The sequence below is a fragment of the Vibrio sp. TRT 2004 genome (genome assembly GCF_050113735.1).
In the GTDB taxonomy this organism is placed as follows: domain Bacteria; phylum Pseudomonadota; class Gammaproteobacteria; order Enterobacterales; family Vibrionaceae; genus Vibrio.
The window spans coordinates 115,343-157,260 of the sequence record NZ_JBNJOH010000005.1 but is presented as its reverse complement, the minus strand read 5'-3'; the positions used below and the strand labels follow the sequence as shown (position 1 = coordinate 157,260).

The following is a 41,918-nucleotide window of genomic DNA, read 5'->3' as shown; positions in this document are numbered from 1 at the left end:
ATTTAAAGCAATGCAAGCTGGCTTTAGCCCAAAATCAAGAGCCGCGAATTTTAAAGGGGCAGGAGTCTTAACGTTTGCCGTGTCGGCGAGTATTGCAACTAGTGATTTAGTGTTCAAGGATGATTATCACCTTGTGAACTGGTTTGGGAATGTTGGAGCTGATATGTTCAAATTTATGCTCCAGACCGCTATTGGTGAAGTTGTTTTGTTTGCTACCGCAGCTATAGGTTCACCTGTCCTAGCAGGTGCGTTTTTTGTTACAGTTACATATGTATTCATTGAATGGGCGTGGGGTGAATACACAATTTCGAATGAGATAATAAGGATGCTTGAGGATGTCACACAAGATTAAATTACGTTTGGCTGGTGTCTTTGTTATTTGTTTTGGTTTGCTTTGTTGGGGGTATCCGTCTTATGGAGTTTATAGAGATTATCTTGATCTACTGAATCGAACCGAGACAGTACAAGTCTCGGTTATTACTCTATGGGTTCCGATTGGTTTTTTAGGGGCATTAGGTTGTTTTTTAGTTATGACCCCTAAAGCACTTTTATATGGAAAGAAGATTAATGAGCTTTACTCTCAAAGAGCGATGCAATTAGCCAACAAAATTAGTCTTTATTTTGCATTAGCTGGCGTGGCTTTTGCTGCGGGATGGACATATCACTCTATCGACTTGTTAGAGAAATATGGCTATGTGTACAGCCGAGATTTGACAAGAATAACTCCAACGGGAATACATTTAATGTACATTAAAGCAACGCATTGAGTTGGTTTAATCGTCAATTAGCTTTAAAGGCGTCGAGTCTTTGGACCCTTGCCCAAGGTCGTGCCAGTGTGTTCATTGCTAACTTTGTCCGTAGCTGGCTTTTTTGCCCATTTATTGATCCCGTCAAAAAAACAAATGGGCAAATAGGCGAATTTTCCTCAATTGTCGATTATGTGACCTTTTGCCTAGGGGTTGTCCGTTGAGTTTGTTGATAACAGATCAATTGCTTATGCTTGCGAGCATGTCGAACGTTACTTCAAATTAGTAAGCATCATGTTTAATAATGCCGTTGTTTACACAAAAGGATTGAACTTGACAATGAAAAAACTAATGAAAAACATTACTACCGTTAGTATAGCTACCTTAGCGGCTTTACTTTCAAATCTATCTTCCGCTGCCGAAACGACTAATGAAAATAACTTACTAGGCTATGCTGTTGCTTGGAAACAAACAGCCGCAGAATATCGAGCACTCTATTATCAAGGGTTCAACGTGGCGAAAATGCACATTGACAAAGCACTTTCGGAACACAAAAAAGGAGACAAACCTTTAGCTATTGTGACAGATCTTGATGATACTCTGGTACTTCCTCTTGAATATTGGGGACACTTAATAAAACACAACAAGGATTTCTTCGAAGATCCAATTTGGGATGAATGGGTTCCAACTAATGGTATGATCCCATCGTTTGGAGCAAGTGATTTTCTTGAATATGTGAATAGCAAAAATGTCGATATATTCTATGTCACTTCACGCAATCAAGGAGCTCCGACATGGGAGCTAGCCAAACAAAATATTCTGGCAATGGGATTCCCTTTGAAAGACGACTCTCATCTGACTGTACTCATGGACACATCCAACAAAGAAACGCGTCAGAAAGAAATTTTAAAAGACTATAACGTCATTGTCTTTCTTGGCGATAACTTGAATGACTTTAAGCGTAAATACTACATCAAAGGTGATGTAGATGGTCGTATAGCTAAAATGGAACAAGATAAAGAGCTATACGGTAGCAAGTACATTCTTTTTCCTAATCCAACCGATGGTCATTGGATCGCAGCTATTTTTGGTGATTCAGAGCCACCTCAGAGTAAAGAAAACCGAGAAGTCCTCATTAACGCCGCTACAAAATCTGCTTGGGACGGCAATTAATTCTAAATGATACAACTAACATTTAAGCCCCAAGTGGGGCTTAAATTGAAGGGTGCTTAAAATCTGGTGTCAGCCAAATTGGGTTCGCTATGTTCCCCCTAATTATTGCTACACTTAAAGTAAGCAGCAACTGTAAACTCGTCAGTCAGTTGGCTAAACTCACCGATAGCCAATCTACTCATATAGCGATGTCGCTCAAAGGGGCAGATCAAAGGACTGTCAGTTCGGAAATTTTGGCGGTTTCGGTGTAGACCCCTGTATAAGTCTAACGATATAACAAAGAAAAGGGCTTCCATTTGGAAGCCCTTTGCATATGTGAGCGGATTAGCCCGCAAGCACGTCAGTGGCGACCTTGTAGCTTGGGTCTTCTTTGACGTTAATTTCGACCAGACTACCCGCCTTGTGGAGCAGTTTACGGCAGTCAGGGCTTAAATGGCGCAGATGTAATGTCTTACCTTGAGCAGAATAGCGCTCTGCAAGGGTTTCAATCGCTTCGATAGCAGAATGGTCAGTGACGCGTGAATCGGCGAAATCGACAATAACATCGCTAGGGTCTTTGATTGCATCGAAAATTTCTAGGAAATTAGCCACTGAGCCAAAGAATACTGGACCGTGGATCTTGTACTCTTTTGAGCCTTCCTCGTTAATGCAGGTATCGGCGTAAATGTGTTTAGCGTGCTGCCAAGCAAACATCAGAGCGGACGCAATCACACCGACAAAGACAGCGATAGCAAGGTCAGTGAGTACAGTAACGACGGTTACCAATACAATAACAAAGAAATCTTGCTTAGGTACACGACGAGCGAGTTTAAAGGTTGCCCATTCAAATGTGCCGATAACCACCATGAACATCACACCAACAAGTGCCGCGAGTGGAATCATTTCGATCAGCGCGGAAGCAAATAGGATGAACATCAGCAGTGCAACTGCCGCGACGATACCCGACAGGCGACCACGGCCACCTGAGTTTACGTTGATCATTGATTGACCAATCATCGCACAACCACCCATTGCCCCAAATACGGAACAGGTCATGTTTGCCATACCTTGACCGATACATTCGCGGTTAGACTGGCCACGACTGTTCGTCATCTCATCAAGTACTGTTAGTGTAAGCAGAGATTCAATCAGGCCGATAGCCGCAAGAATGATGGCGTATGGCAAGATGATTTGCAGCGTCTCAAATGTCAACGGTACTGCAGGGATCGAGAAAGTCGGTAATGAACCTGCTAGCGTTGCGGCTTCGTCCCCTGACATAGTGCGTAAGAAGTCAACAACGGTACGTGTTTCCAGATCTAAGCCAATAACTAGAGCACTTACCGTCACGATAGCCACCAGTGATGAAGGGACGGCAGTTGTGAACTTAGGTAAGAAATGAATGATAGCCATCGTAAGCGCAACGAGACCAAGCATCAACATCATCTGGTCTTGTGGTAACCAAGTCAGCATACCATTGATGTCCGGTGCTTTAAATTGACCAAGCTGAGCTAAGAAGATCACAATCGCCAAACCATTAACGAAACCGATCATAACAGGATGTGGCACGATACGAATGAATTTGCCGAGTTTAAATAGACCAGCAGCAATCTGTAGGATACCTGCGAGCAAGATAGCGGCGAAGAGGTATTGTACGCCGTGTGACGCAACCAGAGAGACCATAACAACGGCCATCGCGCCTGTTGCACCAGAGATCATTCCTGGACGACCGCCAAAAATTGAGGTGATTAGGCCAACGATGAAAGCGGCGTATAATCCGACCATTGGGTCAACACCCGCGACAAAAGCGAATGCGACGGCTTCAGGAACCAAGGCAAGTGCAACGGTTAAACCTGATAAAACATCATTTTTTACAGAGTGTTTTGAAAATTGTGGGAATTCAAACATGTTTGCTCAGTTTGGCTAAGTGGTTATAAGTAGTCTGAATTGTATTTAGTCGTCACTGGGCAAAATGCAATGTAAAAGAGCAGAGTGACTAAATGAAATACTCTCGGTGGTTAATTACGTAGAGTATAGATTCAGGTCGAGTCGGCGAATGCTACCGAAAAGTGTGATTAAGTTCAAGATTGGAGCCAGTATTGAACCATATTTGTGATCAATAGATGCAAATCGCTTAATCAGTTTCATTGTAGGTGTTTGCTTACATTGAAGTTTGCAAGAGATAAAAAAAACAGCCTCTAACTAGAGGCTGTTTATCAACAGATCAGTGATGACTAAAACTGAGGTTTGGTCATTACTGCGCCAGCTTGGTTTGTAGCAACTTGGCTGCCTGCGCCACGAGACTGGTAACGGTCTTCTTTAAGCGGAGCTGAGACTACAGTGATCTCTTTCATCTCTTTGTTGCCTGGGGCTTTTGCCATAGGAGCACTTGCGTGACCTTTAAAGCCTTGAGGTACCAAGATTTCAGAAGTTGTGACTTCGATAACTGGCTCAGCTTGAATAACAGTAGGTTCAGATTGCTCTACAACCTCAGCTACTGGAGCCGTTTCAACCGCCTCAACCGCCTCAACCTCAACTGTTTCAACTTCAACCACTGCAACTTCAACGATTTCGTTTTCAACCGCTGGAGCTTCATCAGCCACTTCAGTAACCACAGCTTGTTGCGCTTCAACAATCACTGGTTCTTCACGGCGAATGATCACTTTGCCCATTGCCATTTCTGGGCAAGCGAAACCACCTAAAGTGCTCGTTGCTGTTTCAACGACAACCGCTTCAACCACAGGAGCCTCAACTTTATCAGCCTTCGCCTGTTTAGGTGCTGGCTTAATAATACCGTAGCTTGGCATCACTTTACCCATCGCCATCTCAGGAGAGGCTACGCCACCCTTACGTAAACGGAATGGGTTAGGACGACGGTCACGACCGCGACGGCGACGTTGTCCACTAGCACGTAAGTGACGAGGTGAACGACGGTTACGACGTTGTTTTGGTTGCTCAGCAGACTCTTCTGCTTCAGCTTCCACAACAGCCTCTTCGAACATCTCTGCTTTAGCATCGCTAGCAATCAGTTTTGCTTCTTCGTCAGCTTTAGCTTGTGCCTCTTGATCTTTAACACGAACTTGCTTAGAAAGTTTGCGACGCTGGCGGCGCTCTTTCACTTTTGCCGCTTTCTCTTCAGAACGTTCTTTAGCTGCTTCTGGCTTCTCATTAAGTTGTGCATCAGCCGCCAGTTTCAGGCCTTCTTCGGCAACTTTGCTTGCCTTAACATCGTCACGCTTGTTACGACGTGGTTCCTGTTTAGGCTTACGGTTTTGTTGCGGCTTACTACGTTCGTTCGCTTTTACTTCGCTCTTCGCTTCGTCACGTGTGTTCTTACGCTTATTATCGCGCTTGTCTTCACGGTTTTCGTTACGACTTTCGTTGCGGTTATCGCGGTTGCTGCGACGACGGTTATCGTTGCGATTACGGCGGTTACGGTTGTTACGGTTACCGTCTTTACGCTCGTTCTGCTGTTGCTTCTCTTGATCCTGCTCTTTTTGTGAAGAGCCGAAAAGGAAGCTGCCTAAAGCTTTAAAGAAGCGGCTTACAAGACCAGGTTGTGACTCTTGTTGTTCCGCGCTGTCTGCTTTCTTCTCAGGCGCTTTTACTGGGCTAGGAGCAGGTGCTGACTGTGTTGGTGCCGCGAAACCTTTCAGAGCAGGCTCTTCAATTTTCTTAGGCTTAATATCAACTTCTGCAGGTTCTTTACCTTCAGCCTCTTTCATTGCTTCGATTTTCTGAGGCAATAGGTAAGAGAGAAGATCAAACTCTTCGCCTTCGCGGATACGGATCACGTCAAAGTGCGGCGTTTCCATATCAGAATTTGGTACAACAGTAATTTTAACGTCTTGAATGCGCTCAATGTGGTTCACTGAGCGGCGCTTCTCATTTAATAGGTAAGAAGCGATAGGCACAGGTACAACTGCAAGAACCTGAGCTGTATTGTCTTTCAATGCCTCTTCTTCAATCAGACGAAGAACAGACAATGCAAGAGATTCGTTGTCACGAACTACGCCAGTACCTGTACAGCGAGGGCAAATATGGTGACTTGCTTCTGCTAGCGAAGGGCTAAGACGTTGACGAGACATTTCTAACAAACCGAAGCGAGAAATTCGGCCTATTTGTACACGTGCACGATCCATGCGAACAGAGTCGCGTAGTCGGTTCTCTACTTCACGCTGGTGTCGAACTGGAGTCATATCGATAAAGTCGATAACCACTAGACCACCGAGATCGCGTAGACGAAGTTGACGTGCAATTTCTTCCGCTGCCTCTAAGTTAGTGTTTAACGCTGTCTCTTCGATATCACCGCCCTTAGTTGCGCGAGCAGAGTTAATGTCGATAGATGTAAGAGCTTCTGTTGGGTCAATAACGATTGAACCACCCGATGGAAGACGAACTTCACGTTGGAAGGCCGACTCAATTTGGCTCTCAATTTGGTAGTGACTAAACAGCGGAACTTCACCATCGTATTTCTTAACACGATTTACGAAGTCTGGACGAACCAAACGGATGTGCTCAAGAGCACGTTCGTAAATGGTGTTGCTATCGATAAGAATTTCGCCAATGTCACGACGTAGGTAATCACGAATCGCTCGAACAATAACGTTGCTTTCCTGGTGGATTAGGAAAGGTGCCGCGTTTGCATCTGAAGCCTGCTTAATTGCGCCCCAGTGGTTCAAAAGCACGTTTAAATCCCACTCAAGTTCTTCTGCACTCTTACCAACACCCGCAGTACGAACAATTAGGCCCATACCTTGCGGTAGTTCTAATGTGCTAAGTGCTGATTTGAGCTGAGTACGCTCATCACCTTCGATACGGCGAGAAATACCACCGGCACGAGGGTTATTTGGCATAAGAACTAGGTAGCTACCCGCAAGCGAGATGAACGTAGTAAGAGCTGCGCCCTTGCTACCGCGTTCTTCTTTTTCAACTTGTACGATTACTTCTTGGCCTTCAGTAAGCACTTCTTTAATGCTTGGACGACCTTGGTAGGTGTAACCTTCAGGGAAATATTCGCGGGCAATTTCTTTAAGAGGGAGGAAGCCGTGTCTTTCTGCACCATAGTCAACGAAAGCCGCTTCAAGGCTAGGTTCGATGCGAGTGATACGTCCTTTGTAGATATTTGCTTTTTTTGATTCATGTCCAGGGCTTTCGATATCCAAATCGTAAAGGCGCTGACCATCAACCAAAGCAACACGCAACTCTTCTTTTTGAGTTGCGTTAATTAACATTCTTTTCATTGATAAATCTCGTTGTCATTCTTTGTTTTATTACTTGTCATTGCTATCGCTTTCATGGTGCCAGATCCCATGGCTTAATCTTTGCAGCCTCCCGGCTGGAGGGATGCGCTCGGGCACTTCAGTCTCACAAGCTTTCTCGTTTAGCTTGTGAGCCGCATTATTGGCGGTAAACACTCAACATGATCGGCGACGAGTAGGGTGACAAGATTGTTAATTTCAAAAATGTCTTACGCCGTGTGCTGCATTTTGGTAAATTAACGGGCTACTCAAATTATTGCTCAAAAATGAGTTGGTTTGTTTAAAAGGCAACCAAATCACTTATTGCAGGGGTGAACTATAGCAGTACCCATTAAAGTCAGCAATCTGCTTTATAATAATTCGCTAAAAAAGCCGATTTTATTTTCCGTAAGTATCTGTTTTATAGGTTTTATTGAGCCTAATTTATGAAATTGTAATAAAGTCGATGAATTTTTATTCGTAGCGGATCTTGCATCCATTATTAGTTGAGCCATTTTCCAATATGTTGCGAAGAAAATGTGATTTTGCGCAACTTTGAATGATAGAATAATCAGATGAGTGAAATAAGAACAAAAGTCCAGTTTGTCGACATAGACGAAGATATGGCGGGTCAGCGTATTGATAACTTCTTACGCAACCAGTTGAAAAGTATCCCTAAAAGCATGGTTTATCGAATCTTGCGTAAGGGAGAGGTACGAGTAAACAAAAAACGTGTCAAAGCGGAATATAAGCTGAAAGCTGGGGATCTGATCCGAATTCCACCAGTCACCGTTGAAGAAAAAGCCGATGAAGTCGCCCCTAGTACAAAGTTAAATAAGGTGGCTGAGCTTGAGCACATGATTATCTATGAAGATGATCATATGTTGGTTTTAAATAAACCTTCAGGTACAGCAGTGCATGGCGGAAGTGGTCTAAAGTTTGGAGCCATTGAAGCGTTAAGGGCGTTACGTCCAGAAGCACGTTTTCTTGAACTGGTGCATCGCATTGACCGAGATACGTCGGGAATCTTGTTGGTGGCGAAAAAACGTTCAGCGCTACGTCACTTACAAGCGCAATTTCGTGAAAAGACCGTTCAGAAGTATTACTTCGCTTTAGTCATGGGTGAGTGGAAAAGCAGTTGTAAGGTTGTCAACGCCCCTTTGCTTAAAAATGAAGTTAACAGCATTGTGCGAGTGAACCCTAACGGTAAACCATCAGAAACTCGATTTAAGATTATCGAGAAGTTTGCCGATGCAACACTGATACAAGCAAGCCCTATTACGGGTCGTACCCATCAAATTCGCGTGCATACTCAGTACACGGGTCATCCGATAGCGTGGGACGACAGATACGGTGACCGACGTTTTGATGCATACACGGCGAAAGTAGGGCTAGATCGTCTTTTCCTTCATGCGGCGAATATTAAGTTTCAGCACCCTTCTAATGATGAATGGATGGAAATTAATGCGCCGATGGAACCGAAGTTAGAAAAGACACTGGCAGGTCTAAGAGCAAGTACTGCTCGTTAGAGCACCTCAAACCCTTGGTTGCGTAGCATATCGACCAAGTCGATCAATGGTAATCCGACCAAGGTGTTTGGATCTTTACCTTCGAGTCGCTCGAATAGCGCGATACCCAAACCTTCACTCTTGAAGCTGCCAGCACAGTATAGTGGTTGCTCTTTAGCCACGTAACTTTCTATTTGCTGTTGGCTTAGTGAGCGAAAATGGACCGTAAAGGTGTCGACCTTAACCTCTGTCTGCTTGGTGAGGTTGTTGTGCACAGCCAAACCAGTGAAAAACTGAATCGATTGACCACTTTGTTGTGTCAATTGCTCAATCGCTTTTTGCTCGGTAAGTGGTTTACCAATGATTCGACCGTCAATCACACACACTTGGTCGCTACCAATGATCAAAGCCGTTTCTTCAACCTGACATGACTCTGCTTTTCCTTTGGCTAAGCGTGAAACTAGCTCAATAGGTGTTTCGTGCTCTAAGGGTGTTTCATCAAATTGTGGAGAGGCAGTAATAAATGAAACTGCCAATTTATTGAGCAGTTGTTGGCGGTATGGTGATGTTGAGGCTAAAACTAGTTGGTAATTCTGCATTTTAATTTACAATCTAACAGCGGGTTAGTGTGAGCTTAATCTATATTATGGTTGTGATACTAGCTCTCTTGAGGAGAAGGAAAAAAAGTACAACTTTTTGCCCTTTTTCTTTGACTCTAAACGATTTGGAAGATAAAATTCGCGCCCTATGCAAAAGGTAAAAATACCGCGTACGATTGATCCGTCACGCGCTGCTCAAAAGCGACTAGATGTTGAAGGTATTATTCAAGTTAGTCTCTTTAAGCGCTTAGAGGAATCAGTTGAAGGCGTTAAACGCGACGCCCAAGTGTCAATGTCATTTGACTTAGATGAGCAGCGACTCGTTGTTATCTCTGGTAAAGCTAACATCGTGGTCGACTTAGAGTGTCAACGCTGTAATGAGGTTTTCGCACATGAGTGCGACGTCCAATTCACTTATACACCGTATTACGGTGAAAAGACTGAAGAGGAAGCACCGGAAGAGTACGATTTGGTAGATCTGAACGAGTACGGTGAAATAGACCTAATACAGTTAGTTGAAGACGAGTTCATTCTAAACTTGCCTCAAATAGCAATGCACGATGAAGCGGACTGTAGCGTTGATTCAGATAATATGGTGTTTGGTAAACTTCCAGAAGAAATTGTGGAAGAAAAGAAACCGAATCCATTTGACGTTTTAAAAAGCTTAAAGAAGTAATTCTTTAAGAACTTACATAGGAGTAGGGTCAATGGCCGTACAAAAGAGCAAGAAATCACGTTCAATGCGTGGCATGCGTCGTTCACACGATGCACTAACTACAGCAGCACTTTCTGTAGACGCAACTTCAGGTGAAACTCACCTACGCCACAACGTAACTGCTGAAGGTTACTACCGTGGCAAAAAGGTTATCAACAAGTAAGGTTGACCTTTGCAAAATATAACCGTTGCACTTGATGCAATGGGCGGGGATTTCGGTCCTCGCGTCACAGTGCCTGCCGCCGTGCAGGCACTGTCGCATTTCCCAGAGCTAAAAGTGATCCTTATTGGTGATCAAACCGCGATCACGTCTCAATTATCTTCTCTTGGTTATAAACAGGATACGCGTTTGAGTATCCAGCATACTGACCGAGTGATCTCCAACTCAGAAAAACCTTCTCTTGCACTTAGAAATAGCCACGGCACGTCGATGGCCACTGCAATTGAATTGGTCGCTGAAAATCAAGCAGACGCTTGCGTAAGTTGTGGTAACACGGGCGCTTTGATGGCACTGTCTCGTTTCAAGTTGAAATTGTTACCTGGAATCGAAAGGCCTGCTCTTATCTCTGCGTTACCTACCGCCTCCGGGGGACGAACCTGGATGCTCGATTTAGGGGCGAATGTATCAAGTGATGCCGATTCACTGTTTCAATTCGCTGTCATGGGTAGCGCTCTGGCCGAGCAATATTTGCAGCGAGCGCCTCGTGTCGCGATTCTCAATATCGGCGCCGAGGAAATTAAAGGTAATGACCTTGTAAAGCGTTGCGCGGAGATGCTCGCTCAGACTCATTCGGTTAATTTTGTTGGTTACATTGAAGGTAACCAGCTATTACACGATGCCGCAGATGTTGTTGTTTGTGATGGTTTCGTGGGCAATGTTTGTCTTAAAGCCTGTGAAGGCACAGCTCAGCTATTTATTGATAAGTTAAAATCGAGCATGATGACCTCATCTCTAAAGGGTTGGATTGCAAGAAAATTATTTTCTGGCTTATTTAATGAGCTAAAAACATTGAACCCCGACCAGTATAACGGCGCAAGTTTGCTAGGATTGCGCGGCATTGTCATAAAAAGCCACGGAAGTGCTGACGTAGACGCAGTCATCAACGCGATTGGTGAAGCACTGCATGAGGTCAAACGACAAGTACCCAGCCGTATTAGCGATCGTTTGGAAGCGGTTTTACTCGAGAGGCATTATTAGTCTTCATGTATAGCAAAATTTTAGGTACTGGCAGCTACCTGCCATCTCAGGTGCGTACTAACGCAGACCTAGAGAAAATGGTAGATACTAGTGATGAGTGGATTGTTACTCGCACGGGTATTAAAGAACGTCGCATTGCTGCTGAGAACGAGACAGTTGCCGACATGGGTTATATCGCTGCGAAAAATGCGATTGAAATGGCAGGTATCGATAAAAACGATATTGACCTTATTATTGTCGCGACAACGAGTGGCAGCCATACCTTCCCATCGTCTGCATGTCAGGTTCAAGCCAAGCTTGAGATAAAAGGTTGTCCAGCATTTGACTTAGCAGCGGCATGTTCAGGTTTTGTATATGCTCTGTCTGTTGCGGATCAACATATCAAATCGGGCATGTGCAAAAATGTGCTGGTGATTGGTTCTGACGCACTTTCTAAAACTTGTGACCCGACAGACCGTTCAACCATTATTTTGTTTGGTGACGGTGCGGGTGCAGTCGTAGTAGGGCAGAGCGAAGAACCAGGCATTCTTTCGACTCACATTTATTCAGATGGTCGCTTTGGTGAGCTACTCAGCCTTGAAGTACCTGAACGTGGTAAAGACGCTGACAAGTGGTTACACATGGCAGGTAATGAAGTGTTCAAGGTTGCGGTGACTCAGCTTTCTAAGCTGGTTAAAGATACGCTTGCCGCGAATGACATGCACAAGTCTGAATTAGACTGGTTAGTTCCACATCAGGCGAACTATCGCATTATTTCTGCTACGGCCAAAAAGTTATCAATGTCACTGGATCAAGTGGTCATTACCCTAGATAGACACGGCAACACGTCGGCGGCGACGGTACCAACTGCGCTAGATGAAGCCGTACGTGATGGGCGTATCAAGCGTGGCCAGACACTGTTGCTTGAAGCATTCGGTGGCGGCTTCACATGGGGCTCGGCTTTAGTCAAATTCTAAGCCAGACGAAATTTATGATTAAGGTGCTTAGTCGCATCTTTCTTACTTTGTTTTAAGGAAAAGAAAATGAGCAAGTTTGCTATCGTATTTCCAGGTCAGGGTTCTCAAGCTGTAGGTATGCTCGCTGAACTTGGCGAACAGTATGACGTAGTTAAACAAACATTTGCTGAAGCGTCTGACGCTCTTGGCTACGACCTATGGGCATTGGTCCAAAATGGTCCTGCTGAAGATCTCAATCAAACGCACCGTACTCAGCCAGCATTGCTAGCTTCTTCTGTTGCTATCTGGCGTGTGTGGCAAGAGCTTGGCCTTGAGCAACCAGCTAACCTAGCGGGTCACAGCCTAGGTGAATACTCTGCGCTAGTTTGTGCGGGTGTTATTGACTTTAAACAAGCGATTAAGCTTGTTCAGCTTCGTGGTCAGCTAATGCAAGAAGCAGTGCCAGCTGGCACAGGTGCAATGTACGCAATCATTGGTTTAGACGATGATGCAATTGCGAAAGCGTGTGAAGAAGCAGCACAAGGTGACGTTGTATCACCAGTTAACTTTAACTCTCCAGGTCAGGTAGTCATCGCTGGTAGTAAAGATGCGGTAGAACGTGCAGGCGCACTTTGTAAAGAAGCGGGCGCTAAGCGTGCACTTCCTCTACCTGTATCAGTGCCTTCACACTGTGCATTAATGAAGCCTGCGGCTGACAAGCTAGCGGTTGCTCTTGAAGAGATCGAATTTAACGCACCTCAGTTCCCAGTGATTAACAACGTTGATGTCGCAGCAGAAACGGACCCAGCGAAAATCAAAGACGCACTGGTACGCCAGCTATACAGCCCAGTTCGTTGGACTGAAAGCGTGCAACTGATGAGTGAGCAAGGTGTTGAGACGCTATTGGAACTTGGCCCTGGTAAAGTTCTCACTGGCCTGACAAAACGCATTGTTAAGACGCTAGGCGGCGCAGCTGTGAATGATGTTGCATCTCTAGAAGCTGCTAAGTAATAAAGAATTTAAGGAATAACGAACATGATGAACCTAGAAGGCAAGATTGCTCTAGTAACTGGTGCTAGTCGTGGTATTGGTCGCGCTATCGCTGAACTGCTTGTTGAGCGCGGTGCAACCGTTATTGGTACAGCAACGTCTGAAAGTGGTGCTGCGGCGATCAGCGAGTACCTTGGTGAAAATGGTAAAGGTCTCGCACTAAACGTAACTGACGTTGAGTCAATTGAAGCAACGCTTAAGACTATTAACGACGAGTTCGGTGCAATCGACATTCTAGTGAACAACGCTGGTATCACTCGTGATAACCTACTAATGCGTATGAAAGACTCTGAGTGGGATGACATCATCGACACTAACCTAACGCCAATCTTCCGTATGTCTAAAGCGGTACTGCGCGGTATGATGAAGAAGCGTTCAGGTCGTATTATCAACGTAGGTTCTGTTGTTGGCACTATGGGTAATGCAGGTCAAGCAAACTACGCAGCGGCAAAGGCGGGTGTTATCGGTTTCACTAAATCGATGGCTCGTGAAGTGGCTTCACGCGGTGTAACGGTGAATACGGTTGCTCCAGGTTTCATTGAAACTGATATGACGAAAGCGCTAAACGATGAACAACGCGCAACCACACTGGCGAACGTTCCAGCTGGTCGTCTAGGTGATCCACGTGAGATTGCTTCAGCAGTAGTATTCCTTGCTTCTCCAGAAGCAGCTTACATTACTGGCGAAACTTTGCATGTAAATGGCGGCATGTACATGGTGTAAAACGCTTTCCTGGCAGAAAAGATGAACTTTTTCATTAATTTTCACTCAAATTTCTGCCAGCTAAGTGAATTTGCACGATTTGTCGTCAACTAGGCTACTTATTGTCATAAAAATAGCCTATAGTTTGTGGTTGATGACGAGAACATGCGCAAGATTTGTGCATGATTTAAGTCAAAAATGTATTGAATTTCGGTTAAAATCGCTAAAATTGTGGTTTGACCAGCAAGGTCCCTCTTGCAACTTTCAGTAGTTCGAATAAACTACGGAATCATCGCATTAGGCGAAATCTGTAAAGGAAAAGAAAAAATGAGCAACATCGAAGAACGCGTAAAGAAAATCATTGTTGAGCAGCTAGGTGTAGACGAAGCTGAAGTTAAAAACGAAGCTTCATTCGTTGACGATCTAGGTGCTGATTCTCTAGACACTGTTGAACTAGTAATGGCTCTAGAAGAAGAATTCGACACTGAGATTCCAGACGAAGAAGCTGAGAAAATCACTACTGTTCAAGCTGCAATCGACTACGTAAACAGCGCTCAGTAATATCTCTCCCAGGCGGCCTTCTGGCCGCCTGTGTTCTTTTTAACACTTCTATCCTTCCATAGAATCATTTCAATTCCGGAGAATAAAATCGTGTCCAAGCGTCGTGTTGTTGTCACTGGCATGGGTATGTTGTCACCGGTAGGCAACACCGTAGAATCATCTTGGAAAGCCTTGCTAGCTGGTCAAAGTGGTATTGTAAATATTGAACACTTTGATACCGAAAATTTCTCAACTCGCTTTGCGGGCCTAGTGAAAGACTTTGACTGTACTGAATACATGTCTAAGAAAGATGCGCGTAAAATGGATTTATTCATCCAGTACGGCATTGCAGCTGGTATCCAAGCTTTAGATGACTCTGGTTTACAAATCAACGAAGAAAATGCACCTCGTGTAGGCGTAGCGATTGGTTCAGGCATCGGTGGTCTAGATCTCATCGAAGCAGGCCATACTGCTCTTGTTGAAAAAGGCCCACGTAAAGTTAGCCCATTCTTCGTTCCATCAACCATCGTTAACATGGTTGCAGGTGACTTATCTATTATGCGTGGTCTTCGCGGTCCTAACATCGCGATCTCGACGGCGTGTACTACTGGCCTTCACAACATTGGTCATGCAGCTCGTATGATTGCATACGGTGATGCTGATGCAATGGTTGCTGGCGGTGCTGAAAAAGCGTCTACGCCACTCGGCATGGCAGGCTTTGGTGCAGCGAAAGCACTGTCAACTCGTAACGATGAGCCACAAAAAGCTTCTCGTCCTTGGGATAAAGACCGTGATGGTTTCGTTCTCGGTGACGGTGCAGGCATGATGGTGCTTGAAGAGTACGAACACGCCAAAGCGCGTGGTGCGAAGATTTATGCTGAGCTTGTTGGCTTTGGTATGTCTGGTGACGCTTACCACATGACTTCACCTAGTGAAGACGGTTCAGGTGGTGCGCTAGCAATGGAAGCCGCGATGCGTGATGCTGGTATTACTGGTGTTCAGGTAGGCTACGTTAACGCTCACGGTACATCAACTCCAGCAGGTGATGTGGCAGAAATCAAAGGCGTTAAGCGCGCTCTAGGTGAAGAGGGTGCTAAACAAGTTAAGGTGTCTTCAACGAAATCGATGACTGGTCACCTACTTGGTGCTGCGGGTTCGGTTGAAGCTATCATTACTGTAATGTCGCTTGTTGATCAGATTGTTCCACCAACAATCAACCTAGACAATCCAGAGGAAGGCCTAGATATCGATCTTGTTCCTCATACAGCTAAAGAAGTATCGATGGAGTATGCAATTTGTAACTCGTTCGGCTTTGGCGGTACTAACGGTTCGTTAGTCTTCAAAAAGATCTAATTAGACTTTTTCTGGTTTAAAACGGCTTAATGCTTTGGCATTAAGCCGTTTTGTTATTTAATAAGCCAAGATTTTCACGCGCTTCGATGCCAGACAAATATAAGGAAGTGACATGTTCTTGGTTAACGGCAGTCCCTCTGATTTTATCTCTTTAACCGATCGATCATTCCAATACGGCGATGGCTGTTTTACCACTATGCTGACAAGAAATGGTACCATTCAATACTGGTCATATCATAAAGATCGCATGAACGCTTGCTTGGACTTGTTACAAATCCCTCATCCTGATTGGCAGCAGGTAGAGCAGTGGTTGGACAGAGTGGTGAGATCAGATCATAGGGCTGGTATCAAACTCCATATTAGTCGTGGCGAAGGGGGCAGGGGATATAGCCCTACTCAAGTGGACTCACCAAATGTTACTATTAGCGACTTTATTTATCCGCCTCATTATGAACAATGGCTAGAGCAAGGATTGTCGCTCGGTATATGCACTACGCGGCTTGGACACAACCCACTATTGGCTGGGCATAAGCACAACAATCGTCTTGAACAGGTGCTACTGAAAGCCGAAATGGATGGCGCTCATTTACCTGATGGTATTGCACTCGATATCGATGATCATGTCATAGAAACTACCATGGCAAACGTGTTTTGGCTTCGCGGTAACCAGTTATGTACTCCTGATCTCTCTAAGTCGGGGGTTTCGGGTGTGATGAGACGGGTCATCTTGGAGTGGGCCAAGGCGAATGGCATCGCAATCGAAGTCGGCAACTTCGCTTTGACAGATCTGCTAGACGCCGACGAAGTATTTATCACCAACTCAATTCTTGGTGTTGCACCGGTAAACCAGATAGGTGAAAAGACGTTTGCAATAGGAACAATAACTAAACGAATTCAGGAGATGGTTAACTCGTGATTAAAAAAATCACTCTTTTTCTGCTATTGGTAGTCGCACTCGCTGCGGCTGGCTACTTCTATGTTGCCAAGCAGGTTCAACACTATGTGGATCAACCTATAAAGATCGAACAAGCCAAAATTTTCACGATTGAATCAGGAACGAGTTTTAATCGTGTTTTGGCTAATCTAACTAAAGCTGATTTGATAGAAACGAGCGATATGGTTCAGTTCGTACGCCGTTTTCATCCCGAACTCACCCAGCTTAGGGCAGGAACCTACCTTCTTGAGCCTGGCCTTGATCTTAAGCAAGTCTTGATGCAATTTAAACAAGGTAGAGAGCATCAGTTTGCGATCACTTTTGTCGAAGGTTCTACATTCAAAGAGTGGCGAGAAATTTTAGAAGTATCGCCATACTTAGAACACCAGTTAATGGGACTCAGTGAGGCCGAAATCGCGGAGTTAGTGGGTTTACCACATCAAAAGCTTGAGGGTTTGCTACTCGCAGAAACATACCACTACACATTTGGTGCGTCCGATCTTGATATTATCAAGCGAGCTGCGGCTAAGCTTCAGGCAGTGCTTGATGAGCACTGGGAAAAACGTCAGGCGAATTTACCCCTTAAAACATCGTACGAGGCTCTAATTCTTGCCTCTATTATAGAGAAAGAGACGGCTGTTGAATCGGAGCGTGAACGTGTTGCCGCAGTGTTTATAAATCGCCTCAATAAACGTATGCGACTACAAACGGATCCTACGGTTATCTATGGCATGGGAGACAAGTACGACGGCAATATTCGCAAAAAAGATCTGCGTACTCCGACACCTTATAACACCTATACCATTTTTGGATTGCCGCCAACACCGATCGCTATGCCTGGTGAGGCCTCCATCGCCGCTGCGTTGAATCCTGAAGATAGCAACTATCTTTATTTTGTCGCAAGCGGTAAGGGTGGTCACGTTTTCTCTAAAACATTGGCTGAACACAACCGCGCTGTTCAAGCGTATCTAAAACAATTAAGAAGTAACAAATGAAAAACGCAAAATTCATCGTTATCGAAGGCCTAGAAGGGGCTGGTAAAAGCACGGCGATTCAAGCTGTTCTAGAAACTCTCAAACAGGCGGGGATTGAGCGTATTCAGCAGACACGTGAGCCTGGTGGTACCGCATTGGCGGAAAAACTTCGTACCCTTGTGAAACAAGAGCACCAAGGTGAAGAGTTGCAGGACATGACGGAACTGCTATTGATGTATGCAGCCAGAGTTCAATTGGTTGAGAATGTGATAAAACCAGCCCTTGCTGATGGTGTCTGGGTGGTTGGTGACCGTCATGATATGTCTTCTCAAGCTTATCAAGGTGGTGGCCGTCAGATTCCTCATGAAACCATGCAGGCCCTTAAAAAAACTACCTTGGGAGATTTCAAACCCGACTTAACGCTTTATCTTGACCTCGATCCTCGTGTCGGCTTAGAACGTGCTCGAGGGCGCGGTGAGCTTGACCGCATTGAAAAAATGGACATGAGCTTTTTTGACAGAACACGCGAACGCTATTTGGAAATTGCTGATCAAGATGATTCTGTTGTGATTATCAATGCAGAGCAAGCTATTGCAAAGGTTGCTGCGGATATCTCTGCCGTGTTAAGTGATTGGGTGAACGCGTAGCCTATGAACCAACTTTATCCTTGGCTGGCTGACTTATGGCAGGAGTGGCAGGCAAATCTGCAAACTGACCGTTTTTCTAACGCGTCTCTTGTCGTCGCGCAACAAGGGATGGGTATCGAGCAACTAATCGAGCAGTTTAGTCGGGCTGTGATGTGTCAAAACTATCCCGCTGAGGCTTGTGGGTTTTGCCACTCATGTCAGTTGATGGAGTCTAAAAGCCACCCTGACTATCACATCATCCAGCCTGAAAAAGAGGGCAAGACGATCACTGTCGAGCAGATTCGCCAATGTAATCGACTCGCGCAGGAATCGTCACAGCTATCTGGGGCAAGGTTGTTTGTTATTTATCCTGTCGAAGCGATGAATGAGTCGGCGGCGAATGCCCTGCTTAAAACGTTAGAAGAGCCTTCTTCGAGCTGTATGTTCTTACTGGTAACACATCGTTCACATTCACTATTACCAACAATTACTAGCCGTTGTCAGCAGTGGCACTTGGCCGCTCCTGAATCTCAATCGGTTGCCAAATGGTTAAGCGAACAGTCGATTGGTGAAGTGCCTGCTTATGCTGCCCATATTAATGGTAATGCGCCTCTCGCGACATTGACGTTTGTTCAACAGGGTAAAGTGAGTCACTATCTTGAGCTCGAATCGCAGTTTCTTGCTCTATGCCGACAGCAAGGGGATGTTGTCAAATTGGCTAAAGATCTTGCTCAAGAGCCTAGCGAATCACTGAATTGGGTATGGTATCTGCTTGCAGATGCACAAAAGGTTCACTACGGTTTGCACACCTCGTCTTTTACACCTGGGGCTGCTCAAGTAGCACAGCTAGTGGACTATCAGAAGTTGTATACACAGACTGAGGAATTAATCAAACTCATAGAGCAGCTTAGACTACACTCTGGGTTAAATGCTGAGTTGCTTATTCTTGATTGGCTGTTCAAATTTAATGGGGACATATGTTCGTAGATTCTCACTGTCACTTAGACAAATTAGATTATCAAGAGCTACACAATGGTATAGAGGATGTGGTTGCTAAGGCGAAAGCGGCCAATGTGACTGATCTACTGTCTGTTGGTGTTACGCTTGACTCTTTTCCTAATATGATTGAGTTGATTGAACCATACGATAATGTCTATGCATCTTGTGGTGTTCATCCTCTCGATGTTGAAAGCGATTTCGCACTCGATCAACTTCATGAATATGCCTCTCACCCCAAAGTTGTGGCTATTGGTGAAACGGGTCTTGATTACCACTACCAGCCTGAGACCGCAGAACTTCAAAAGCTGCGCTTTGAGCAGCAAGTTGAGTTGGCGGTAAAGCTGAACAAGCCGCTCATTATCCACACTCGCAATGCACGTCAGGATACATTGAATATTTTGGCGAATGGCCATGCGGAAAAATGTGGTGGGGTTATTCATTGTTTCACTGAGGATCTTCCTTTCGCTCAAGCCGCAATGGAAATGGGTTTTTATATATCAATTTCTGGGATTGTGACCTTTCGCCAAGCCACCGAGCTGAAAGAAGTTGTGAAAGCTTTACCACTTGAAAGGCTGCTTATTGAGACCGACTCACCTTATTTAGCTCCCGTTCCTCATCGAGGTAAACAGAACCAACCAGCGTATGTAGTGGAGGTGGCTTCCTACATTGCACAGCTTAAAGGGTGTTCACTCGGTGAGGTTGGGCAAAAAACCAGCGAAAACTTCAGGAATCTTTTTTTGAGATAGAAAATGAGATTTGTACGAAAAAGGAGCGCAAGCTCCTTTTTTTTGTGTCCAAGATCACGTGCTACCGTTTTTTTAGCCTTGTTTACTAAATATGTTGAAGATGAGAACTAAAAATGTACGGGTTGTAATTTTGTTACATGAAATAACAACCGTATCTATTTTATTTACCCGTCGAAATTAATAAGTGGTATTAATTTTATCAATAAAAACAAGATGTTATTAAGATTAAATCCATTTCAAATCAGCTTTTGGATTGTGATCTATATATTAGTTTGAAACTAAATTTCGTAACTCGCTAGAAAGTTTGATTACCAACAATATATATTTAGAGGCAGAAAATATACTGTCATATGTGGTTACATTTTCTTTGGGTGCTAACATTTAAGGCTACGGGGGTGTGCCGTTAGAGCCCAATAATTCTTATAATTTTTCAGGAGCATAAACATGTTTAAGAACCTTTTTGCTAACCTGCAAAAAGTTGGTAAAGCTCTGATGCTACCAGTATCGGTGTTACCAGTTGCAGGTATTTTATTAGGTGTAGGCGCTGCCGACCTAGGCTTTATTCCAGATATCGTATCGAATTTGATGGAACAAGCGGGCGGTTCAGTATTTGGTCAAATGGCACTACTGTTTGCAGTAGGTGTGGCACTTGGCTTTACTAACAACGACGGTGTAGCTGGTCTTGCTGCAATCGTTGGTTACGGCATCATGACTGCAACACTAGGCGTAATGGCTGGTGTTATGGGTGTTGAGAAAATCGATACTGGTGTTCTTGGTGGTATCCTAGTAGGTGGTGTTGCTGCATGGGCATTCAACCGCTTCTTCAAGATCCAACTTCCAGAATACTTGGGTTTCTTCGCTGGTAAACGTGCTGTGCCAATCATCACTGGTTTTACTGCGATCGGTCTTGGTATCGTTCTTTCAGTTGTTTGGCCTCCAATCGGTGGTGCTATCGCATCATTCTCTGACTGGGCTGCTCACCAAAACCCACAAGTTGCATTCGGTATCTACGGTATCGTTGAGCGTTCACTAATCCCATTCGGTCTTCACCACGTATGGAACGTACCATTCTTCTTCGAAGCAGGTACTTGTGTTAACGCTGCTGGCGAAACTCAAAACGGCGTACTTACTTGTTACCTAGTGGCTGATGAGGCTTCTCGTGCGGCGGGCAATGGCTTCGGTCAGCTAGCGGGTGGTTACATGTTCAAGATGTTCGGTCTACCAGCTGCTGCTATCGCTATCGCTCACTCTGCTAAACCAGAGAACCGTGCGAAAGTAATGGGTATCATGGCTTCTGCTGCACTGACTTCATTCCTAACAGGTATCACTGAGCCAATCGAGTTCTCATTCCTATTCGTTGCTCCTGTGCTTTACGGAATTCACGCTCTACTAGCTGGTTCTGCGTACGTTGTTGCTAACACTCTAGGTTTTGTACACGGTACTTCATTCTCACACGGTCTAATCGACTTCCTAGTTCTTTCTGGTAACTCTCAGAAGATGGGTCTGATGGTTGCTGTAGGTCTAGTTTACGCTGCAATCTACTACGTGGTATTCCGCGCAGTTATCAAAGCGATGGATCTTAAGACTCCTGGTCGTGAAGATGAAACAGAAGAGACTTCAGTTGCTACTGGTTCTGACCTAGCTGGTGAACTTGTTGCTGCATTCGGCGGTAAAGCTAACATCACTGGTCTTGACGCATGTATCACTCGCCTACGTGTTGCCGTTGCAGACACAGCAGCTGTTGACCAAGACAAACTAAAACAGCTAGGCGCTGCAGGTGTTGTCGTTGTAGCAGGTGGTGTTCAGGCTATCTTCGGTACTAAGTCTGACAACCTGAAAACAGAAATGGATGAGTGGATTCGTAACCACGGTTAATCTATCCCCATACTGATTAAAAGGAGGCATTAGCCTCCTTTCTTATTTTCATGCTCTGAAGATGTATCGGTGTACGACTAAAAGCGCCAGCTAATCCCAAGATTTGCGGAGAATTGGTTCATCCAATCTGTTTGGAATTTAATCACGCAGGAGTCATTACTACTGTTGTTGAATTGGCATATTCCAGTGGTTTCGTTATCCACGACCGTTCCTAGCCAACGAATATGAGTGTTAAGCGCAAGTGAGTCCGACACTCGGTATTCAATTCCCGTAAAGATACTCGCTGAAAACCCTACTTCGTCTTTAACCCAATCTGCATTGATATACGATGCTCCAAGCCCGATACCCAAGTAAGCTGAGATTTTGTCCTCGACCGGATAGTAGATGCTGCTTTGCAGATGCAAGTAGTGGATGGATGAGTTGAGGTTGATGTTTTCCACTTCACTATTTTGCTGGCTGTAGAATAGCCCAATGCGACCGTTGTCAATATCACTTTCAATGGACAGGGCAAAGCTTGGTGAGCTGGTTAAGTCGAGCTTGTTCTGAGCTTGGTCTTCAACACTCCCTCCCGCGGTGTAGCCAATCCAAGGTGAAATGTGTATCTCAGCAAAGGCCACCGGACTGGTCACAAGTAACAGTATTGGCATGGTATGTTTGAGTTTCATTTATAGCCTCTTTCCCGATCAGTAATGCGTTAATTGTGACGCTAACATCATAATGCCACACAAAAAATACGTATTAATTGAAGATGGCTCACATAGATGTTATTACTTTGTTACACAATAAAGGAGGTGTCTATGCAACACGATCTGAAGTTTGCCCTAATCATTACAGTGACAGTATTTGCTGTTCTTCTCGGATTTGCTGTTACTGCTGTTATGACGGCGTAGCCATTCGATGAAAAACTGCGGTGTTATCACCAACGCTGCTGTACAACTCGATACTGAAAGGCTCAAAAAGTACACTGGCGGTAACAATGCCTTGGTTGCTCAGGGAGGCGGCCAAAGAGGGATTTTTACCTCTGGTGTTCTTGATGCATTTCTCCTTTCCAATTTTGATCCCTTTCACTCCTTTTATGGCACATCGGCTGGTGCATTGAACTTGTGCGCTTTCCTATGCCGCCAAAGAGGTATTGGCCGCTCGTTTATTCTCGACCTGACGACTGACTCTGAGTTTTTTCACCTGTTTCGTTATATTCGTCGTAAGCAGTATCTTGGTTTAGATTGGGCTTTGGATAAGATTAGCGACTATCCGTACCGGCTAGATATAGATTTAGGCCGAAGGGTACTCGCAAATCGGCATGCCTACGCCGCTGTAACCGATACTGAGCGTTTGTTTGACCACTACCTACCAATGTTGCAAGAAGATTGGAAAAAGGTGCTCATAGCCACGTGTGCGATTCCTCGCTTGTATCATCAACCAGTACAGTTTCCTCACGGCGAGTATGTCGATGGGGGTGTTTCTGCTTCGATACCCGTCCAGGAGGCGTGGCGCAGAGAGGCGCGTTGCATCGTTGTCATTCGGACTGAAGGTGATGATCTATTAGATAAGCCTCCTGTTGAGACTCAGCAATTGGAAAATATGTGGTTACGTGATTCGTTTAATCTCATTCATGGTCATTTTCAGGAAAGGTTTGGACGCTGGAAACACGATTGGCACCTGTTTTTCGCCGCGCAGGTTGAGCGTGCTAAGCGGGAAAAAATAGAGCATAAACATCTTGAATCACTAAATGGTGGACGTTGGCTATTTGGGGCGGATGATGTTTATCGACTTAGCCATTTGTTAGGGGACAAGTTTGATTCAGGCTTAGCGGATATGCTGATGGTGCACTACCAAACCTATTCGTTGACCCAAGAGTTTTTGCATTCGCCACCTGATGACTGTTTTGTTATCCAAATTAGGCCCGAACAAGCGCTGAAATCGAGTTCACTAATGAGTGAGAGAGAAGATCTGCTGCATGACTACCAGACGGGTTTAGACGCTGGATTTCGTTTTGTAGAAGCGTTTTCTCAGTGTACTGACAAACTTGCCGTCGTATGTAAATAAGGGAGCTGATACGCTCCCTTAACGGTTGCAGAGTGCTGACTTGTTATGCAGCTAAGATACGCATACAGTTGGTTGAACCAACTACGTCCATCACATCCCCCTGAGTAATAATCACTAGGTCACCATCGTCTAATAATCCACGTTGCTTCAAGGTGGCGACAGCGGCTTCGGCCGTGGCGAGCCCCGTCGCTGACTTATCATCAAAGAAGACAGGGAATACGCCGCGATAAAGCGCCGATAAATTAAGCGTACTTTCATTGCGTGAGAGAGCGAAGATTGGTAGCCCCGAGCTCAAGCGAGACATCATAAGCGCGGTACGACCGGATTCAGTCAGTGTCACAATGCCTTTGATTCCACGCATGTGGTTTGCTGCAAACATTGTTGACATCGCAATCGTCTCTTCCCCTGTCTCAAATACGGACTCCATTCGGTAGCTAGAACGGTTTACAGCGGACATTTTCTCTGCCCCTAAACAGACTTCTGCCATCGAGCGAACGGTTTCTAGTGGGTATTTGCCCGCAGCGGTTTCACCTGACAACATAACGGCATCGGTGCCGTCTAAGACCGCATTGGCTACGTCCATTACTTCGGCACGAGTCGGCATTGGGTTTTCCATCATCGACTCCATCATCTGCGTCGCCGTGATAACGGTTCGGTTGAGTGCTCGAGCTCTGCGGATAAGTTGTTTTTGAACACCCACAAGCTCTGGGTCACCAATTTCGACCCCTAAATCACCACGCGCAACCATCACCGCATCCGAAGCAATGATGATGTCGTCAATGTTAGCTTCACTCTCTACTGTTTCGGCACGTTCCACTTTGGCGACGAGACGGGTCTGTAGCCCTGCATCGGTCGCGAGTCTGCGGGCATACTTCATATCTTCCCCGTTGCGAGGAAATGAAACCGCAAGGTAGTCAACGTTAATTTCGGCTGCGAGCTTGATATCTTTCTTGTCCTTCTCTGTGAGCGCTTCAGCAGAGAGACCACCGCCTTTTTTGTTTATCCCTTTGTTGTTTGATAGCGGGCCACCAATAATAACTTTGGTACGGACTTCTGTACCGTTAACAGCAATGACCTGTAGCTGAACACGGCCATCGTCAAGCAGTAGAATGTCGCCTGTCGAGACATCGTTTGGTAGTTCTTTATAGTCAAGACCGACTGCATCCTTATTGCCTTCACCCGGAGGTAAGGCGCTGTCGAGAGTGAAAATATCGCCGATAGAGAGGGTGATTTTGCCTTCTTTAAATGTGGATACACGAATTTTTGGGCCTTGAAGGTCTCCCAGAATTGCGACATGAGTGCCCAGTTTTGCAGCGATGTTACGAACTCGTGTTGCTCGCTCACGATGATCGTCTGCGGTTCCGTGCGAGAAGTTCATCCGTACTACATTGACCCCAGCTTCGATAATTGCTTCCAGCATGCCGGGTTGATCGGTAGAAGGTCCTAGAGTAGAGACAATTTTTGTTCTTCTTTGGATTGCAGTCATTCGGATCTCCTTGGTTTGACTTTGCCGCGTACTCGTTAACGTGCGGCACCTGTGCTTTTTTCCGTACTTACGTCAGGTTAGCTATAAGTATATACCTGAGTAAAATCTGTGCTAATAAATCACATTACAATTCGATGTCGGTCTGTGAAAAGGTGATTGAAGAGATATTTATTAACGCAAAAAAATGCGAATCGATTTGTGATAAATCCTTCGCTATTTGATTAGGAACACAAAGAATCATGTTTATACGTGACACTTGTCACGGCAATCTATCAAAGCTCTTCACAATTACTTCGCAAAGTAAAAAAATTGTCGAGTTGTTGATATTTGGAGCACTCTATGTACATGGCTCAACCCGGCCATATTGATCATATCAAGCAGGTCAATGCTGGCCGCGTATATAAACTTATTGATCAAAAAGGACCTATTTCGCGGATTGACCTCTCCAAACAGAGTGAGCTGGCGCCAGCTAGCATTACCAAAATCACCCGAGAGCTCATCGAAGCGCATCTTATTCATGAAACCACAGTTCAAGAAGCGACCAGTCGTGGACGTCCTGCTGTTGGTTTGCAAGTCAACAATGAAGGTTGGCAGTTCCTATCTATGCGTCTTGGACGTGGCTACTTAACAATCGCTTTGCATGAGCTGGGTGGGGACGTTCTAATCGACACCAAAATCGATATCCATGAAGTGGACCAAGATGATGTTCTCGCTCGCTTACTTCATGAAATTGATGAGTTTTTTCAAACCTACTCAGAGCAGTTAGATCGCGTAACCAGTATCGCGATTACTTTGCCAGGTCTCGTTAACTCTGAGCAGGGGATAGTGTTGCAGATGCCGCACTACAATGTTGAGAATCTGCCGTTAGGGCCAGAAATATACAAGGCGACGGGGTTGCCAGTATTTATTGCCAACGATACGCGCGCATGGGCTTTAGCTGAGAAGCTGTTCGGTCATTCGCAAGATAATGAGAATTCGGTTCTGATCTCTATTCACCACGGCTTAGGTGCGGGGATTGTGCTGGATGGACGCGTACTGCAAGGGCGTCATGGCAATATTGGTGAACTCGGTCATATCCAAATCGATCCCAATGGCAAGTTATGTCATTGTGGAAACCGTGGGTGTCTAGAAACGGTTGCCAGTTCTCAGGCAATTAGGGGGGAGGTGACCCAGCGTATCGCTCAGGGCGAAGCTTCTTCCCTGTCGGAAATAGAAGAGATCACCGTAGAAGATATCTGTGAAGCGGCTGAAAATGGCGACCCGCTCGCTGTTGATGTGATTGAAAAACTTGGCCGTTACCTTGGCTCTGCGATTGCAATTGTGATTAACCTCTTCAACCCAGAAAAGGTGTTGATTGGTGGGGTGATTAACCAAGCGAAAGAAGTACTTTACCCTGCGATTCAAACTTGTATTGAAGAGCAAAGCTTACCCGTGTATCACCAAGACTTAGAGCTCGTAGAGTCACGTTTCTATAAGCAGGCGACGATGCCAGGAGCGGCATTAATCAAGCAAGCTCTTTATGATGGTCTATTGTTGATGAAGGTTATCGAAGGATAGTAGTTTCTGAGCTGTAGTTCCTTTATCTTTCTAGTAAACCCATATAATCTTGAATGATATATGGGTTTATTTTTATGTTAGTCTTGCTATAGACTACTTTTGTTATATACACATCGGTCGAGAAGTAGTATGTCTGGAGTTTTAAATACCGTTGATCAGCGAACTAATCTAGTGGGTGAAAACCGCCTAGAGCTTCTGTTGTTTAGCTTGAATAGCAGGCAGGTTTTCGCCATCAACGTATTCAAAGTACGTGAAGTGATCAAGGTTCCACCGTTGACCAAAATGCCCGGTTCGCATCACCATATCACCGGCGTTGCTTCTCTTCGTGGTGTCTCCGTTCCTGTTATTGATTTGCGTGCCGCAATTGGTTTTCCTCCATCTCGTCTAGAGAATCAAGAAGAAAATCTGATCATCACGGAATATAACCGAACCATACAAGGGTTTTTGGTTGGTCAGGTGCGCAACATCGTTAATACCGCATGGACGGAAATTCAGCCTCCGCCAAAAACCGCAGGACGAGCAAACTACTTAACGGCGATCACGCATGTTAAAGGTGGTGACAATCTAGATATCGTTGAAATCATCGATGTCGAGAAGGTGCTGGCTGAGATTATTGACTATGACATTTCTATCTCGGAAGGGGTTCTTGATCACGATTTGGTGACCGAGATGGTTGGTCGCAACGTTCTGATTGTTGATGATTCTTCGACAGCACGTACTCAAGTGCGTGGTACTTTGTCACAGCTTGGCCTGAATATTATTGAATGTCGCGATGGCTTAGAAGCGCTCAATTTACTTAAGTCGTGGTGCGACGAAGGTAAGAACGTCGTTGAAGACCTGTTGTTGATGATCACAGATGCCGAAATGCCAGAAATGGATGGCTATAAGCTGACTCATGAAGTTCGTAGTGATCCCCGAATGAAAGATCTTTTTGTCACACTCAATACTTCTCTCAGTGGCAGTTTTAATGATGCCATGGTGAAAAAGGTAGGCTGTGACCGTTTTATTTCTAAGTTCCAGCCGGACTTATTGGTTCAAGTGGCGCAAGATCGTCTGCGCGATGTATTGAATAAATAGAGACTATCGATATCTGTATTGATTAAAGGGAGCATTGCTCCCTTTTTGCTTAATTTATAATGGGCTTACATCGTTGAATTTAGTGAAAGTCCCGCGATTTACTGCGTAAATCTTGCAGCTTATCGGTCATATCGATCAAACGGCCGGCAATAACATGATGAACATCCCCTTCTTTCTCTAGAATCCCTTTCACCTGCAAGATCTTTGCGGTCAAATAGGCGGCTTTTTGGGCCCGTGAGGTTGCTTTCCAAACCACGACATTGATGTTGCCTGTATCATCTTCGAGCGTGAAAAACGTCACTCCTGCGGCGGTGCCAGGTGACTGTTTCCCCGTTACGACACCTGTCACCGTGACTAAAGACTGATGTGCTTTCTGTGCCAAATCACGCATACGAGTAAAGCGACCGAGAACACCACTTTCATCCAATAGAGTGATAGGATGCTTGGCAAGAGATAGCCCAGTCGCGGCATAATCTTCAAGGATAGTTTGACTTTCGGAAGGTACATTCACAGTGGGGAGTTCAGCTTCTTGCATATGCTGAAATAGAGGGAGCTCAGAGAGAGTGTCCATCATTGCCCAGCGGGTCTGATAGCGATTATTACTTAGACTATGCATGGCGTTGGCGGATGCTAGCAGCTCAAGATCACGTTGGTTGAGACCAATATGTTTAAGTTGATTGATATGAGTAAATCTCGTTTCGGCTCTGGCATGGAGCAATTGTTTAGCACTCTGAGTGCTGAAGCCTTTGATTTGTCTGAGTCCAAGCCGAATCGCCCACTTCCCCTGTTCACAAACGACGTGGTGATCGTATTGTGAGGCATTCACACAGACTGGCAAAATATGAACACCATGGCGACGAGCGTCTTGTACGAGTTGTGAGGCACTATAAAAACCCATCGGCAGGCTATTGAGAAGCGATGTATAAAAAGCCTCAGGGTAGTAATGCTTGAGCCATGCCGAGCAATAAGCAAGTACTGCAAAAGAGGCTGAGTGACTTTCTGGAAAGCCGTATTCACCAAATCCAAGTATCTGAGCGAAGATGCGTTCAGCAAACTCAATCTTATAGCCTCTGGCGAGCATGCCTTCTATCAGCTTGGTTTTGAATTTGACTAAGTCACCACTCTTTTTCCACGCGGCCATAGCACGGCGAAGTTGATCCGCTTCACCCCCACTGAAGCCCGCAGCCACCATGGCAATTTTAATCACTTGTTCCTGAAAAATAGGCACACCGAGAGTCCTCTCGAGTACGCTGCGCACCTCTTGTGATGGGTACTCGACACTTTCTTCGCCATTTCTGCGTTTTAGGTAGGGATGAACCATGTCACCTTGAATCGGGCCAGGACGAACAATGGCAATCTGGATGACGAGATCGTAATAGCAGGCGGGTTTTAAGCGTGGTAGCATGCTCATTTGTGCCCGAGATTCGATTTGAAACACACCGACAGTATCGGCTTTCTGAATCATGCGGTAGACCTGGCTATCATCCTGACGCCGGGTGATTTCCGCGATGGTGAGTGTACGGTGGTGGAGACGTTCAATGAGGTCAAAGCATTTACGAATCGCAGTCAGCATTCCCAGTGCTAATACGTCTACTTTCAACAGTTTCAGTGACTCTAGATCATCCTTATCCCATTGAATAACGGTTCTGTCTACCATCGATGCGTTTTCTACTGGGACGAGCTCATATAGCGGCCCTGCGGCAATAATAAAACCGCCCACATGTTGCGAGAGATGACGTGGAAAACCAAGAATATCATTCACCAACGAGATGAACTGTTCCCCCTTTAGCGAGTCTGGTTGAAGACCAAGCTCCACTATCTGAGCTTGCCATCCCTGAGCTCGGTCGCGGCGATTGATATTTTTGATAAAGTAATCCAACTGACTCTCTTCGATTCCCAACGCTTTACCTACATCACGCACGGCGCTTTTGAAACGGTACGAAATGACCGTGGCGGCGAGTGCGGCACGTTCGCGACCATATTTTTGATAAATATACTGGATGACTTCTTCGCGTCGTTCATGCTCAAAATCGACATCAATATCCGGCGGCTCATCGCGTTCACGGCTGATGAACCGTTCGAACAGGACGGAGATTTTTCTGGGATCCACAGAGGTAATCTCTAAGCAGTAACAGACGACTGAGTTGGCGGCTGAACCCCGACCCTGATAGAGGATATGGTTGTTTTTGGCGAACATGACGATGTCATGAATGGTCAAAAAATAGAATGGATAATTAAGCTCGTCGATCAGTGCGAGCTCTTTATTAATCGTCGTTTCGATATCACTTGGAACGCCATCTGGAAAGCGCAGCTTTTTACCATGTTCAACTAACTTGGTTAGGTAACTCATCGGCGTGTGTCCATCGGGGACCAGCTCGCTTGGATATTCGTATTGAAGTTCTCCTAAACTGAAGGTACAGCGGTTGGCAACCGCTATACTTTCTTGCAACCATTCAGCTTTAAACAACTTAGTGAGCTTTTCCTGACTGCGTAGCGTTCGTTCGGTGTTTGTTAATCGCTGTTCACCTAATTCACTCACGCTACAACCGTGCTTTATTGCAGTCAGAGTGTGTTGCAGTGGTAAACGAGTCGCGGTATGCATTAATACGCCACCACAAGCGGTAATGGGTAATTGATGGTGAGTGGCGAGTTGCTGACAGTGTTCTAGGTATTGTTTGTCATCGGATTTAAGATGACGCTGTACGCCAACCCAAAGTCGATGTCGGTGATGCTGAGTGAGCCAATGTCCCCACTTATTGTCAGTGGTTCTATGACAAGGAAGCCAGATGAGCAAGCAACGCTTAGCCGACATCAAGTCCCATTCTGACAGCTGATAGCTGCCTTTTTCAGAACGTCTCCTAGCATTGGTGATAATTCGACAAAGCTCTGCATAGGCCTCTCTGTTGGGGCATAACAGAACGACCTGACAGTCGTCATTGAGCCAGAACATGCTGCCTATAATCAGCTTAATATTAAGATTATGCTGTTGGCTGGCGCTATAAGCTCGGACGACTCCCGCAACAGAGCACTCGTCAGTGATAGCCAGCGAGTGGTAGCGAAGAAAGTCCGCTTGTAAGATCAACTCTTCAGCATGCGAAGCGCCGCTAAGAAAAGAGAAGTTACTTTGACAAAACAGTTCAGCGTAAGCCATATCAACACTCGTCAGCTAAACATCCCGTGGACGAACCACTGGTGATCCTGATTACGAAATACCCATAGCCAACGTCCTGCGTGACTGCGAGCAACGAAGTAATCACGGGTCATATCATCGCCATCCCACCAGCCAGTAACGAGACGTTCAGGACCTTGAATAATGGCAATCTTTTCCATTAACGGCTCGGGTTTATATAACAATAAACTCGGACGTAAGCGATAACTGATATGACGTATAGGGATTGGTAGAGTTGGGTCACAGAGAAAGGTCGACTTTTCAGGACGAGGATCATGGCTGTGAGCGACTTTACGCACGTGTTCATTACCTAGCTTCGCTTGCAGAAGACCAATCAGTTCCAGTTCGGTCTGTTCGCCTTGCACGCCGTTAAAGAGATCGGCGCTGGTGGATTCAAGCTCTCCGGCGCGAATGAGACGCAAGGTTAATCCTTGAACCGGAGCCTCCAGTTTGATTGACTCCATTGTTAGGCGACAAAGAGTCAGCCATCGTGTGGTGAGATAATCCCCACTAGCGGAATAAAAGCTGACTGTGCACTCTTCTTTATCGCGTTGATGTAACCGCAGTGCCAGCTCGTAGCCCACTTGATTGCGTAGCGTCAGGAAGCATTCGAGTTTATCGAGTAGTTTGGTTAAAGGTTTTTCTAGCCATTGGACATTTTCGATGTCGAACAGAAGTTCTTGATAGCATTCAAAATGTTCAGGGGGGTGATAAAACGTGACAGGATGTTTGAATTGCCCCATCAGACGTCCTACGTAGTTGACGAGATCAATATCAAAACGACGAGCGACCTCTTGCATCGGTAAGGCGAGAAGCTGCTCAAGGGTCGTCACTCCAACTCGTTGCAGTTTTTCAACTTGCTTGTGCTCTAATTCAGTAGCGAAGAGCGGAAAAGGGGCCATCGCCGAGATAATTTTCTCTTTATCGAGCGTCAGTAGTGCGACACCTGATTTGGCTAACAGCATGGCCGAGAATGGCGAGAATCCGATCGAGTACAGATAGTTAAGCTGTAACTTTTCAAGATGGTGAGAGACCCGTTGCCAATAGGCGTTCAACCCTCCGTAGAGTGACAGCATATCCGTAACTTTCAATAACACGCCTTGCGGAGGAAATAAGCAAATATCAGATGTGACCATATAAAGCCATTGGGCAATATTGAGCAACGATTGCTGTTCGATTTTCGGATCGTAAGGGTGAACTTGTAGCTTCTGGCACAAAGCACTGGCACTGCCCAACCCCATACCTAGCTGAATACCTTCGTCGAGAGCCGCTTGGTTACATTGCACCACTTTAAAGTGGCTTGATTCAACAATCGCCAGTGGTGATGCGCTGTTTTCTGCAAATAATGCATCCAGCTGCAAGGTTGGGAAATGAAGGTAGATCCAACTTTGCATAGTTAGCCTTGTTGACGGATCGGGAATGGGATAACGACGGGTGCTTTAGGTTGCAGGGTTAAACTTGGCCAACTTGCACTCATATCGATGACGAAACTGCCCTGTGGCCAGCCTCCTTTGCGTTTAGTGATGGTCACTTCAATACCAAGCGGGTGGGGCAGCAATGTCATACTTAAGCTGACAGGTAGAGAAAAGAGACTTTTTGCTACGCTTTTAAAGACGAAGTGCAGGCAGTTGCCACGTTCACTTGCGACTTGCAGTCGTCTGGCTTGGTGAACTTCAAGCTCAGTATGCCAAAGCAACACATTGCTACACGCGCCACTGCGCAGGCACTGTTCAGCCGCCCATAATGCTTGGTGCGGGTTGCGAGGGGAGATCATCAGGACTTTATTCGTGTCTAAGCCCAAATGATGAAGCTGCTCAGCACATAAGTAACCCGGTGCTTGAATGAAGACAGATAATCGATCTTGGCTGGTGTTTTTCAGGTGTGGCAGCACTAGGCGTAATTCACCAATGCTGGTCTCACTTTGTAACTCGACGACGCCATATTTTGGAAAGCCACCTTCGAGCTTTTGATCCAAGAGTTCATAGCCTGTTGAGTAGTAATCGTGGTGTTCAGGTGTTTGGATTCCTGACCAAAGCCACTGTTTTTTCTTCAGATGCTCGATTAATTCATACATAATAATTTACCTGTATATATGTACAGTATAATTTATTGAGTATGAACGGCAAGAGGAGAGAGATTTAAATGGATAAAAAAACGCCTTGTGCGATTAGAAACAGACCACAAGGCGTTGATTGCAATGTAAAATAGTTTTTTACGTTTATCGTTTTGGTTGTGCGTCGATACACTCACCGTTTACGGACTTGCTCTCTGCTGACATCAGGTACAGATAGAGCGGCATAATATCGAGAGGTGTTTTTAGCAAGTCTGCATCTTCAGCAGGATAAGCTTTAGCACGCATGCCTGTTCGAGTCGCACCTGGATTGATGGCGTTGACACGAATGTTGCTTTCGCTCAATTCGTCAGCAAGGATCTGCATCATCCCCTCAGTCGCAAACTTGGACATCGCATAAGTTCCCCAGAATGCACGGCCACTATGACCAACCGTTGATGAGGTAAAAATGATGCGAGCATCTGGCGATTTATGCAGTAGAGGCAACACAGCTTGAGTCATCAGAAATTGCGCTTTAACGTTAACCTGCATGATATCGTCGTAAGTGTCTTCACCGATCTGATCAAATGGGCTAATGACACCGAGTAAGCTGGCATTGTGCAAAACACCGTCTAAACGACCAAACTGACCCTCAATGGTATCAACCATATCGAGGTAGTTTTGTTTAGTCGCGCCTTTCATATCAAGCGGGATAATCGCTGGTTGAGGATAACCAGCCGCTTCGATTTCGTCGTAAGTCTGCTCCAGCTTTTTCACTGTACGACCAAGTAAAATCACGGTAGCGCCGTGCTCTGCATAAGAGAGCGCCGCTTGCTTACCGATGCCGGCACCTGCGCCAGTCACCAGAATGACTTTACCTTTCAGGGCATCTGAAGAAACAGCATATTCCACGATGTGTATCCTTTTGTAATGTTCTGCTTTATGAATCCATAACTTGGTGGTTACAATACACTAATTCGCACATTTGGGGATCTCACATTGGAATTTTTGTTGGACTATGGCCTGTTTTTGGCCAAGATTGTGACTGTTGTAGTCGCGGTGATTGCGATATTGGTTATTGCTAAAGCAGTGAGCGGAAAAAGTGGTGCTGCCAAGGGTGAACTCGAAATCACCAACTTAACAGAGCAGCATAAAAATACCGTTGAACAGCTAGAACATTACTTACATGACGACGCTTTCATCAAGGCTCGCGATAAGGCTGAGAAGAAGCAAGAGAAAGAACAGAATAAAGCACGCGAAAAAGAGATTAAGAAGGCATCAAAAGAGGGTGAACTGGATAGCAAACGTGAACCTCATCTGTTTGTCCTTGATTTTAAAGGTAGTATTGATGCTAAAGAAGTGGCTTCGCTGCGTGAGGAAGTGACGGCGATTTTAGCTGTAGCCCGTGAAGGTGATGAAGTGTTACTACGATTAGAGTCTGGTGGTGGCATGGTACATGGCTACGGCCTTGCTTCGTCTCAACTGGATCGTATCAAGGCAGCAAAACTTCCTTTGACGATTGCTGTTGATAAAGTCGCGGCAAGCGGGGGCTATATGATGGCCTGCATCGCCGATAAGATTGTTTCAGCACCATTTGCCATCGTCGGTTCTATTGGCGTGATTGCCCAGTTACCAAACTTCAATAAAGTGCTGAAAAAGTACGATATTGAATATGAGCAACTGACGGCCGGCGAATACAAGCGCACGCTGACTATGTTTGGAGAAAACACAGATAAAGCACGCGAGAAATTCAAGCAAGAGCTAGAAGAGACGCATGATCTTTTTAAAGATTTTATCCGTGAACGTCGTCCTGCATTAGAGTTAGATAAAGTCGCGACGGGCGAGCATTGGTTTGGTACCCAAGCCTATAAACTTGGTTTGGTTGATGAGATTAAAACGTCAGATGACATTGTCGTTGAAGCGTGCAAGGATAAAACCGTACTAGCCATTCATTATGTAGAGAAGAAGAAGCTGACCTCAAAGCTTGCAGGTCTTGCCGGAGAGGCGGCTGACAACGTTCTGATGAAGTTGATTGACCGTGGCCAGCGCCCAATCATCTAAATGACTAATCATGCAGAATCAAAGCGCCTATCTCAAATGGCGCTTTTTTTAACTCACTTCAGTGGTCTAAACGGAGTCGTTTAGCCTTAAACGATGAGCCTGCTATTGGCTTGATGCAGAACTGCGAGGTGCTTTTGCGCGGTTAGGGCGTCGGTTAGACGGTTTACCGTTTGATGGCTTACTGCTGCCAGAACGACCTTTCGCTTTTCCTTCGCCATGCTTAACGTTAGTAGGTTTGCTTTCTCCACTTGGCTTACTATGACCGAAATGGCGTTTATTTTTGCTTGCTGGCTTATTGCCACGGGCATTATCTCCCGAGCGTTGACCATCTTGGTGGCCAGTCTTAGGCTTCTTGGGTTTTTTCGCCTTGATAGGGCGTGTATCTAGTTTTGATTCTGGCAACTCGTTAACCGGTTTAAAGCCTTCCAGCTCAAAACGCGGCAGTACTTGTTGAATCAAACGTTCAATACCAAATAAATCACCCGCCTCATCCGCTTCTACTAAAGAGATCGCTTTGCCTACTTCACCTGCACGACCTGTACGACCGATACGATGAACGTAGTCTTCGGAGACATTGGGCAGCTCAAAGTTAACAACTTGTGGCAGCTGTGGAATATCGATACCACGTGCGGCGATATCTGTCGCAACTAAAACTCGGATATCACCGGATTTAAAGTCAGCCAGTGCTCGAGTACGTGCGCCTTGGCTTTTGTTGCCGTGAATAGCGGCTGCTGTAATGTTCTCATTATTGAGGAACAGCGCTAAACGGTTCGCACCATGCTTGGTACGGCAGAACACCAGCACCTGTTTCCAGTCGCCATCTTTAATCAGTTTGACTAGCATCGGTGCTTTTTTGCGCTTGTCTGCTGGGTAGATGCTTTGCTCAATGGTCACTGCTGTCGAGTTTTCAGGGTTAACCGAAATCTCGACTGGATTGTTTACCAATCCCTTTGCAAGTTCGCGGATCTCTGGTGAAAAGGTGGCCGAAAACAGTAAGTTCTGACGTTTTGCTGGTAGTAAATTTAGGATCTTACGAATATCGCGGATAAAACCCATGTCAAGCATGCGGTCGGCTTCATCAAGAACCAAAACTTCAAGCTGCTCAAACTTAATCGCGTTTTGCTGGTAAAGGTCGAGTAGACGTCCTGGCGTAGCCACAACAATGTCGCTACCTTTACGAAGCTTCATCATTTGAGGGTTAATTTTCACACCACCAAACACAACGGTGGAAGTCAGTTTCTGATAACGACTGTACTTGAATACATTCTCTTGAACTTGTGCAGCCAGCTCACGAGTCGGCGTCAAGATTAACGCACGGACATGATTGCCCCTTACTCGTGTACCATTGTCTAGGCGTTCAAGGATAGGAAGAGTGAAACCGGCTGTTTTACCTGTACCTGTCTGCGCTGCTGCCATGACATCCTGACCGTTAAGTACGGCAGGGATAGCTTGCTCCTGAATTGGAGATGGTTTGTCGTAACCCTGTTCCTCAATTGCTTTGAGAATCGGGGCAGAAAGGCCTAAGGAGGTAAAACCCATAGTGTGTACTCTGTATAATAAATGCGTAATATTCACGCACATTGGTTATGCGTGAAAAAGGGCGCCATTCTGAGCCCTTTGACGATGAACATCAACCAAATTATTACGCAGTGGTCAGAGGTTGGGATTTTCTCTTGATGAAATAGACCATCAGAGCGAATACCAAGCCAGACAGCGCACCGAATAAGTGAGCTTCAACGGCAATCGGTGCGTTGATAAGATCGCTGGTTGACTGGGCGGCTCCCATGGTGAGTTCCCACATCACTTTAAGCATCACACCAGCCACCAATAGCCAACTGCTTTTACGCTCTTGTAGGGCTTCTAAGGTGGCGAAATAGGCGAAGATGCCATGTAATGTACCTGATAGTCCGACATAGCCATTCATAGTGGTAAACAAATTGAGAATACCAATACAAAGGCTAGTCGCAATCAATATGAGAGCTAAACTCTTGGCCGTTGGCTTAAAAACGAAACAAATCACCCATAGACCCGCCAGATTCATCGTGAGGTGAGCAAAGTTGGTATGAGTGAAATTTCCTGTTAGGATTCGCCACCATTGGCCTTGGTTAATCCAGTAGCGATGCCAATTTACTTGCGACGCTAAGGGATCGAATTGCAGACCCAAGCACACTAAACTGATAGCGATTAACAGAAGAAATAAGCGCACACTATGTCCCGATATTGTTCTCAATGTGGAAAGTCACTCAAAGCTTGTATATGTAAGTGGATACAAAGCTTAACATCAAATGTTGAGCTGGTTATTCTACAGCATCACAGCGAGACGACCAGACCTATGGGCACTGCACGTATATTAAAATTGTCGCTGGCCAACAGTTACTGCTTTGAAGGCGAAGATTTCTCGCAGCACGCTGAACTCAATGCTTTGCTGAATGAAGCTCAGTGTCATCACTTTGTACTCTATCCAGGAGAAGGGGCGTTAGCGCATACTGAAGTCGCCGAGAAGCTGACTGAAGGCACCAAGATACGCATTATCTTACTTGATGGTACATGGAAAAAAGCCTATAAAATTTGGCAGTTATCGACCAATCTTCACTCGCTTCCTTTGATACGTTTACCTGATGACCTACAAGGCAACTACCGTATCCGCAAAGCGCCAAGTGACAACAGTTTGTCGACTGTTGAGGCTGGCTATCATATTTTGTCGCTCCTTGAGCCAGAAAACGAGTTTAGGCCACTGATTGAGGCTTTTAACCACATGATAGAGTTTCAGATAAAGCAGATGCCACCAGGGGTGTTTGAGAAAAACTATCTGAGTTAATTAAAATGCCTAGAAAATCACAATGAACTAGCTAAACTATATTTTTAAGCGGCTTAGAAGATCGGTTACCAGATTGATAAGTCGTACCGTGGTCTTCACGGTGCTTCGTATAATCCCGCTGATAGGGTGCGGGAGTCTCTACCTGGAGCCGTAAATTCCAGATTACGAAGAGTTAAGTGCATAGCGCTTTTCTCTTTGTATGTCTGACACTTTTCTAGAGAAAGGCGCTTGTTATACCAATCAAATTGAGTGAGGAGACAAGCGTGCATCAATCCAATTTTATCCAACAACTACCAAAAGTAGAGCTGCACTTACATATCGAAGGGACACTCGAGCCAGAAATGATGTTCGAGTTAGCGCAGCGGAATCATATTACCTTGCCTTATAGCACGCCTGAAGAAGTTCAGGCTGCGTATGAGTTTACTAATCTGCAGTCCTTTCTTGATATCTATTATCAGGGGGCCAACGTATTAATTACGGAGCAGGATTTTTACGACTTAACCTACGCTTATGTGACACGTTGTCACCAAGATAATGTCATTCATACCGAGATTTTCTTCGACCCGCAAACTCATACCGAGCGTGGTGTGGCGTTTGAAACCGTGCTCAATGGTATCCATCGTGCATTGCAGGATGGGCGAGAAGAATTTGGTATCAGCAGCCGAATTATCATGTGTTTCTTGCGTCATCTTGATGAAGCGAGCGCGTTTGCTACATTGGAACAGGCGTTACCCCACAAAGACAAAATCATCGCAATAGGATTGGATTCGTCAGAACTGGGTCATCCACCAGAAAAATTTTCTCGTGTGTTTGCCAAAGCGAGGCAAGCAGGCTTTCTGACGGTCGCACACGCTGGAGAAGAAGGCCCTTCCAGTAATATTAATGACAGTTTAGAACTACTGAAAGTGAGCCGAGTCGACCACGGTGTACGCTGTGTCGATGACGAGAAGTTGGTTGAACATTTGGCTAAAACGCGCATGCCTTTGACGGTTTGCCCATTATCGAATACCAAATTAAAAGTGTTTGAGCAGATGCAAGATCACAACATTGTTGAACTATTAAGAAAAGGTTTGTGCGTCACCATCAATTCAGACGATCCTGCCTATTTTGGTGGCTACATGACGGATAACTTTCTTGCTGTCGATAAAAGTCATGGTTTAACTTGGGAGGAGCTGGCGCAGTTTACCTTAAATGCGATTGAAGCCAGCTTCATTAGTGCGGAAGAAAAACAGGAACTGACGGCAAAGTTGGATGCCTTTATGGCTGACTAAATAGAATCAGGAGCCAGTTGGCTCCTGATTTGTTAAAGCGCAACGATTGCTAGTGTGATGAAAATAGCTGCTGATGCAGGCGCTGGGCATGTCCATCTGTCATCGATGAAATGTAATCGGCGATGACCCTATATCCTTCACTCGGGTCGTGTTTTGCTGCCCACTGCAAACGAACTTGAGTAGGTAACAATCGCTCAGGATCTGCACTGAGCGCTTCGAAAATATCCATGATGATCTGTTGGCCTTTGTACTCGACTACCTGTACATGCGGTACTTGAATAACGTAGTCACTAACGAAGTGTTTAAGAATGTCTAAAGCCTTAGCCATCTTAGGTTCAAGATAGGCATTGAATGAAAGCAGTTCACACGCAAAACAGGCATCAACTGGCTTAATAGATATACTGGTCAATAGCGCGTTGACCATCCCACCAATCGCATCTTTGCGCTGGTAGTGAGTGCCTGCAAACAACATGTCGGTGATGGAATCGATATGTTGTTCAAACCATGGGTCGCCACATTCCGATAACTGACTGGCCGCCCCTTCAATCCATTGGTGGCGATTGACCATTCCAAGTACCAAGGCGTCTTCAAGATCATGCACACCGTAGGCGATATCATCGGCCAGCTCCATAATCGAACAATCGATAGACTTATAGCGAGTCTTTTTGTGTTCGGTATCAGGCAGTTTTTCATCGCGCATCGTACTGAAAAGCTGTTTGTCTTTTTCGCTCAGAGGTTCGAGCAACCAGTCAAACAGTGAGCGATCACAATCATAAAGTCCTTTAGCAGGCATCCAGTCGCGTGCACGGAGTTTGCGTTGATGGGAGACACTGTCTGGGAGGGTCACTGCTCGTGTTTGACTGATCATTGCCGGATACTTGATGAGCCCAAGTAGCGTTCGACGAGTGAGGTTCATACCGAAATGTTCAGTGTAAGGTTCGAGTTTAGTGACGATACGAAATGTCTGTGCATTGCCTTCGAATCCACCGTGTTTGCGCATCATGTAGTTAAGTGCCACTTCTCCACCATGCCCGTAGGGTGGGTGGCCAATGTCATGCGCAAGACAAAGTGAATCAATCAAACTGTCACTGGGCAGCAGATCACGAAACTCTGGTTGTTTCTTTTTCAATTGCGCGACAATTCCGGTGCCTAGTTGGGCGGCTTCTAATGAATGCGTTAAACGAGTGCGGTGGAAGTCATCGAAACTTTTGCCGTGAACCTGAGTTTTCGCTTGTAGGCGGCGAAAGGCAGCAGAATGAAGAATACGGGCACGATCGCGTTGATATGGGCTGCGGTGGTCATCACGACGAATCTTATGTTCATCATCATGACGTTGATGCCATAAATCGCTGATTTGAAACGTCATAGGCAATACCCCTCTGTTTTTCCTAACCGTACACCGATGCAGAGAGGACTTCAAGTGGCAGAAAACTATGAAAATTTTGCCACTTGATCCATAGGCTAGTCCTTCATACTTAAAATCAAAACAGCAGCCACGGCGAGAAAAGCCGTCATCATCAGAAATACATCGTTGTAGGCCATAATAGCGGCGTCGCGTTGCATGGTCGCAATCAGACTTGCTTGTGCCTGTTGCAGTGCCGTTGCTGCGTCGCTGCCTGATTGGACAAAAAACGCTTGCTGTTGTTGCAGTGTTTGCCAGCCCAGTTGACTGAGCGTTGGCAATGACTCTTTAATATGCGCTAAGTGCTCGCGGGTTTTATTGTCGAGTAAAGTCGCGATAATCGCGATACTGAAAGCACCGCCGAGGTTACGCATCACGTTCGTCAAAGTCGAAGCATCAGGTGTATCCGGTTTACTGATGTTCTTCATTGCGACCAAAGATAGCGGCACCATGATAAATGGGCTACCAATGGCTCGAAGCAACATAGACATAATCAGCTGCTGCCCTCCGAAGTCGACCGTCATATGAGTATTAACGTAGCAGCTCAGACCAAACATTGCGAAACCGAAGGTCACTAAATGTTTAGGCTTAATAATTTGGGTTAATTTGGGAACCAGCGGGAAAATCAACAACTGTGGGAAACCCATCCACATGAGTACTTCACCAATTTCCATTGCGTTGTATTGCTGAATTTGAGTTAGGTACATAGGCAGCACGTAAATAGAACCAAGCAGAGCCATACCCAAAATCAGATAGGCGATACACGACATCGCAAACTGACCATCTCGCAATAACCTCAGATTCACCAACGGCTTTTTATGTTGTAGTTCGTTAATGATGAAATACACCAAACTGACGGCCGAAATAATGCTAAGGGTAATGATGAAACTTGAACTGAACCACTCTTCACGGTTACCTTCTTCTAGCACGACTTCAAGACAGCCCAGTCCTAACGCCATGGTGGCGATGCCAAACCAATCCGCTTTTTTTAGCAGACCAAGTTCGAGCTTTTCATCATCCAACCCATAGCGGATCATTGAAATGACCAATAGCGCAGGTGGAATATTGATATAGAAAATGTAGTGCCATGAG

Annotated in this window: 37 protein-coding genes, 1 pseudogene and 1 riboswitch (1 of these 39 cut by a window edge); of the genes and pseudogenes, 25 read left to right on the top strand and 13 right to left on the bottom strand. The window is 45.5% G+C overall.

Annotated features, from left to right (window positions below):
- The 3 genes and pseudogenes from ACQEXR_RS04105 to ACQEXR_RS04095 all read left to right on the top strand — a co-directional run.
- Window positions 1-352: pseudogene (locus ACQEXR_RS04105) on the top strand (hypothetical protein); the annotation flags it as partial.
- Window positions 336-767 carry a hypothetical protein gene (locus ACQEXR_RS04100; protein ID WP_427019795.1) on the top strand — a complete coding sequence of 144 codons (432 nt, stop codon included), beginning with the start codon at window positions 336-338 and terminating at the stop codon, window positions 765-767. The pseudogene ACQEXR_RS04105 and the gene ACQEXR_RS04100, both read left to right, overlap by 17 nt.
- A gap of 273 nt (window positions 768-1,040) precedes the next feature.
- Complete coding sequence (locus tag ACQEXR_RS04095) at window positions 1,041-1,919, top strand: 5'-nucleotidase, lipoprotein e(P4) family (protein WP_427019794.1); 879 nt, start codon at window positions 1,041-1,043, stop codon at window positions 1,917-1,919.
- Window positions 1,920-2,243: 324 nt separating this feature from the next.
- Here the strand turns inward: ACQEXR_RS04095 and ACQEXR_RS04090 are convergent, their stop codons facing one another.
- Together ACQEXR_RS04090 and rne are read right to left on the bottom strand one after the other, a co-directional pair.
- Entirely contained in the window at window positions 2,244-3,803 is a 1,560-nt protein-coding gene (locus ACQEXR_RS04090; protein ID WP_427019793.1) for a SulP family inorganic anion transporter, read from the bottom strand.
- Between the two features lie 326 nt (window positions 3,804-4,129).
- Window positions 4,130-7,138 carry a ribonuclease E gene (rne, locus tag ACQEXR_RS04085; protein WP_427019792.1) on the bottom strand — a complete coding sequence of 1,003 codons (3,009 nt, stop codon included), beginning with the start codon at window positions 7,136-7,138 and terminating at the stop codon, window positions 4,130-4,132.
- A 572-nt stretch (window positions 7,139-7,710) separates the two neighbouring features.
- Here rne and rluC point away from each other — a divergent pair.
- Window positions 7,711-8,664, top strand: a complete 954-nt coding sequence (rluC, locus tag ACQEXR_RS04080; RefSeq protein ID WP_427019791.1) for a 23S rRNA pseudouridine(955/2504/2580) synthase RluC — start codon at window positions 7,711-7,713, stop codon at window positions 8,662-8,664.
- On the opposite strand, the gene ACQEXR_RS04075 is transcribed toward rluC, so the two are convergent.
- The gene (locus ACQEXR_RS04075; protein WP_427019790.1) at window positions 8,661-9,242 is read right to left on the bottom strand and encodes a Maf family protein; all 582 of its coding nucleotides are present in this window, start codon (window positions 9,240-9,242) and stop codon (window positions 8,661-8,663) included. The two genes, rluC and ACQEXR_RS04075, sit on opposite strands and share 4 nt — an antisense overlap.
- A 148-nt stretch (window positions 9,243-9,390) precedes the next feature.
- Between ACQEXR_RS04075 and yceD the strand changes: the two genes are divergently transcribed.
- From yceD to ptsG, 14 genes are all read left to right on the top strand, one after another.
- Window positions 9,391-9,918 (top strand): 23S rRNA accumulation protein YceD, encoded by a 528-nt coding sequence (yceD, locus tag ACQEXR_RS04070; RefSeq protein WP_138970790.1) that lies wholly within the window; start codon window positions 9,391-9,393, stop codon window positions 9,916-9,918.
- 31 nt (window positions 9,919-9,949) lie between these two features.
- The gene (gene rpmF / locus ACQEXR_RS04065) at window positions 9,950-10,120 is read left to right on the top strand and encodes a 50S ribosomal protein L32 (RefSeq protein ID WP_004414666.1); all 171 of its coding nucleotides are present in this window, start codon (window positions 9,950-9,952) and stop codon (window positions 10,118-10,120) included.
- A gap of 9 nt (window positions 10,121-10,129) precedes the next feature.
- On the top strand, window positions 10,130-11,155 hold the full coding sequence (gene plsX / locus ACQEXR_RS04060; RefSeq protein ID WP_138970791.1) for a phosphate acyltransferase PlsX: 1,026 nt from the start codon (window positions 10,130-10,132) through the stop codon (window positions 11,153-11,155).
- 5 nt (window positions 11,156-11,160) lie between these two features.
- Window positions 11,161-12,111, top strand: coding sequence for a beta-ketoacyl-ACP synthase III (locus ACQEXR_RS04055; protein WP_138970792.1), 951 nt, complete (start codon window positions 11,161-11,163; stop codon window positions 12,109-12,111).
- 66 nt (window positions 12,112-12,177) lie between these two features.
- Window positions 12,178-13,101, top strand: coding sequence for an ACP S-malonyltransferase (gene fabD / locus ACQEXR_RS04050; protein WP_269376033.1), 924 nt, complete (start codon window positions 12,178-12,180; stop codon window positions 13,099-13,101).
- Window positions 13,102-13,128: 27 nt separating this feature from the next.
- A complete protein-coding gene (gene fabG, locus ACQEXR_RS04045) occupies window positions 13,129-13,863 on the top strand; it encodes a 3-oxoacyl-ACP reductase FabG (protein ID WP_331418293.1) in 735 nt (244 codons plus the stop codon).
- 306 nt (window positions 13,864-14,169) lie between these two features.
- Window positions 14,170-14,403, top strand: coding sequence for an acyl carrier protein (acpP, locus tag ACQEXR_RS04040; RefSeq protein ID WP_004406112.1), 234 nt, complete (start codon window positions 14,170-14,172; stop codon window positions 14,401-14,403).
- Window positions 14,404-14,493: 90 nt separating this feature from the next.
- Window positions 14,494-15,735: a beta-ketoacyl-ACP synthase II gene (gene fabF, locus ACQEXR_RS04035; protein WP_427019789.1), complete on the top strand. Its 1,242-nt coding sequence runs from the start codon at window positions 14,494-14,496 to the stop codon at window positions 15,733-15,735.
- A 112-nt stretch (window positions 15,736-15,847) separates the two neighbouring features.
- Entirely contained in the window at window positions 15,848-16,651 is an 804-nt protein-coding gene (gene pabC / locus ACQEXR_RS04030) for an aminodeoxychorismate lyase (protein ID WP_427019788.1), read from the top strand.
- The gene (gene mltG / locus ACQEXR_RS04025; protein ID WP_427019787.1) at window positions 16,648-17,664 is read left to right on the top strand and encodes an endolytic transglycosylase MltG; all 1,017 of its coding nucleotides are present in this window, start codon (window positions 16,648-16,650) and stop codon (window positions 17,662-17,664) included. The genes pabC and mltG overlap by 4 nt, the downstream gene beginning before the upstream one ends.
- Window positions 17,661-18,290, top strand: coding sequence for a dTMP kinase (gene tmk, locus ACQEXR_RS04020; RefSeq protein ID WP_138970798.1), 630 nt, complete (start codon window positions 17,661-17,663; stop codon window positions 18,288-18,290). The genes mltG and tmk overlap by 4 nt, the downstream gene beginning before the upstream one ends.
- Window positions 18,291-18,293: 3 nt before the next feature.
- Window positions 18,294-19,256 carry a DNA polymerase III subunit delta' gene (holB, locus tag ACQEXR_RS04015; protein ID WP_427019786.1) on the top strand — a complete coding sequence of 321 codons (963 nt, stop codon included), beginning with the start codon at window positions 18,294-18,296 and terminating at the stop codon, window positions 19,254-19,256.
- Entirely contained in the window at window positions 19,247-20,014 is a 768-nt protein-coding gene (locus tag ACQEXR_RS04010) for a TatD family hydrolase (RefSeq protein ID WP_138970800.1), read from the top strand. The genes holB and ACQEXR_RS04010 overlap by 10 nt, the downstream gene beginning before the upstream one ends.
- A 444-nt stretch (window positions 20,015-20,458) precedes the next feature.
- Window positions 20,459-21,889 carry a PTS glucose transporter subunit IIBC gene (gene ptsG, locus ACQEXR_RS04005; protein ID WP_269376026.1) on the top strand — a complete coding sequence of 477 codons (1,431 nt, stop codon included), beginning with the start codon at window positions 20,459-20,461 and terminating at the stop codon, window positions 21,887-21,889.
- Between the two features lie 77 nt (window positions 21,890-21,966).
- Here the strand turns inward: ptsG and ACQEXR_RS04000 are convergent, their stop codons facing one another.
- Window positions 21,967-22,554, bottom strand: coding sequence for an outer membrane protein (locus ACQEXR_RS04000; protein WP_138970802.1), 588 nt, complete (start codon window positions 22,552-22,554; stop codon window positions 21,967-21,969).
- A 132-nt stretch (window positions 22,555-22,686) separates the two neighbouring features.
- Here ACQEXR_RS04000 and ACQEXR_RS03995 point away from each other — a divergent pair, with 132 nt between their 5' ends.
- Window positions 22,687-22,779: a YnhF family membrane protein gene (locus ACQEXR_RS03995; RefSeq protein ID WP_138970803.1), complete on the top strand. Its 93-nt coding sequence runs from the start codon at window positions 22,687-22,689 to the stop codon at window positions 22,777-22,779.
- A gap of 7 nt (window positions 22,780-22,786) precedes the next feature.
- Window positions 22,787-23,935, top strand: a complete 1,149-nt coding sequence (locus tag ACQEXR_RS03990; protein ID WP_427019785.1) for a patatin-like phospholipase family protein — start codon at window positions 22,787-22,789, stop codon at window positions 23,933-23,935.
- A gap of 43 nt (window positions 23,936-23,978) precedes the next feature.
- On the opposite strand, the gene pyk is transcribed toward ACQEXR_RS03990, so the two are convergent.
- Window positions 23,979-25,421: a pyruvate kinase gene (gene pyk / locus ACQEXR_RS03985; RefSeq protein WP_138970805.1), complete on the bottom strand. Its 1,443-nt coding sequence runs from the start codon at window positions 25,419-25,421 to the stop codon at window positions 23,979-23,981.
- 339 nt (window positions 25,422-25,760) lie between these two features.
- On the opposite strand from pyk, the gene mlc reads away from it, so the two are divergent.
- Together mlc and ACQEXR_RS03975 are read left to right on the top strand one after the other, a co-directional pair.
- Window positions 25,761-26,978 carry a sugar metabolism global transcriptional regulator Mlc gene (gene mlc / locus ACQEXR_RS03980; RefSeq protein ID WP_269376020.1) on the top strand — a complete coding sequence of 406 codons (1,218 nt, stop codon included), beginning with the start codon at window positions 25,761-25,763 and terminating at the stop codon, window positions 26,976-26,978.
- A gap of 129 nt (window positions 26,979-27,107) precedes the next feature.
- Complete coding sequence (locus ACQEXR_RS03975) at window positions 27,108-28,055, top strand: chemotaxis protein CheV (protein WP_138970807.1); 948 nt, start codon at window positions 27,108-27,110, stop codon at window positions 28,053-28,055.
- A 79-nt stretch (window positions 28,056-28,134) separates the two neighbouring features.
- On the opposite strand, the gene ACQEXR_RS03970 is transcribed toward ACQEXR_RS03975, so the two are convergent.
- From ACQEXR_RS03970 to ACQEXR_RS03955, 4 genes are all read right to left on the bottom strand, one after another.
- Window positions 28,135-31,206: an error-prone DNA polymerase gene (locus ACQEXR_RS03970; RefSeq protein ID WP_427019784.1), complete on the bottom strand. Its 3,072-nt coding sequence runs from the start codon at window positions 31,204-31,206 to the stop codon at window positions 28,135-28,137.
- Window positions 31,207-31,217: 11 nt separating this feature from the next.
- A complete protein-coding gene (locus ACQEXR_RS03965) occupies window positions 31,218-32,618 on the bottom strand; it encodes a Y-family DNA polymerase (protein ID WP_427019783.1) in 1,401 nt (466 codons plus the stop codon).
- Between the two features lie 2 nt (window positions 32,619-32,620).
- Window positions 32,621-33,298: a translesion DNA synthesis-associated protein ImuA gene (gene imuA, locus ACQEXR_RS03960; RefSeq protein WP_427019782.1), complete on the bottom strand. Its 678-nt coding sequence runs from the start codon at window positions 33,296-33,298 to the stop codon at window positions 32,621-32,623.
- 144 nt (window positions 33,299-33,442) lie between these two features.
- Window positions 33,443-34,186 (bottom strand): YciK family oxidoreductase, encoded by a 744-nt coding sequence (locus ACQEXR_RS03955; RefSeq protein ID WP_269376015.1) that lies wholly within the window; start codon window positions 34,184-34,186, stop codon window positions 33,443-33,445.
- An 87-nt stretch (window positions 34,187-34,273) separates the two neighbouring features.
- Here ACQEXR_RS03955 and sohB point away from each other — a divergent pair, with 87 nt between their 5' ends.
- Window positions 34,274-35,335, top strand: a complete 1,062-nt coding sequence (sohB, locus tag ACQEXR_RS03950) for a protease SohB (protein ID WP_138970812.1) — start codon at window positions 34,274-34,276, stop codon at window positions 35,333-35,335.
- Between the two features lie 102 nt (window positions 35,336-35,437).
- Here sohB and ACQEXR_RS03945 read toward each other — a convergent pair whose 3' ends face one another.
- Window positions 35,438-36,874, bottom strand: a complete 1,437-nt coding sequence (locus ACQEXR_RS03945; RefSeq protein WP_138970817.1) for a DEAD/DEAH box helicase — start codon at window positions 36,872-36,874, stop codon at window positions 35,438-35,440.
- A gap of 103 nt (window positions 36,875-36,977) precedes the next feature.
- Window positions 36,978-37,541, bottom strand: coding sequence for a rhombosortase (gene rrtA, locus ACQEXR_RS03940; RefSeq protein ID WP_427019781.1), 564 nt, complete (start codon window positions 37,539-37,541; stop codon window positions 36,978-36,980).
- Window positions 37,542-37,544: 3 nt separating this feature from the next.
- Between rrtA and ACQEXR_RS03935 the strand changes: the two genes are divergently transcribed.
- Together ACQEXR_RS03935 and ACQEXR_RS03930 are read left to right on the top strand one after the other, a co-directional pair.
- Window positions 37,545-38,153 carry a tRNA-uridine aminocarboxypropyltransferase gene (locus ACQEXR_RS03935; RefSeq protein ID WP_427019780.1) on the top strand — a complete coding sequence of 203 codons (609 nt, stop codon included), beginning with the start codon at window positions 37,545-37,547 and terminating at the stop codon, window positions 38,151-38,153.
- A gap of 85 nt (window positions 38,154-38,238) precedes the next feature.
- A riboswitch (purine riboswitch) is annotated at window positions 38,239-38,338 on the top strand.
- Window positions 38,339-38,416: 78 nt separating this feature from the next.
- A complete protein-coding gene (locus ACQEXR_RS03930) occupies window positions 38,417-39,424 on the top strand; it encodes an adenosine deaminase (RefSeq protein WP_331417262.1) in 1,008 nt (335 codons plus the stop codon).
- Between the two features lie 49 nt (window positions 39,425-39,473).
- On the opposite strand, the gene ACQEXR_RS03925 is transcribed toward ACQEXR_RS03930, so the two are convergent.
- Both ACQEXR_RS03925 and ACQEXR_RS03920 read right to left on the bottom strand, forming a co-directional pair.
- On the bottom strand, window positions 39,474-40,790 hold the full coding sequence (locus ACQEXR_RS03925; protein ID WP_331417263.1) for an anti-phage deoxyguanosine triphosphatase: 1,317 nt from the start codon (window positions 40,788-40,790) through the stop codon (window positions 39,474-39,476).
- Between the two features lie 95 nt (window positions 40,791-40,885).
- Window positions 40,886-41,918: the 3' portion of a DHA2 family efflux MFS transporter permease subunit gene (locus tag ACQEXR_RS03920; protein WP_427019779.1), read on the bottom strand. The gene runs 515 nt beyond the window's last position; 1,033 of the gene's 1,548 nt are visible here — the last part of the coding sequence; its start codon lies beyond the right edge, outside the window — the gene reads right to left on this strand; it ends in the stop codon at window positions 40,886-40,888.

What these genes read in the sequence shown, in the direction of transcription:
- ACQEXR_RS04100 (WP_427019795.1), top strand. Translation starts at nt 336, where the DNA reads ATGTCACACAAGATTAAATTACGTTTGGCTGGTGTCTTTGTTATTTGT.
- ACQEXR_RS04095 (WP_427019794.1), top strand. Translation starts at nt 1,041, where the DNA reads ATGTTTAATAATGCCGTTGTTTACACAAAAGGATTGAACTTGACAATG.
- ACQEXR_RS04090 (WP_427019793.1), bottom strand. Translation starts at nt 3,803, where the DNA reads ATGTTTGAATTCCCACAATTTTCAAAACACTCTGTAAAAAATGATGTT.
- rne (WP_427019792.1), bottom strand. Translation starts at nt 7,138, where the DNA reads ATGAAAAGAATGTTAATTAACGCAACTCAAAAAGAAGAGTTGCGTGTT.
- rluC (WP_427019791.1), top strand. Translation starts at nt 7,711, where the DNA reads ATGAGTGAAATAAGAACAAAAGTCCAGTTTGTCGACATAGACGAAGAT.
- ACQEXR_RS04075 (WP_427019790.1), bottom strand. Translation starts at nt 9,242, where the DNA reads ATGCAGAATTACCAACTAGTTTTAGCCTCAACATCACCATACCGCCAA.
- yceD (WP_138970790.1), top strand. Translation starts at nt 9,391, where the DNA reads ATGCAAAAGGTAAAAATACCGCGTACGATTGATCCGTCACGCGCTGCT.
- rpmF (WP_004414666.1), top strand. Translation starts at nt 9,950, where the DNA reads ATGGCCGTACAAAAGAGCAAGAAATCACGTTCAATGCGTGGCATGCGT.
- ACQEXR_RS04055 (WP_138970792.1), top strand. Translation starts at nt 11,161, where the DNA reads ATGTATAGCAAAATTTTAGGTACTGGCAGCTACCTGCCATCTCAGGTG.
- fabD (WP_269376033.1), top strand. Translation starts at nt 12,178, where the DNA reads ATGAGCAAGTTTGCTATCGTATTTCCAGGTCAGGGTTCTCAAGCTGTA.
- fabG (WP_331418293.1), top strand. Translation starts at nt 13,129, where the DNA reads ATGAACCTAGAAGGCAAGATTGCTCTAGTAACTGGTGCTAGTCGTGGT.
- acpP (WP_004406112.1), top strand. Translation starts at nt 14,170, where the DNA reads ATGAGCAACATCGAAGAACGCGTAAAGAAAATCATTGTTGAGCAGCTA.
- pabC (WP_427019788.1), top strand. Translation starts at nt 15,848, where the DNA reads ATGTTCTTGGTTAACGGCAGTCCCTCTGATTTTATCTCTTTAACCGAT.
- tmk (WP_138970798.1), top strand. Translation starts at nt 17,661, where the DNA reads ATGAAAAACGCAAAATTCATCGTTATCGAAGGCCTAGAAGGGGCTGGT.
- holB (WP_427019786.1), top strand. Translation starts at nt 18,294, where the DNA reads ATGAACCAACTTTATCCTTGGCTGGCTGACTTATGGCAGGAGTGGCAG.
- ACQEXR_RS04010 (WP_138970800.1), top strand. Translation starts at nt 19,247, where the DNA reads ATGTTCGTAGATTCTCACTGTCACTTAGACAAATTAGATTATCAAGAG.
- ptsG (WP_269376026.1), top strand. Translation starts at nt 20,459, where the DNA reads ATGTTTAAGAACCTTTTTGCTAACCTGCAAAAAGTTGGTAAAGCTCTG.
- ACQEXR_RS04000 (WP_138970802.1), bottom strand. Translation starts at nt 22,554, where the DNA reads ATGAAACTCAAACATACCATGCCAATACTGTTACTTGTGACCAGTCCG.
- ACQEXR_RS03995 (WP_138970803.1), top strand. Translation starts at nt 22,687, where the DNA reads ATGCAACACGATCTGAAGTTTGCCCTAATCATTACAGTGACAGTATTT.
- ACQEXR_RS03990 (WP_427019785.1), top strand. Translation starts at nt 22,787, where the DNA reads ATGAAAAACTGCGGTGTTATCACCAACGCTGCTGTACAACTCGATACT.
- pyk (WP_138970805.1), bottom strand. Translation starts at nt 25,421, where the DNA reads ATGACTGCAATCCAAAGAAGAACAAAAATTGTCTCTACTCTAGGACCT.
- mlc (WP_269376020.1), top strand. Translation starts at nt 25,761, where the DNA reads ATGTACATGGCTCAACCCGGCCATATTGATCATATCAAGCAGGTCAAT.
- ACQEXR_RS03975 (WP_138970807.1), top strand. Translation starts at nt 27,108, where the DNA reads ATGTCTGGAGTTTTAAATACCGTTGATCAGCGAACTAATCTAGTGGGT.
- ACQEXR_RS03970 (WP_427019784.1), bottom strand. Translation starts at nt 31,206, where the DNA reads ATGGCTTACGCTGAACTGTTTTGTCAAAGTAACTTCTCTTTTCTTAGC.
- ACQEXR_RS03965 (WP_427019783.1), bottom strand. Translation starts at nt 32,618, where the DNA reads ATGCAAAGTTGGATCTACCTTCATTTCCCAACCTTGCAGCTGGATGCA.
- imuA (WP_427019782.1), bottom strand. Translation starts at nt 33,298, where the DNA reads ATGTATGAATTAATCGAGCATCTGAAGAAAAAACAGTGGCTTTGGTCA.
- ACQEXR_RS03945 (WP_138970817.1), bottom strand. Translation starts at nt 36,874, where the DNA reads ATGGGTTTTACCTCCTTAGGCCTTTCTGCCCCGATTCTCAAAGCAATT.
- ACQEXR_RS03935 (WP_427019780.1), top strand. Translation starts at nt 37,545, where the DNA reads ATGTCCCGATATTGTTCTCAATGTGGAAAGTCACTCAAAGCTTGTATA.
- ACQEXR_RS03925 (WP_331417263.1), bottom strand. Translation starts at nt 40,790, where the DNA reads ATGACGTTTCAAATCAGCGATTTATGGCATCAACGTCATGATGATGAA.